The organism is Nocardioides sp. YJ-D4 (assembly GCF_054031495.1).
The window spans coordinates 4,838,437-4,894,170 of record NZ_CM132932.1 but is presented as its reverse complement, the minus strand read 5'-3'; the positions used below and the strand labels follow the sequence as shown (position 1 = coordinate 4,894,170).

Sequence of the window (55,734 nt, the reverse complement as noted above, 5' to 3'; positions counted from 1 at the left end):
GCGACGGCCTGGCCGGCGAGACTGGCCAGGAAGAGCGCCCCGAAGCCGAGGCTGAGCGAGTTCTCCTTGAGGAACCGGCGCATCCGTGCTCCTCACCCGTGCCTCAGCGCGAGGACGAACGTGTAGACCAGTCCGATCCCGATGACCGCCAGGTAGGCGACGTACATGACGCGCATCTCAGCCTCCGTGCAGGGCGCAGTCGTAGGGCTTGGGAGGCTGGGGCGTACAGCCGGCCGCGAACATCCGCCAGCCGTCGGCGAATCGGGTCAGGAACACGGTCTCGCCCTGATAGCGCACCTCGGCCATCGTCCCGAAGACGTCCACTCCGTCGAGGGCGCCCGGAGCGGGGAGCTCCTCCTCGGCCAGCGCGCCCTCGCACGGCTTCTTGGCGGCGGACTCCAGCTCCGATCGCGTCTCCGGAGCCAGCAGCGCGCACGCTTCGCCCCAGTTCTGGGCAGCGACCGCGTCCTGGAAGGCCGCGGCGCTGTCACGCACCGCCTCGTCCTGTCCCGAGCCGCATCCGGTGAGGATCATCGGAAGGAGCAGCGCCAACGCCGTCAACCACCACCGCATGCGGGATTCCTCAGTCGTGGGCGGCTCGTGCCGCTCCCGCCTCCGTGGCCTCGCCGCTGGTCTGCAGCTGACCGCCCTGGTCCTCCAGGTGGGCGCGTACGAACCAGTGGAAGAGCTCGAGCTGCTCGACCTGGCCGATCAGGATGTCCTGGGTGACCAGGTCGATGTCGTCGAGGGTCTTGATCGCCTCACGGTAGGAGGAGATCACGCCCTGATAGGTGACGTCGAGCGCGGCGAGGTGCTCCTGGGTGGTGGCCCGGCCGATGCTGTAGTCGTTCCACTCCCGCTCCTCGACCAGCGCGCCCGGGGTGCCTCGCGGGGCACCGCCCAGGGTCGCGATGCGCTCGGCGAGCGCATCGGCCATCGCGCGTACCGCGTCGACCTGCGGGTCGATCATCTGGTGGACCGCGATGAAGTGGGGGCCCACGACGTTCCAGTGCACGTGCTTGAGGGTGAGCTGGAGGTCGTTGGCGGCGTGGAGGCGCGACTGGAGAAGGCCGATGGTCGTCCGCGCAGCATCCTCGTCGAGGCCCGGGATCGTGTAGTGCAGCTTGTCGGTCGTCATGCCGCGATCGGTACCCATAGCCGCCCGATTCATACCAGTACACGGGTGCGAATAAACTTGGCCGCGTGCCCGCACTTCTCAGCTCACCGTCTCGCGTCTTCCGGATCGTCGCCACTGCCGAGGCGGTGACCTGGACCGGGCTGCTGTGCGGCATGTTCCTGAAGTACGTCACCGAGACGACCGAGCTGGGAGTCAGCATCTTCGGGATGCTGCACGGGGTCGTCTTCATCAGCTACTGCGTGACCACCGTCGCGATCGCGGTCGACCAGCGCTGGTCGTTCGGTCGGCTCCTCGCCGGGCTCGCATCCTCGATCCCGCCGCTCCTCACCCTCTGGTTCGAGCGCTACGCCGAGCGCCGAGGCCTGCTCGCCCCGACGTGGCGGCTGATCGACGAGTCCCCCGCCCGCCCGCTGGAGCGTCCGCTCGCGTGGCTCCTCCGTAACCCGGTGCGCGGCGTGGCCGCCGGTCTCGCGAGCGTCGCCGCGCTGACCGTGGTCGCGCTCGTCGCCGGGCCGCCGGTCGGCTGAACACGCCGCACCGCGCGGCCAACAACGCCGGCGGCTCCAACGGCGCCAGCGTGACGCTCACAATGGGTGTCAGGCGAATGTATGCGAATGCAGGCGAATATAGGCGTACAGTCGCAACTAGTCTGCGTTGACGCCGCTCGGTGGGAACGCGCGCGGCGGAGTCTGGTCACGGATTTCCACCGACACCTGTTGGATCATCGAGAGCCGGCCAGAGCGCCCTGTTCCAATGATCATTGGAAATCTCGATGAAGTTCTCGGTACGCCCTCTCATTCCCTTCCTCCCCTCACACCGCCGATTCCGTGGCCCCGCGCTGGCCGCGCTGGTGGCCCTCATGCTGATCGTCCCGTTCGCGGGCACTGCCCAGGCTGCCGCGACGGAGATCCCGCTCGGTACTGCCGCGGACTTCTCTGTCCTGGCCGGGTCTACCGTCACCAACACCGGCACCACCACGGTCGCAGGCAGCGTCGGGGTCCACCCGGGCACGGCGATCACAGGACAGGACACCATGGTCATCGGCGGCACGGTCCACTCCGGCGATGCGGTTGCCCTGCAGGCGCAGACCGACCTCACGACCGCGTACGGCAACGCCGCCGGTCAGACCCCGCCGATTGCGGCCGACCCAGAGCTCGGCGGCGAGACACTGGTCGGCGGCGTGTACAACCGGGCGGCCGCCATGGCGCTGAACGGCGTGCTGACCCTGGACGGGCAGAACGACCCCGACTCGGTCTGGGTGTTCCAGGCGGGCACCACGCTGATCACGGGCTCGGCGGCCTCAGTCGTCCTGATCAACGGCGCCGACCCTTGCAACGTCTACTGGCAGGTCGGTAGCTCAGCCACGATCGGCACGACCACCGCGTTCGTCGGCAACGTCATGGCCGACCAGAGCATTGCGATGCAGACCGGCGCGACGCTTCAGGGTCGAGCCCTTGCCCGCATCGGCGCGGTCACCCTGGACAACAACGTGATCACCCATCCCATCTGCCGCGCAGGCGGCGGTGGCGGCGGTGGTGGCGGCGGTGGCGGCGACAACGGCGGTGACGGTGGCGGCAGCGGTGGCAACGGCGGCGGTGGCAACGGCGGCGGTGGCAACGGCGGCGGCGGTGGCAACGGCGACGGCAACGGCGACGGCGACGGCAACGGCGACGGCAACGGCGACGGCAACGGCAACGGCGACACCCCGCAGATCACCACGCCCCCGAGCGGTTCGGTCGACACGGGTGACGCCGGTCCTGCGGCGTGTGCCGGAGGCGTGCCGGCTCCGCTGCTTCTCGGCCTGTGACTCTCGATCGCGGGCTGCCTCAGCCTGGCTGCAACGAGGCGGTGCCTACACGCGTGACGAGTGGTCACCGACGCCACCGCCCGCCCAGGAGAAGTCTCTGGGCGGCCGCGGTGACGGTGGTTGCCACGGCCGCGGTCCTCGTGGGGATCACCCTTGGGACGAGCGCGTGCGATCAGGATGCGCCAGGCGCCGGCGTCGGTTCCCAGCCGTCGCCGACGTCCACGTCGGCGGCCGGCGACCATCGGGCGAGCCGTCCGGAAGTCACTGTCCAACCGATGGGGCGGTCGGCACCGACCCGGTTGCGGATCCCGGCCATCGGCGTGGATTCAAGCTTGATGGAGCTGGGCCTCCAGAGCGACGGGAGCCTCGAGGTGCCGCCGGACGCCGTTCCCGCGGGATGGTTCACCGGGTCCCCGACGCCAGGCGAGCTTGGCCCGGCGATCATCGCCGGCCACGTGCGCTGGAATGGCACACCCGGGGTCTTTCAACACCTGACCGACCTCGAGGTGGACGACGTGGTGAACATCGCACGCCAGGACGGCAGCACCGCCGTGTTCCGGGTGACCAGGATCGAGCACTTCGCCAAGAGCGCCTTCCCCACCGACGCCGTCTACGGCAACATCCCACGCGCCGGCCTGCGGCTGATCACGTGCGGCGGGCTGGACCCGGACACGAACAGCTACGAGGAGAACGTCGTAGTCTTCGCCGTCCTGGTGAGCTGACCCGGACGGTCCCTGGAACTCAGGTCGCGGCGTCTACGATCTCGACCTCGTCGCGGCGTACGACCTCCCCGCAGGCCTTGCAGGCCAGCACGGGGTGAAACTCCGACCCACAGGAGTGCTCGAACCTGGCCGGCGGGCCGTCGTCCCCGGCGAGGTGACGGTCGCCGAACTCGCGCATCGTGGCGATGATCGGCGCGAGCGACCGTCCGAGGTCGGTCAGGTGGTATTCGAACCTCGGCGGACGCTGCTCGTACTGCGCCCGCGTCACCAGTCCGTGCGCCTCGAGCCTGCGTAGACGGTCGGTGAGGATGTCGCGCGGGCCGCCCGTGAACCGGGCGATCTCCTCGAACCGGTGGCTTCCGAGAAACAGCTCGCGAACGACGAGCAGGGTCCATTTGGAGCCGACGAGCTCGAGCGTCCGCGCCACCGAGCACTCACGTACCTGCGTCATCATGGTTCGATCCTAATCGAGTTGGAAAACCAAACCAACCCGAGTACGTTGGAAAAACCAACTCGTCATGGAGCGGCGTTCACGCCCTCGAACAGGAGAACCACATGCCCACTCTCGCGAACGCGGTCGTCCTGGTGACCGGAGCGAACGGCGGACTCGGCACCCACTTCGTCAGCCAGGCGCTGGAGCGCGGCGCCGCCAAGGTGTACGCCGCGGCCCGCACGCCCCGCGAGTGGAACGACCCGCGCATCGTGCCGCTGAGGCTCGACGTGACCGACCACGCCTCGGTCACTGAGGCGGCAGCGGCGGCCGGAGACGTCACGGTCGTCATCAACAACGCCGGCAGCTCCAACGGCGCCAGCGTGACTGGTGACCTGAGCGCCGCTCGCGACCTCTTCGAGACGAACTTCTGGGGAGCGCTCGACGTCACGACCACCTTCCTGCCGTCGCTGCGCGCGAGCAAGGGCGTCGTGCTCAACGTGCTGTCGGTCCTGAGCTGGTACGGCGTCGGCGACGCCTACAGCGCCACCAAGGCCGCGCTGTGGTCGGCGACCAACACCCAGCGCCTCGCGCTGGCGGGCGACGGCATCCACGTCGCCTCGCTGCACCTGGGCTACACCGACACCCCGATGACGGTCCGCATCACCGACCCGAAGAACGATCCGGCCGACGTGGTCCGCAGTGCCTACGACGGCCTCGAGGCCGATGCGTACGAGATCCTCGCCGACCAGGTGAGCGCCGACGTCAAGGCCGGTCTCGCCCAGCCGATCGAGGCGCTCTACCCGCAGCTGGCCCGCTGACCGACTCCCAGGAGACGCTGATGACCCTCGAGTTCGACGCCTTCTACCTGCCGACCGACGAGGACGGAACGTTCGAGTCGACCCCGGCGACGGCAAGCCCCTGGGACCACTCGTTGCAGCACGGCGGCCCTCCCGCTGCCCTGCTGGCCCGGGCGATCGAGTCCGTACGCTCCGACCCGGCCCTGTCCATCGCCCGCTTCACGGCCGACATGCTCGGCGGCATTCCGCAGGGAACCATGCGCGTCGAGGCGCAGGTGGTCCGGCCGGGTCGTCGGGTCGAGCTGATCGAGGCCTCGCTGTGGGCCGGCGACCGGCTCGCCGTCAAGGCGAGCGCCTGGCTGATCCGGGCCATGCCGGGGTCGACCCGCGAGCACTGGCGCCCGGAGGAGAAGGTCCCCGACATCCCGCCGGCCTCCTCCGAGCGCTTCTTCGACGGAGTCAGCCCGGACTGGGGCTACGGCCGCGCCATCGACTGGCGGTTCATCAGCGGAGGCTACGAACCAGGCCCGGCGACGGTGTGGGCGCGCCTGCGCGTCCCGCTGGTCGCCGGCGAGCAGGCCTCGCCAGTGCAGCGCCTGCTCACCCTGGCCGACTCCACCAACGGCCTGTCCGGCTCGCTGCCGATGAGCGAGTGGTACTTCATCCCGCCGACCGTGACCGTCACCATCGAACGACCGCCCACGAGCGAGTGGATGCTGCTCGACGCCCGCAGCACCATCGGTCCCGACGGCATCGGCCAGGCACACGGCGACATGGCCGACGAGCACGGCACCTTCGCCACGGTCGCGCAACCGCTGATGGTCGCGCCTCGCTGACCATCGTCCACGCACCACCCCAGGACTCCCTCAACCGACCACTCGAACACGAAAGAAGACCACCATGCCGAACGCTGTGATCGTCGACGCCGTCCGTACGCCCGTCGCCAAGGGCAAGCCCGGCGGCGCCTACTCCGAGATCCATGCCGTCGATCTCCATGCGCACACGCTCGCCGCGCTCGTCGAACGCACCGGCATCGACCCGGCCGTCGTCGACGACGTGATCAGCGGCGCGGTCGGACAGGTCGGCGAGCAGTCGGGCAACACCGCCCGCTGGGCCCTGCTCGGCGCCGGGTTCCCGGAGTCGGTCCCCGGCGTCACGGTCGACCGGCAGTGCGGCAGCTCGCAGCAGGCGCTCCACTTCGCCGCACAGGGCGTGATCGCCGGGGCGTACGACGTGGCCATCGCCTCCGGCGTGGAGTCGATGAGCCGCGTCCCGATGGGGTCGCAGTTCCTGGGCAAGGACTTCTACGGCAGCAAGGTGAACGCCCGCTACGACGGCGGCCTCGTCCTCCAAGGCATCTCGGCCGAGCTGATCGCCAACAAGTGGGACCTCTCCCGCACCGAGCTCGACGAGTTCGCGGCGGAGTCGCACCAGCGGGCCGCGACGGCATGGAAGAACGGGCACTTCGACTCGCAGGTCACCTACGTGAACGACCTGCGCGTCGACGAGACCATCCGGCCGTCCTCCACGGCCGAGTCGCTCGCAGGCCTTCGCCTGGCCTTCAAGGACGAGAGCTCCGTGGCCAGGTTCCCCGACATCGACTGGCGCGTCACGGCCGGTAACAGCTCCCCCATCAACGACGGCTCGGCCGCACTTCTGGTCGCATCCGAAGAGGCCGCCGCACGCCTTGGCCTGACCCCGAGAGCGCGGGTCCACTCCTTCGCGGTCGCCGGCGACGACCCGATCTTCATGCTCACCGGCATCATCCCCGCGACCCAGAAGGTGCTCGCCCGCGCCGGGCTCTCCATCGACGACATCGACACCTTCGAGGTCAACGAGGCCTTCGCCTCCGTCGTACTCGCCTGGCAGAAGGAGACCGGTGCCGACCTCGCCAAGGTCAACATCAACGGTGGCGCCATCGCCATCGGGCACCCGCTGGGCGGCTCCGGCGCCCGGCTGATGACCACGCTGCTGAACAACCTCGAGCAGACCGGCGGCCGCTACGGCCTGCAGGTCATGTGCGAGGCCGGCGGCCTGGCGAACGCCACGATCATCGAGCGGATCTGAGCCGCCATGACCCAGGACACGACCTCCGAGCAGTCCCGAGCGGTGCGCGAACGCACCTACTCGTGGGCCGACCCGCAGCTCTTCGCCACCGCCGCCCGGGAGCTCGACGGGCTCGACTTCTTCAAGCAGCTGGGAGACAGCGAGCTCCCGCCACCACCGATCAACGCGACCCTCGGCATGGCTCTGGTCGAGGTCAGCGACGGCCGGGCCGTCTTCGAGCTCACCCCCGAGGAGTGGCACTACAACCCGATCGGCACCGTGCACGGCGGCATCCTGGCGACCCTCGCGGACTCGGCCCTCGGGTGTGCGGTCCACACCAAGCTGAAGGCCGGCACCGGTTACACGTCCCTCGACCTGACCATCAAGTTCACCCGCGCGGCCACACTGGACAGCGGCACGCTCACCTGCGTGGGACGCGTCGTGACCATCGGACGCCGCGCCGCGACCGCCGAAGCCGAGATCACCGACAGGACGGGCCGCGTCATCGGTCACGCGGTCGCGACCTGCCTCATCATGGCGGGAAGCTGACGGCCTCGGCGGTTGCGTCAGCTGTCGGCATGCTGATCGAGCGTGCGCCGCAGGTCCTCCTTGCCCTTGTCCCCGACGGGGATGTCGGCGTTGGCGGCCTGGCGGCGGAGCTCATCGCGGGTGATGTCCTGGGGCATGTCACCGAGGTGCTCCTGGCGGCTCTTCAGGAACGCCTTGCCCAGCTCGGCACGGCGGGCGTCATCGAGACGGTCGCGAATGCCGGGCAGGACGGTGCTCTCCTCCTCCTCGACGTGGTGGGAGACCGCCTCGACCACCTCCGCCAGCTTGTCGCCGTACTCCGCTGAAAAGGGGTCGCACTCGCTGAGCTCGGCGAGGAGGCGGTCCGCCAGCAGGTGCTCCTCCTGACTGTGCGCGACGTCCTCGGCCTCCCCCGCCTCGTCCCGGGCGACCGGGTAGACCTCAGCCTCCTCGGCACGGCTGTGTGCGGCCAGGAGCGTCACCAAGATCGGGGTCAGCCCGGCTCGTACCTCCGGATCTCGCTGAAGCTTCTCGAACAGGCTCTCCACCTCACGGTGGTCCTGCATGATCAGGTCGGTCACGTCTTCGGACACGGCAGCTCTCCTCTGCACTGAAAAGGGATCCGGCCGCTCACCGGTACCCCCGAACGCGCAGAATCAGCCTCAGTCAGGCGGCTCGTCGACGATGTGCACGGCCGCTTCCTCGGCGGAGGCGCCGGCACCGTCGATGCCCTCGTCGTGTCCGATGAGCTTCCCCTCGTCGTCCTCCCGCACGCCCTCGTCGGGGCTGGTGAGCCGACCGGAACGGGCCTCGCCCACCTCGCCGGTCACCGGACCGTCCAAGATGTCGGCGTCAGCCTCCGCCTCGGCCTCCTCCCAGACCTCCGGCTCCTCCTGAGCGCGCCGTTCGTCGATGGTCTCGCCCTCGATCTCCTCCCGCGGCGTCACACCCTTGGCGGTGACACCCCGCGGCCGCTCGGGCGGCGAATAGCCCTCGTCCAGGACATCGTCGACACCGCGGTCGTCGAGGGTGTCCTCCGGCTGAAGCTGCTCTTCACTCATGACTCGACCGGTAACCCCCGACGCGACCTCGCATGCTCCGCGAGTCGGTTGGTTCGTACGTAACCTGGTTCGGGGAGGCTGGCCGTGCTGGACCTGCAATGCGACGAATCGGGGCGACGTAGCTATGACTGCCGACCTTGCCTACGTGGTGATCGGCGCCAGCCTGCTGCTGGCCATCGTGCTTCCCGACCTCCTCAACCGGTGGGCGATCTCGGCTCCGATGGTGCTGGTCGGAGTCGGGATGCTGATCGGGCTCACGCCGCTCCCCGATGGTCTGCCGCTGGACCCGCAGGCCAACCGGGCCGCGATCGAGCACGCCACCGAGCTGGTCATCATCGTGGCGCTGATGGGCGTCGGCCTGGCGCTCGACCGGCCGCTCGAGCTCCGCGATCCGAGGACCTGGCGCCGGTGGTCGTCCACCTGGCGGCTGCTGGCGATCGGGATGCCGATCACCATCGCCGCCATCGCGGTTCTCGGGTGGGCCGCCGGGCTGGCACCAGCCGTGGCGATACTCCTGGGCGCGGCGCTGGCGCCCACCGACCCGGTGCTCGCCTCCGACGTCCAGGTGGCCGGCCCGCAGACCGGTGACCACGAGGTCGACGAGCGCGACGAGCTGCGGTTCACCCTCACCTCGGAGGCGGGCCTGAACGACGGCCTCGCCTTCCCGTTCGTGTACGTCGCGATCCTGCTCGCCACCCAAGGAGCCGTCTCGAACTGGGCCCTGGAATGGGTCGGCTTCTACCTGGTGGCCAAGATCGTGATCGGCGTCCTCGCCGGGCTGGTGGTGGGGAAGGTCCTCGCCTACGTCGCGTTCCGGTCCAGCAGCCGGTCCCTGCGCGTGGCCGAACGCGGCGAGTCGCTGCTCGCCCTCGCGGCCCTGATCGCGTCGTACGGCGTCGGCGAGGTTCTCGGTGGCTACGGCTTCCTCTCCGTCTTCGTCTGCGCCATGGCCTTCCGTTCGGCCGAGCGCTCGCACGACTATCACGCGGCCATGCACGAGGTGGCCGAGCGGCTCGAGCGCCTGCTGACCCTCTTCGTACTCCTCGTTCTCGGGATCGCGCTCACGCGAGGCCTGCTCGAGGCTCTCGACTGGCGCGGGATCGCCATCGGGCTGTCGCTGATCCTGGTCGTCCGTCCGGCCGCGGGGATCCTGGCCCTGGCACCGTGGCCGGGCCGAGGAGAGCGTACGTCGCCTCTCACCCGGCACCAGCGGTGGGCCACGGCGTTCTTCGGTGTCCGCGGGGTCGGGTCCGTCTACTACCTCGCCTACGCCGCCGGGCAGGACGAGGCGCTGGCTCAGGACTGGCTGTGGTCGACGGTCGCTTTCACCGTCGTCGCCTCGGTGCTGATCCACGGAGTCCTCGCCACCCCGGTGATGGCGCGCGTCGATCCCGCCCGGGGATGACCACGAGGGGCGTACGTCAGGCGGGACCGCCTTCGCCGCTGTCGGCGGCGAGGAGGTCGACGTCGACCTCCTCCTGACGCGAGATCCGGTCGGTGACGAGCTCCTGCTGCTCCTCGGTGAGGGTCACCCCGGCCTCGTGCAGCGCCTTGGCCAGCTCTTCCCGGATGGTTCCCTCGGGTGCGGTCTCCTGCCATGCGTTGACCCGTTCGACCACACCTTGGAGTGCCTGTACGCGTGCTTCGTCCTGGTTCATCTCAGTCATCTGCACGCGGTACCCGCCCTGGGCGAGGACATGCCGCAGACGGGTCAGGCCTGCGAGCGGGCTCGCCTCGGGATCATCCCTACCGGAGGAGGACACGACCCGCCGCGGCGGCCACCGTGGTTCCTGTGGTCGACGCATGGCTGTCCCGCAGTCGTTCTGACAAAGGTGAGGGGTACCGATGAGCAGCACCGAGGTGGCAAGCCGAGCAGGTGGTGTCCTCCTCGTCACCTGCCTGTCGACCCTGGTGGTCAACGCCAACACGTCGGCGGTGAGCATCCTGCTCCCCGCCATCAGCGCCGATACCGACATGGATGTCACCACGCTGCAGTGGGCCGTCACGGGCTACTCGCTGGTGGGTGCCGCGACCATCGTGACCTCCGGCTCGTTGGGCGACGTGTTCGGCAGGAAGCGCATCTTCCAGCTCGGTCTGCTGCTGTTCATCGCTTCGTGCGTGCTGATCGCCCTCTCCGACTCTGGTGCAGCCGTCATTGCCGGGCGGTGCATCCAGGGTGCATCCGGCGCGACGATCCTGGCCTGTGGCCTCAGCCTGCTCACGGTCGGCACACCTGAAGAGGGCAAGCTGCGGGCGGTCTCGCTCTGGGGCGCGGCGGCAGGCGTGGGTGCTGCGGCCGGGCCGCTGCTCGGTGGTGTCCTGGTCGACCTGACGAGCTGGCAAGGTCTGTTCTGGCTCGACGCCGGCGTCGCGGCGGTGTGCATGGCGATGACCGCACGCATGGTGACCGAGTCCCGCGACGAGGACCGGCCACGCTCGATCGACGTCGGTGGCAGCGTGCTGGTCGCCGCGACCCTCACCCCGATCATCCTGGCGCTGAGCGAAGGCAGCGACTGGGGGTGGACGTCGTTGGCCACGCTCGGGTGCCTGGCCGTGTCCGTGGTGTCGGGATTCGCCTTCGTCGCGGTGGAGAAGCGGGTCGCCGTCCCCATGCTCGACCTGGCTCTGCTTCGCAACAGGGTGCTGGTCGCGTCCACGATCGCCATCCTCATCGGCGCCGGCACCATCAACGCGCTGATGTACCTGGTGAGCCTCTACTTCCAGGACCCGAGCACGCTCGGGCTCAGCTCGCTGCAGGCCGGCCTGGCGACACTTCCTGCCACCGCCGGCCTCGTCGCGGTTGCTCCCTTGGTGCCACGGGTCGCGGCGCGGTTCGGCGGTCGCCCGGTGGTCGGAGCCGGGTTCGCGATCACGGCGGTCGGCTTCGGGTGGATCGGATTCGTCGAGGGCTCCTGGGGGTACGGCGCGTTCGTGCTCCCGCTCATCGCGGCGGCGGTCGGGATGGGCCTGTCCAACGGGCCCGCGACGTCAGCGTCGACCGCGTGCGTCTCGGCGGCCCAGGTCGGTGCGGCCTCGGGTGTCTCCAACATGGCCCGCTACGTCGGCGCGGCCGTGGCCACGGCGCTGGCTGCGACGATCTACGGCAACGTCATCGCCAGCCGGACGGCTGAGGGCCAGTCCAGCGTCGATGCCCTGTCATCCGGCCTCGCCGCCGCGTCCTGGGTGATGGCGGTGTTGAGTCTCGCCGGCGTTGTGATGGCCGTGGTCATGGGGCGTCACCGGGTCGCCCAGGGCACCATCGCCGACTCGGGCGCTGCGGCCGCTGCACACATGCACACCCTGCCGACCTCGGCCACACCCACATCAGCGGGTTCGTCACGATGACGCTGCCGGCCGAACGACCTCCAGACGCACCACGACGCCCTTCGAGGTCGGGGTGTTGCTGCCCTCGGCAACGCTGTCGAGCGGCACGAGCACGTTGGTCTCCGGATAGTACGCAGCCGCCGAACCCCGGCTCGCCGGATAGCCGACCAGGGTGAACCCTGGGGCGCGCCGCTCGACGCCGTCCTCCCAGACCCCGACGATGTCGACACGGTCGCCGTCGGCCAGACCCAGCTCGGCGATGTCGGCCGGGTTGACCATCACGATGCGGCGGGCGTTGTGGATGCCGCGATAACGGTCGTCCATGGCGTACGGGATGGTGTTCCACTGATCGTGCGAGCGCAGCGTCTGCAGGATCAGATGACCCGGTGGGGCCTCCAACCACGTCAGGTCGTTGCGCGTGAAGACGGCCTTGCCGCTCGGCGTGCGATAGACACCGGAGTTGACCGGGTTCGGCAGAACGAAACCGGTCGGATTCTTGATCCGCTGGTTGAAGTCCTCGAACCCCGGCACCACTCGTGCGATCCGATCGCGGATCCGGCCGTAGTCCGCCTCGAAGTCCGCCCAGCGGATGCCGTACCGGCCACCGATCGTGGCCTGGGCCAGGCGCGAGATGATCGCGACCTCGCTGAGGAGATGCTCCGAGGCGGGCTGGAGCTTGCCGCGGGTGGCGTGCACGGAGCTCATCGAGTCCTCGACGGTGACGAACTGCTCACCGCTGGACTGGACGTCGATGTCGCTGCGGCCCAGCGTGGGCAGGATCAGCGCGGTCTCCCCGACCACCGTGTGCGAGCGGTTCAGCTTGGTGGAGACCTGGACCGTCAAGCGGCAGTTCCTCAACGCGGCCTCGGCGACGTCGCTGTCCGAGATCGCTCGGACGAAGTTCCCGGCGACGCCCACGAAGACCTTCGCCTTCCCGTCGCGCATCGCCCGGACACCGTCCACCGAGTCGTACCCGTGCTTGCGCGGTGGGTCGAACCTGAACTCGGCGCCCAGCGCGTCGAGGAAGGAGTCGGGCATCTTCTCCCAGATGCCCATCGTCCGGTCGCCCTGCACGTTGGAGTGACCGCGGACCGGGCAGACCCCGGCCCCGGGCTTGCCGATGTTGCCCCGCAGCATGAGGAAGTTGACCACCTCGCGGATCGTCGGCACGCCGTGCTTGTGCTGGGTCAGTCCCATCGCCCAGCAGACGATGACCGAGCGGCTGGCCAGCACCTGCTCGTGGACCTCCTCGATCTCCTCGCGGGTCAAGCCGGTGGCCTCGAGCGCAGCCTCCCAGGTGATCGTGCGGGCGTGCTCGGCGAAGGCGTAGAACCCGGTCGTGTACTCCGCGATGTACTCCCAGTCCAGCACTCCGCCACCCTCGGCCCGGTCCGTCTCGAGCAGACGACGGTTGAGCATCTGGAACAGCGCGAGGTCGCCACCCGGGCGGATCTGTAGGAACTGATCCGCGATCTGGGTGCCCCGGCCCACCACTCCGCGAGCCTTCTGCGGGTTCTTGAACCGCATCAGTCCCGCCTCGGGCAGCGTGTTGACCGCGATCACCCTGCCGCCCCGCTGCTTGGTCTCCTCCAGCGCGGACAGCATCCGCGGATGGTTCGTGCCCGGGTTCTGGCCGACCACGAACACCAGGTCCGCGTTGTAGATGTCGTCGAGCTGGACGCTGCCCTTGCCGATCCCCAGCGTCTCGTTGAGCGCCGAGCCGCTCGACTCGTGACACATGTTCGAGCAGTCGGGCAGGTTGTTGGTGCCGAACGCGCGGGCGAAGAGCTGGAGCAGGAACGCGGCCTCGTTGTTGAGCCGGCCCGAGACGTAGAACATCGCCTCGTCGGGATAGTCCAGGCCGTTGAGCTCCTGAGCGATGGTGTGGAACGCGTCCTCCCAGGTGATCGGCTCATAGTGCGTCGCACCTGGCCGCTTGATCATCGGCTCGGTCAGCCGGCCCTGCTGGTTGAGCCAGTAGTCGGACTTCCCGTCCAGCTCCGAGACCGGGTGACGCGCGAAGAACTCGCGCGTCACCCGGCGCGACGTCGCCTCGTCGGCGATGTGCTTGGCACCGTTCTCGCAGTACTCGTTCCGGTGCCGGTGACCCGGCTCGGGCCAGGCACACCCCGGGCAGTCCATCCCGTCGGCCTGGTTGAGGTTCAACAAGGTCAACGCTGTACGCCGCACCGATGTCTGCGTCAGCGAATACTCGATCGCCTTCCGCACCGCCGGCACACCGGCGGCCCAGGTCTTCGGCTCGGTGACGCTGAGTGCGTCCACCGGTTCTTCCACGGCGTACGAGCCGTTAGCGTCTTGCTTCACCTCAACCGTCCCTTCGCGACTCGAGCTAGCTGGCCGACAGCTCGGTGTCCTCGTCATCGGCCGATTCGTCGGCGGGCGCATCGGGATCACGGGAGACCTTGATGACGAAGTCGTCACCGTGCTCCGAGACCCCGTAGACGACGGCCTGCTCGACGGCCCTGGAGGCGTACTGGGCACGCACGACCAGCGGGTCCTCCCGAAGATCCTTCACCAGGGACACGCACAACGCGATCATGACCAGCACGAACGGGACCGCCGCGACGATCGTGATCGTCTGCAGCCCGCTCAGCGCGTCGGAGCCGCCGACCAGGAGCATCACCGCAGCAACGGCACCCGTGGCGACACCCCAGAAGATCACCGTCGGCCTGCCAGGCTCGATGGAGCCGCGCTCGGAGAGCGTGGCCATCACGATCGATGCCGCGTCCGCGCCCGAGACGAAGAAGAGCGCGACCAGGATCATGACCACCACGCTCGCCACGGTGGCCAGCGGGAACGACTCGAGGGTCGTGAACAGCTGGGTCTCCACACCACCCGCGCCGCCGATGTCCACGCCCTTCTGCTGCAGGTCGATGGCCGCGCCGCCGAAGACGGCGAACCAGACCAGGCTCACCAGCGACGGGACCAGGAGCACACCGGTCACGAACTGGCGAATGGTGCGGCCGCGCGAGATCCGGGCGATGAACATGCCGACGAACGGCGTCCACGAGAGCCACCAGGCCCAGTAGAAGACGGTCCAGCCCGAGAGCCAGGCGGCGGTCTCGGATCCCTCGGCCGAGGTACGCGCCGACATCATCGCGACCTCCTGGAAGTAGCTTCCGACGGTGGTCGGGATCAGGCTGAGGATGAACACGGTCGGACCGACCAGGAAGACGAACAGGGCGAGCCCGACGGCGAGCACCATGTTGATGTTCGAGAGCCACTGGATCCCCTTGGCGACACCCGAGACCGCCGAGAAGACGAACGCGACCGTGAGTACGGCGATGATGGCGACCAGGATGCCGTTGCCCGTCGTACCGAGCCCGCCGACGATCTCGAGGCCGCTGCGGATCTGAAGGGCGCCCAGGCCGAGCGACGCGGCCGACCCGAAGAGCGTCGCGAAGATCGCGAGCATGTCGATGACCTTCCCGCCTGCGCCGTGCGCGTGACGCCCGAGGAGCGGCTCGAAGACCGAGCTGATGAGCAGGCCCCGGCCCTTCCGGAAGACGCTGTACGCGATCGCGAGCCCGACCAGGGCGTAGATCGCCCACGGGTGGATCCCCCAGTGGAAGAGGGTCGTGGCCATGGCCGTCTGGATCTTCTCGGACTCACCATCGCCGACAGAGCCCGGCGGAGGTGTGATGTAGTGGCTGATCGGCTCGCTGACGCCGTAGAAGATCAGGCCGATCCCCATTCCGGCGCTGAACATCATCGTGATCCACGAGACCGTACGGAACTCCGGCTCCTCGCCGTCGCGGCCGAGCGGGATGTTCCCGAACTTGCCGAACGCGAGCCACAGCACGAAGCCGACGAAGGTCGATGCCGCGGTGACGAAGAGCCAGCCCAGGTTGGCCATCACCCAGGACAACGACTTCCCCGAGACCGACGCCAGCGACTCCGTGCTGACGAATCCCCAGACCAGGAAGGCGATCGCGATGACCGCGGTCACCCCGAAGACGACGCGATCAAGACCGCCGGCATCCTTGGCGAGTTCCTCAGGAGGACAGTCGAGGGCCGGATGGGTCGGGCTTCCGTTCTGGCCGACCGATTTGTGGCGCGGCGATACCGGGGAAAGGTCGCCGCTACGTGCAGATGATCTCATGACGCACTCCGATCAAGAGCTCTTGGGATGAGCAGCATCTGTCGGTGCCCTGAAGGCTCCGGGTGGCGGCACGACAGTGGGGCGCTACGCGGCCAGACGCTGATATACTAGTTACCTTATATGTGATGCATCACACAAGGCAAGGGTCGATCTCGACGACGAGCTCGACCTCCACCGGCGCATCCAGAGGGAGAGCCGAGACCCCGATGACGGAGCGTGCGTGTCGCCCCGAATCGCCGAAGACTCGGCCGAGAAGCTCCGAGGCGCCATTGGCAACCAGGGCCTGGTCCGCGAAGAGGGTGCCGGACGCGACGTACACGACGACCTTGACGATCCGTTTCACCTGTCCGAGATCACCGATCTCCGACTTGATCGCGGCGAGCGCGTTGAGCACGCACCATTGCGCACAGGTCTGACCGTCGGCGACACCGAGAGCGTCTCCGACCCGGCCGGTGGCGAGAAGCTCGCCCTCCCGGATGGGCAGCTGCCCCGAGGTGAAGACGAGCGTTCCCGCGCGCACCGCCGGAACAGGAGCCACGGCGGGCGCGGCCTCACGAACGGACAGGCCGAGCCCGGCCAGCACCACGTCCTGTGCCGACGCGGCCGCACTCGGCCCCCGAGGGCTCAGCAGCCGCAGCACCCGGCCCGAACGATCCGTCATAGGCTGACCCTATCACTGATATACTAGTTGTCGTTAGTGTGAGTTTTAGAGAGCTGGCGTACATGCACGACGTTGCTCCGGGGGTCGTGGACATCCACCCGGCCACGAAGATGACCACCGAGGAGCGCTTCGCCGAGATGGCGAGCGCCGAGCCCCGCTGCTTCTGGCTGGACGCAGGGCCCGGGCAGACCTCCCGCTCGATCATGGGGGCCTTGCGCGACGACGACATCTCCCTCACCTACGACGCCGGGCGAGGTGAGGTGCTTCGACACCGCGGCGGAGAGGTCAGCCTGGCCGGCACGGACATCTTCACCGTCCTCGGGGACGAGCTCGCCCGCACGCCCGCGGACGAGATCTGGGTCGGCTACTTCGGCTACGCCTGTCGTCCGGACCTCGCGGCCAGGACGCGTCGCGCGGGCCGGCCCGCGATGCCCGACGCGATCTGGATGCGCACCCGCAACACGTCGATCGTCGACCAGTCCCCCGCAGACCTGGCCCGCCCCACCGTACGGCTCCCACCTCCGCAGTCGGTGAGCACCGCCCCGACCGCCTACACGCGAGCCTTCGACGAGGTGCAGCGGGAGCTGCGGGCCGGCAACACGTACGAGGTGAATCTGACGCACCGGATCGAGGTCCAGGACGCCATCGACCCGGCCGTCGCGTACCTGCGTCTGCGCGAGCTCAACCCGGCTCCGTACGCCGGCTTCATCCAGCATCACGGGTTCCGGCTGCTCAGCTCATCACCCGAGCGCTACGCCACGATCGACCGCAACCGGTGGATCGAGACCCGGCCGATCAAGGGCACCACCCCTCGTGGCACGTGCGCCGACGAGGACGAGGAGCTGCGCCGGGACCTGGCGTCGAACCCCAGGTTCCGCGCCGAGAACCTGATGATCGTCGACCTCCTCCGCAACGACCTGGCGATGGTGTGCGAGCCCGGCACGGTGACGGTCCCGTCACTGATGGCCGTCGAGTCCTACGCCTCGGTGCACCAGCTCGTGACGACCGTGCGCGGCCGGCTGCGTGACGACGTCACCGGCATCGAGGCGCTGCGCTCTCTCTTTCCGGCCGGCTCGATGACGGGCGCCCCGAAGCTGCGGACCATGGAGATCATCCGCCGCGTGGAGACCACCCCGCGCGGCGTGTACTCCGGCGCCTTCGGATGGATCGCACCTGACGGCCGGGCAGATCTCGGGGTCGTGATCAGAAGCCTCACGACCCCTGGCAACGGCACCTGGGAGCTCGGCACCGGGGGCGGAATCACCGTCCATTCGACGGCTCAGGACGAGTACGCCGAAACGGGCTGGAAGGCCGAACGCCTCCTGCGGGTGTTCGGCACGCCGTTGCGACGTAACTGATGTATCAGACTAAGATGGTAAAAAGCGGCAGAGGATCTGATGCCGACGAGCCGGAGCGGACAAGTGGGGCAAGAACTCAATGACAGTTGACGAGATCCTGGCAGCGACGGCGAATCCCCCCGCCACCTCGCTCGCCGATCAGGCCTACCAGTACATCCGCGAGCGTCTGGTGATGCTCGACATCCGCCCGGGTGCGCCGATCAACGACGGCCAGATCGCAGAAGCGATCGGCATGGGGCGTACGCCTGTCCGGGAAGCGATCAAACGGCTCGAGGCCGATCACCTGGTCCACTCCTTTCCGCGCCGCGGCACCTTCGCCACGACCATCGACGCGACCGAGCTCAGTGCGATCGCCGAGATCCGGCGCCAGCTCGCCCCGTACGCCGCCCGCGCCGCCGCGGAACGCGCGACGCCACAGCAACGTGAGCAGATGCGCGACCTCGCGGCCCAGATCGGCAAGGGCAAGCTGGGCGACGGTGATCGCACGGCCCTGATGCGCGTCGACAAGGCGGCGCACGGCCTGATCTACCAGTCGAGCGGCAATGCCCACCTCGAGGACATCCTGATCAGGTACGACAACCTCGCCATCAGGATCTGGTGGATGGTGATCGATCGCCTGCCCGACCTGGCCCACCACGTCCTCGAGCAGGCCCAGCTCCTCAACGCGGTCGCAGACGGCGATGCCGACCGGGCCGAGAAGCTCACCCTCGAGCACATCGGCAGCTTCGAGCGCGAGATCCGCCAGGTTCTCTGACGCCGCAGGTGGCTGTCGGGCCGGGGACGACCCGACAGCCAGCGCTGCGTACGCCGCCTCAGCAGTCCAGCTGGATGTCACCCAGCGGCTTCGAGCAGCAGATCAGCACCTTCTGGTTGGCGATCTCCTTGGGCCGGATGCCGCCGTTGTGCTGCATGTCGACCTCCCCGGAGAGCATCGACACCTTGCAGGTCCCGCACATGCCCTGACCGCAGGCCGCCATCGGCCGCATGCCGGCCGCGACCGCCGCCTCCAGGATGGTCTCGTCCGGGCCACAGGTGATCATCCGGCCGCTGCGCGCGAACTCGACCGAGAACCCGGCTCCGGCTTCCTCCTCGGCATCCTGCTCGACGGGCGGTGCGGCCGTCGGAGCAGGGACCGCGGGAGCGCCGAAGTCGAAGCTCTCCTCGTGGTACTTCTCCATGTCGTAGTCGAGCTCTTCGAGCAGCGACTTCGCCGCCGCCATGTAGCCCGCCGGACCGCAGATGAACGTCTCACGCTCGTTGAGGTCAGGGGCCAGGATCTCGAGGACAGGCTTGGAGATGCGACCCTGCAGCCCCATCCAGCGCTCGGTGGGGGCATCGCCCTCGCAGATCTCCACCACTCGCAGGTTGGGCATCAGGCGTGCCATCGCCTCGAGCTCGCCGCGGTAGATGATGTCCGCCGGCGTACGCGCGCTGTGCACGAAGAGGATGTCCGCCTCGGAGCCGAGGTCGTACAGCGTCCGCGTCATCGACAGCACCGGGGTGATGCCGCTGCCGGCCGAGAGGAAGAGGTACTTCGGCGCGTCCTCCTCCGGCAGGACGAACGCTCCTGCCGGAGCGTGCATCGAGATCCATGCCCCGGGCTCGAGGTTGTCGTGGAGCCAGTTCGAGACCACACCGTCGGCGACCCGCTTGACCGTGATGGCCAGCCGGTCCGGCCGGGTCGGCGGCGAGGCGATCGTGTAGCAACGAGTCATCAGCTCGCCGTCGATCTCGACCCGGATGGTGATGAACTGGCCCGCCTCGAAGTCGAAGGGACGTCGCTCGGGGGTCGTGAAGACGAAGGTCTTCACGTCATGGGTGACCGCCAGAACCTGGCTGCACACCAGGTCCATCACGTCGCTCTCGGCCCAGCAGGGCTCCAGCATCCGCTTGCTGCGTACGGGCGCCGGGCGGCCGTTCTGCAGCCCGAACGAGTTGGGCTCCGACACCTTGGGGATGTCGGTCTCCATGATGCTCATCTCTGCTCCCGGTCTCCGGCTAGGCGTTGGCTTGGACGCGTTGGACGTACCAGGTGACGAAGGCATCGACCTCTCCTTCGACCACGGAGTACGGACCGGGTACGTAGCCCGGGTCCGCCACGCCTCGCTGCGTGCCCTCGACGAGGACGCGGTCCTGGTCGTTGGTGGCGCGCCACACGGAGGTGAGCGACTCGACCGAGTAGTCGACTCCTTCGACGGCCTCCGGGTTCACCAGCCACGTCGTCCGGACCAGCGTCCGGTCGACCGCGAGCGGGATCACCGAGAAGACGACAGCGTGGTCACCGAGGAAGTGGAACCACGAGTTGGGCTGCATGTGCAGCGACAGGTCCCCGAACCTCGGGTCCTCGATGGACCCCATCAGCTTCGCGCACAGCTGCTGGCCATCGGGGCCGAACGAGGCGCCCGCGCCGTCGAGCGGCAGGTGGGAGATCTGGAACGCCGTCGTACGGCCCTCGAGCTCGCAGCGCTCGCCGATGGGGAAGCCGATGGCCTCGCAGGCCTTCTCCAGCTCCGCCTGCGCCACCTGATAGCGCTCGAAGGTCGACTGCATGCGCGGCGGCACGTCCTCCGCCTCGTAGCGGCTGATCGGGAAGTACGCCGTCACCAGCTCGGGGTGGGAGGCGTCGCAGTGGTGACACTCGCGGTTGTTCTCCATCACCAGCTTCCAGTTGCCCTCCTCGACGATGTCCGTCTGGTGGGCGACCTTCGCCGTGGCGAGCGAGTAGGGCTTCAGGTAGGGCTCGATGAACTCGGCGACCTCGTCGAAGTCGGCCGGCGGCTCGTCGGCGAGGCAGAGGAAGACCAGTCCGCCGACCGCGCGGACGTTGACCGGCTTGAGCCCGAACTTGTCGTACTCGAACGTGCCCGGCTGCGACTCGGCGAAGATGAGGCTGCCGTCGACCCGGTAGGTCCACTGGTGGTAGGGGCACACGATGTTGCCGATCGAGCCGCAGGCGGACTCGAGCAGTCGCGAGCCGCGGTGGCGGCACACGTTGCGGAAGGCGCGGACGTTCTCGTCGTCGTCGCGGACGACGATCACGGAGTGAGCGCCCAGATCCACCGTGACGTAGTCACCGGGGTCCGGAATCTCGGCCTCGGCGACAGCGAAGATCCAGTGCTGGCCGAAGATGACGTCGAGGTCCTGCTCGTAGATCTCCGAGCTCGTGTAGAAGGGCGCCTCCAGGCTGTAGCCGGATGCTCGCCTGTCCGCCAGGGACGCCAGATCCTCAGGCGTCGATTCGATGCTCATTCGCGTCACGTTGATGTCTCCCACGCTCAAACCGGGCAGATTCCGGGTTCAGATACGGCGGTCCGCCAGACGGCGGTTGTTTCACTCTGCACAACTACTGCGTAGCGTGAAACGATTCTGCCGCGCCGAAGAAGACGCTGTCAACGGGTCGATCTGGATTCGCCGGCAGGATTTACACGGGCTTTACGACGTACGCGAAGTGGCCCGCATGCACGAGGCATGCGGGCCACTTCGAGGGTGCCGAACCGTCATCGGCACGCGCAGATCATTCCGCCTTGGGGAAGCCGTTCCGCTCGGAGATCGCAGCAGCGGCGGCCAGCACGTGCTCGGCCAGCTCGGGCACCTTCTCGGACGTGATGCGGAACGACGGGCCGGAGGCCACCACCGCGGCGATCACCCCGCCGCCCAGGGAACGGATCGGCGCGGCGACCCCGGTGAGACCGATCTCGTGCTCGTCGGCGGAGTAGGCGTAGCCCAGCTTCCTGACCTCGGCGAGCTGCTCCTCCAGCAGCGCGGGATCGACCACGGTCTCCTCCGTGTAGCGCTCGAGCCCGCCCTCGAGGATCCGTCGGCGCTCCTCCGGCGACATGGTCGCCAGGAAGACCTTGCCGGACGCAGTGGTGTGCAAGGGGCTCCGCTGCCCGACCCAGTTGACCGATGTGATCTCAGCACTCCCGATCACCTGGTCGATCGTGATCGCCTCCTCGCCGTCGTTGATGACGATGTTGACGGTCTCACCGACCGCATCGGCCAATGCCATGCAGATCGGGCGACTCGTGACCGAGATGTCGTGCTTGCGGGTCGCGCCGGCGGCCAGCTGGATGACGCCATAGCCGAGCTGATAGTGACCCCGAGTCGCGTTCTGCTCCACCAGCCCGCGCGCCTCGAGGGTGGCCAGCAGACGGAAGACCGTCGACTTGTGCACCCCCAGTTCTTCGGAGATCGGCGTGACTCCGACAGCCCCCCGACGGGCGAGCACCTGGAGGATGGAGATGGCTCGGTCCACTGAGTGAACGGTCGTGCTCCGTGTTTCGCTCGTGTTGCTCATGCTGAAACAGTATGCCTCCCTGTCAGATTCTCCCCTTCGCCCCTACCGCCGGGTAGCTGCGGCGCGAGCCATCAGACGCCTCCGTACGAGCCCAGAAATCGATCGAAACAGGGTCTTGATGCCGACGCCGTCGACGGTTTAGTTTGTTTCATATAGCGCTCTTGTTTCGCTATGAGAAACATCCCCGCAACTCAGCAAGCTGGACGTCCCCACCCGGGGGCAGGAAGAAGAGACGCCATGGCAGACAACAGAGTCGTCGTCTACAAGGGGCCGGGCGAGGTGGCCGTCGAGTCCATCGAGTACCCGAAGCTGGAGCTCCCCCAGGACGTCGTGAGCGGCCTGGGCATCAAGCGCGCCGCGCCGCACGCGGTGATCCTCAAGCTCGTGACCAGCAACATCTGCGGCAGCGACCAGCACATGGTGCGCGGCCGGACGACCGCGGCGATCGGTCAGACGCTCGGCCACGAGATCACCGGCGAGATCGTCGAGATCGGCGACGACGTCCTCTTCCACGAGGTGGGCGACATCTGCTCGGTCCCGTTCAACATCGCGTGCGGTCGTTGTCGCATGTGCAACGAGGGCAAGACCGGCATCTGCCTCAACGTGAACCCGGCGCGGGCCGGCGCGGCGTACGGCTATGTGGACATGGGTGGCTGGATCGGTGGCCAGGCGGAGTACGTCATGGTCCCGTTCGCCGACTTCAACCTGCTGAAGTTCCCCGACCGCGACCAGGCCCTGGAGAAGATCCTCGACCTGACGATGCTCTCCGACATCTTCCCGACCGGCTACCACGGTGCCTACACCGCCGGCGTCACCACCGGGTCGACGGTGTACGTGGCAGGCGCAGGCCCGGTCGGGCTCGCCGCGGCGTACTCGGCGCAGCTGCTCGGTGCGGCCACGGTCATCGTCGGCGACATGAACGCGGACCGGCTCAAGCAGGCCGCCAGCTTCGGCTGCGCGACTGCCGACCTGTCCTCCGGTGACGCCCTGGCGGACATCATCGCGGACATCGTCGGGGAGCCCGTCGTGGATGCGGCGATCGACGCGGTCGGGTTCGAGGCCCGCGGCCACGGCCAAGACGCCGCCGAGCAGCCCGCCACCGTCCTCAACGACATCATGGACGTGGCGCGCGCGGGTGCTTCTCTCGGCATCCCGGGCCTGTACGTCACCGGCGACCCGGGCGCCGTCGACGACGCCGCCAAGCAGGGCCAGATCGGCGTCCGGCTCGGTCTGGGCTGGGCCAAGTCGCACACGTTCGTGACCGGCCAGTGCCCGGTGAAGCAGTACAACCGCCAGCTGATGAACCTGATCCTCGCCGACAAGGCCCACATCGCCGACGCCGTGAACGCGAAGGCCATCAGCCTCGACGAGGCGCCGGAGAGCTACGCCGCGTTCGACCAGGGCGCGGCCACCAAGTACGTCATCGACCCGCACGGCATGGTGCGCTGACTCAACCGGACAGCTCGACGGTCCTGCCCCCGGCCATGTCGGCCGGGGGCAGGACCGGTTCACACACCCAACAGGCGACGCGCCTCACCCACGGTGACGACGGAGCCGGTGACCAGTACCCGAGCCGGCGCTTCCGCGTCCGGGGAGAGGGCCAAGGCCTCCCTGGTCGCTTCGAGAAGAGCATCGGCGAGGCTGTCGATCTCCAGAACCCGATCAGCGCCGAGGACTCCTCGGGCCGCGGCCGCGGTGTCGCGAGAGGACAGTGAACGCGGACTGCCGTTCCGGGTGCAGATCATCGTCGTCACGACGGGGTCCAGCTCCGCGAGCATGCCCTCGAGGTCCTTGTCGCCCATCGCGGCGACCACGGCAACGGTCGGCCTCGTGCCCAGATCGGTGAGGCCGGCCGCCAGTGCCCGGGCACCGTCGGGGTTGTGGGCTGCGTCGAGGATCACCGCGGGAGTGCCGGGCAGCACCTCGAGCCGCCCGGGCGAGCGGGCCGAGCCCAGCGCCCGTCGCAGTGCGTCCAGCGGGATCACGTCTCCCAGGAGTGCCTCGATGCTCGCGATCGCGAGTGTCGCGTTGTGCGCCTGGTGGCGTCCGTGAAGCGACAGCGGGATCTCGGGATAGTGACCGGCGAGGCCGTTGACCGAGATGATCTGTCCATCGCCGAACGCTCGTCTGCCGCTCAGGCGGAAGTGACGGCCCTCGACCATGAGCCTGGCGAGATGCGCGTCGGCCTGGGCCCGGAGGAGCTGCTCGACATCCGGGGTCTGACGAGCCGTGACGGCCAGCGCACCCGGCTTGATGATCCCGGCCTTCTCGGCCGCGATGTCGAGCCTGGTCGGACCCAGGTGATCGAGGTGGTCGAGGCCGATGGGGAGGATCGCGGCGACCGGGGCGTCGATGACGTTGGTCGCGTCCCACATGCCGCCCATGCCGACCTCCACCGCCGCGACGTCGACGCCGGCCCTCGAGAACGCCTGGTAGGCCATGGCGACCGTCATCTCGAAGAACGACAGCGGAGTGGGACCCTCCCGGTCCACGGCCTCGGCTGCGGGCAGGACATCGCGGTACGCCTGGACGAAGCCATCCTGCGGGATCGGCCGCCCGCCGATGCTGATCCGTTCCCGGATGTCGGCGAGATGAGGGCTGGTGAACCGGCCGACCGTCGAGCCCAGCTCGAGCAGGATCGCCTCCACCATCCGCGCGGTGCTCGTCTTGCCGTTGGTTCCGGTGATGTGGATCGACCGGTAGTCGCGCTGTGGCCGGCCGAGCGCGTCCGTCACCGCTCGGATGCGCTCCAGGGACGGGGCGATCCTGGTCTCGGGCCAGCGGGCGAGGAGCCGCCGCTCCACCTCGTCGACGCCGAGGTCGACGTCGAGGCCGGTCACTGGGGTTCTCCGCCCAGGCGCGCCAGCAGGTCGCGGCGCCAGGTCTCGGTCTCGGCGACCTGGTTGAACGTGAACAGGTGCAGACCGGCGATCGCGGCTTCCGGCCCGTCCAGCTCCGGGGCCGCACGGGTGAGGAACCGCTCCGGCGAGTAGCCACCGGGCGCGGCGATGCGCGCGAACATGCCCTTGTTCTTGGCGAGGAACCGCGTCGACTCCCCCACCCCGATCTTGGTCGCCATGGTGAGGAGCTTGGTGCGCTCGACCGGGCCGGGCAGCCCGATGATGATCGGCGTCGTGACGCCTCGGGCGCGCACACGGCGTACCCAGCCGGTGAGGGCCTTGTCGTCGAAGGTGAGGTTGCTGACGATCTCGGTGGCGTGGTGGCGCTTGTCCCACATCGCCTGGACCAAGCGGTCGTGGATGATCGTCGGATGGTCCTCGGGATAGCCGGCGACACCGACGTGGCTGAACGGGTCACCGAGATCGACGAGCGCCTCGAGGAGCTCCAGCGCGCCGGGGAACGCCCCAGGTTGCTCGGCGTCGCCGGCGGGCACGAAGACCTGGTCGATGCCGGCCGCCTTCAGACGACCGACGATGTCGGCGAGCTCGCTCCGGCCCGAGACCATGCGCGCGGCGAGATGGGGTACGACCTCGTAGCCGTGTCCGGCGAGGCGGATGGAGAGGTCCACGGTTCGTTCGAGGCCCTTGGCCGGGGAGGCCGTCACCGTGACGGTTCGGCCGACGGGGAGAGACCTGGTGACGACTTCTTCGATCGTCGCGGTGGGCAGGACCTCGTAGCGGGCATCGAGCAGCAGTCTGCGTACGGTCACGGCGGCCGAGCGACGACTCATCGCCGCCCTGCCCGGACACCGACGACGTCGGCTGCGACTGCAGATCCACGCAGGCGTGCGGCCACCCTCGAGGCGGCAGCCGCACCGGACACCGAGTGCACGCGCACTCCCCAGGCACCTCCCGCGGCAGCGATGGCGGCCACGGCGTCCGACGCCTCGTCCCGGTCGGCCGGAACATCCGGGTCGCGCCGGCCGTACGTCGACACCTCGGCGAGGAACCGCTTGCGGGAGGCTCCGACGAGGAGAGGGAAGCCGAGGTCTCTCAGCGTGCTGAGCGACGAGAGCAGCTCCCAGGACTGGGCGCTGTTCTTCGCGAATCCCAGACCGGGGTCGAGGACGATGCGCTCGGGACGTACGCCGGCCTCGAGTGCGGAATCGACCCGGCCGCGGAGCTCGGCGCAGACGTCGCCGACGACCGAGTCGTAGAAGCAGAAGTCGTCCATCCGCATGGAGTGGGCGCGCCAGTGCATGAGTACGCAGGTGACCTCCGCCTCGGCCAGGAAGGGCAGCATCCTGGGATCGGCGAGCCCGCCGGACACGTCGTTGACGATGACGGCCCCGGCCTCGACGGCTCGCTCGGCGACCGAGGCGCGCATGGTGTCGACCGAGACCGGCAGCCCCTCCCGGGCCAGGGCCTCGATCACCGGGATCACGCGGGCGATCTCCTCGGTCGCGCTGACCCGCTGGGCACCGGGCCGGGTGGACTCGCCGCCGACATCGAGGAGATCGGCGCCGTCGCGCATGAGCTCGAGGCCTCTGCGTACGGCGGCGTCGACGTCGAGGAACCGGCCGCCGTCGGAGAACGAGTCGGGGGTGACATTGATGATGCCCATCACCTGGCAGCGCTGATCTACCTCGGCGAGCAGCTGCGTGGCACTCATGTCAGAGCCCCGGCGATCGCCTCCCTGGCAGCCAGCTGCTGTTCGGCGATCTCGACGATGTTGGTCAGCAGCATGGCCCGGGTCATCGGTCCGACGCCGCCGGTCGCACCGCTCATCTTGCCCGCGACGACGTCCACGTTCGGATCGACGTCGCCCAGGATGCCTTCGATGGTGCGAGTGATCCCGACGGACAGGACCGTGGCGCCAGGGCTGACCCAGTCGGGCTTGACCAGGTGAGCCACACCCGCCGCCGCGACGATGACGTCCGAGGCCCGGGCGTGGGCGGCGACGTCGCGGGTCTCGATGTTGCACAGCGTGACGGTGGCGTGCTCGGTGGGTCGGGTGAGCATGAGCCCGAGCGGCCGGCCGACGGTCAGCCCGCAGCCGATGACACAGAACCGCTGTCCGGTGATCGGCACGTCGTGCTGCCTCAGGAGCTCGATGATCCCGCGCGGCGTGCACGGCAGCGGAGCAGGAGTGCCGAGCACCAGCTTGCCGAGGTTCGTGGGGTGGAGCCCGTCGGCGTCCTTGTCCGGGTCGATGAGCTCCAGGACCCGATGGGTGTCGACGTGGGGCGGCAGGGGCAGCTGGACGATGAAGCCGGTACAGGTCGGATCCTCGTTGAGCTGCTGCACCGCTGCCTCGATCTCGGCCTGCGACGCGCTGGCGGGGAGCTCGATCCGGATGGAGGCGATGCCCACCTCGGCGCAGTCGCGGTGCTTGCCCGCGACGTAGGAGCGGGAGCCGGGGTCGTCACCGACGAGGATGGTGCCGAGGCCGGGGTCGATCCCGGCCTCGTGCAGTGCCTTCACCCGCACGGCGAGCGCGGTCTTCAGATCAGCAGCGACGCGCTTGCCGTCGATCTTTGCTGCGGTGGTCATGCACTTCTCCTTCTCGCGAGACCCGTGACGTCAGCATTCGATGACGTTGACGGCGAGGCCTCCGCGGGAGGTCTCCTTGTACTTGATCTTCATGTCGGCTCCGGTCTCGCGCATGGTCTTGATCGCGGCGTCGAGAGAGACCCGGTGGCTGCCGTCGCCGCGGGCGGCGATCCGGGCGGCGTTGATGGCCTTGTTGCTGGCGATGGCGTTGCGCTCGATGCAGGGAATCTGCACCAGGCCGCCGACGGGGTCGCAGGTGAGCCCGAGATTGTGCTCGATGCCGATCTCGGCCGCGTTCTCGACCTGCTCCGGGGTGCCGCCGAGCACTTCGCACAGGGCTCCGGCAGCCATGGCGCAGGCCGAGCCGACCTCGCCCTGACAGCCGACCTCGGCCCCGGAGATCGACGCGTTGATCTTGAACAGGATGCCGACCGCGGCGGCGGCGAGGAGGAACCGCACGATCCCGTCCTCGTCCGCGCTGGGCACGAACTTCTCGTAGTAGTGGAGTACGGCCGGGACGATGCCCGCCGCGCCGTTGGTCGGCGCAGTCACGATCCGTCCGCCCGAGGCGTTCTCCTCGTTGACGGCGAGGGCGAAGAGGTTGACCCAGTCCATCGCTCTGAGCGGGTCCGTCTCGTCCGTCGATGCCTGGAGGTGGGTGTAGAGACCGGGAGCACGCCGCGGAACCTTCAACCCGCCGGGCAGCGTGGGGTCGGTGCGGGTGCAGCCGTTGTGCACGCACTCCTGCATGACCGACCAGATGTGCAGCAGCTCGCCGCGCACCTCCTCCTCCGTACGCCACGCCAGCTCGTTGGCCATCATGATGTCGCTGATCCGCTTGCCCGACTCGGCGCAGACCGCGAGCAGCTCCGCCCCGGTGGTGAACGGGTACGGGATCGGGGTCGCGTCCTCGACGATCCGATCGGCGCCGGCCGCGTGCTCGTCCACGACGAAACCGCCGCCGACCGAGTAGTAGGTGCTCTCCAGGAGCACCTTCGTGTCGGCGTCGAACGCGCGGAAGATCATGCCGTTCGGGTGCGCGGGAAGGGTCTTGGTGCGGTGCATGACGACGTCGTCGGTGTCGAACTCGATGTCCCGGGCACCAGAGAGCCTCAGGCGCCGGGTGGCACGGACCTCGGCCACACGAGCGTCGGCGTTGCTGGTGTCGACGCTCTCGGGCCGGTTGCCCTCGAGCCCGAGGATCACGGCCTTGTCGGAGCCGTGGCCGTGACCGGTGGCACCGAGGGAGCCGAACAGCTCCACCTGTGCACGGGCGACGGTGTCGAGCAGTGATCCGGCCTTCAGGGCATCGATGAACTGCGCCGCCGCGCGCATCGGGCCGACCGTGTGGGACGACGACGGCCCGATGCCGACCGAGAACATGTCGAAGACGCTGAGTGCCATCAGCCGGATCCCAGGCGCTGTGTCGAGCTTGTCGAGATGAGCTTGAACTCGGCCATGGCATCGATCAGCCAGCGGCCCAGGTAGTCGGCGTACGAGGCACGCGGCAGGATCCGGTAGGAGTCCGTGTCGACCTTCCAGAGGATCACCGGAACACGTCCGATGGTGCTGGCAACCGCCGCGCCCGGGGTGAAAGCCCTCGGGTGGAGGTCGAGCGGACAGCCCTTCTCGAGGACCGCCTGCGCCGAAGGTCCCTCGAGCCGGAAGGTGGTGCGGTTGGCCGACAGGTCGACGACCGCGGCACCGCCTCCCGTGACGCCTGCGCGGAGGTAGGACACCAGGGTGGAACCGGCCACGCTCTGCGAGATGACCAGGAACTCGTCGGGCGAGAGCCACAGCACCACCACGTCGTGGCCGGTGGCGACCTCGCCGCACCGGGCGGGAAGCTCGGCGCCGAGGATCTTGGCCAGGCGCTCCCGGTCGGGCGAGCCGACCGGCACCCGCAGACCCACCATGGTGAGGAACTGCTCCTCACGCACGCGCACCCCGAGCGCTCCGGTGACGCCGGCGTCGACGAAGGCGCCGTGCAGGTGCTGGGCCGGGCTGACGCGCAGAGCCGAGATCTTCTTGTCGAGCGGCTCGATCGTGGTCTCAACCATCGCGGCGGGTTCCTTCCGGGTCGTAGAGGACGGTTTCAGCGACGACGACGTCGACCAGTCGGTCACCGACCGGCGCGACGAGGGTCTGGCCGATGCGGTTGCGGCCATCCTTGATGAGTGCCAGGGCGAACGATCGCCCGAGCGCGGCACTGTGGTAGCTCGAGGTCACGTGCCCGAGCATCGGCACCGGTCCGTCGGCCGGGGTGATCGGCGTACCTGATGCGACCAGCTGGGTGCCCTCGGGCAACCGGAACGACTTGTCGACGGGCAGCACCGAGACGAGGTGCTTGCGGTCCGTGCGTGCGGTGTCGGCCCGGTTGTAGGACCGCTTGCCGACGAAGTCCTTCGCCTTGGAGACGATCCACTCCATGCCCGCGTCCTGGGGAGTGACCGTGCCGTCGGTGTCCTGGCCGACGATCGGGTAGCCCTTCTCGGCGCGGAGCACGTGCATGGTCTCGGTGCCGTACGGGGTGATCGCCCACTCCTGGCCGGCGGCGTGGATCTCTTCCCACACGCGCTGTCCGAACCAGGTCTCGACATTGACCTCGAAGGCGAGCTCCCCGGAGAACGAGATCCGGCACACCCGCGCCGGGATGCCCGAGGCGAGCGTCGTCTCGCGGAACGTCATGAACGGGAAGGCCTCGTTGCTGACGTCGAGCTCCGGAGCGATCTTGGCGATCACCTCACGTGACCTCGGGCCGACGACGGCGACGGTGGCCCATTGCTCGGTCACCGAGGTGAAGCTGACGTCCAGGGTCGGCCACTCGGTCTGGTGCCACTCCTCGAGCCAGTCGAGGACCTTGGCGGCGCCGCCGGTGGTGGTCGTCATGAAGTAGCGACCCTCGTCGATGCGGAGCGTGACGCCGTCGTCGAAGATCATCCCGTCGGGCGTACACATGACGCCGTAGCGCGCGGATCCGGGGGCGAGCTTCTTGAAGGCGTTGGTGTAGATCCGGTTGAGGAACTCACCGGCGTCACTCCCCCACACCTCGATCTTGCCCAGGGTGGTCGCGTCCATCATGCCGACGGACTCGCGGACGGCGGCGCACTCGCGGAGAACGGCCTCGTCCAGGGACTCGCCGTTCCGCGGGTAGTACCACGGCCGCAGCCACTGCCCCACGATCTCCATCTCGGCGCCGTGCGCGACGTGCCAGGGATGGATCGACGTCAGCCGGGCCGGGTCGAACAAGTCACCCCGCTCGCGGCCGGCGAGGGCGACGAACGGGACCGGAGCGTACGGAGCACGGTACGTGGTGGTGCCGATCTCGCCGGGGCTGCGACCGTCGTTGAGCGCGGCGGCGATGACGCCGATGGCGTTGACCCCGGAGGTCTTGCCCTGGTCGTTGGCGGTGCTGATCGAGGTGTAGCGCTTGATGTGCTCGACACTGCGCATACCGGCCCCGGTCGCCCGCAGTACGTCGTGCACGGTCTGGTCGCGCTGGAAGTCCACGAAGTGGTCGACCAGGTCGTCGAGCGGAACGGAGGCCTCGGCGGCGAGCCACAGCGGGCGGGTCGTGCCGTCACCTGTCGCCGCAGGGAGCGGCCCGGTCGGGGCCTCGGCCTCGCCGATGAAACCGGCGGCGAGGAGCGCGGTCGCTGCCGCATGCCGCCCCTCGGAGAGACACGCATCGAGGGTGTAGCTGCCCCGGGCCGATCCCACCATCTGCTGACCGGTGACCTCGCCGTCGGGGACGAACCCGGCCAGATCCTCGTCCCAGCGGACCTTGCCCTGCCGCTGGCTGTGCAGGTGGACCACGGGGCTCCAGCCACCGGCGACGGCGACGACGTCGCAGGCGATCTCTCGCCGCTCGCCGACCGCGGCGCCGTCGGCGTCGATCGCCGACACCGTCGCGGCGGTGACCCGCCGGTCACCGTCGGTGTCGAGAACGGCGGAGCCGAGGATGACCTCGATGCCTGCCGCCGCGGCGCGACGGGCGGCCTCGGACTGCTCCGGGCGGGCGTCGACGACGGCCGCCACGGCGACCCCGGCCCTGGTCAGATCGGCGGCGACCTCGTAGGCGCTGTCGTTCGTGGTGGCGAGCAGCACGTTGGAGCCTGCGGCCACGCCGTACCGGTTCAGGTAGGTGCGGACCGCGGAGGCGAGCATCACGCCGGGGCGGTCGTTGTTGCCGAACACCAGGGGACGCTCGTGCGCGCCGGTCGCGATGACGACCTGCTGCGCCCGGATGTGCCAGAGGCGCTGGCGGGACACACCGGTGAGTGCCTCCTTGGCGGACGCGTCGAGGTGGTCCAGCCGGCTCTCGAGCGCGATCACGTAGTTGGCGTCGTAGCTGCCGAAGGCGTTGGTCCGGGTCAGCACCGTGACCTCGGGGGCAGCCGCGAGCTCCTCGGTGACGCCGCTGAGCCAGGCGTCGGTGTCCACGCCGTCGATGCTGAGGCCGCGTGTGGAGAGAAGGGAGCCGCCGAGCTCGGGCTGGTCGTCGACGAGGATCACCCGGGCTCCGGATGCGGCGGCGGTGCGGGCCGCGGTGAGGCCGGTCGGGCCGGCTCCGATGACGAGGACGTCGGTGTGGACGTACTTCTTGTCGTAGATCGCGGTGTCGTCGGCGGGGTCGAGGTCACCGAGGCCGCTGAGGTAGTCGGCCTCGATCCCGTCGACGAGCTCGACGGTCGTGGCGGGCAGCATCGACTCGGTCACCGAGTCGCCGGGACGCCTCAGCTTGACCAGCGCGTTGGACTCCTCGAGACCGGCGGCGAGGACGCCGCGGGGACGCTGTCGGTACAGCGAGGGGCCACACTCGAGCACGCCGTTGGCGATCAGTGCCGAGGCGAGGGTGTCGCCGGCGTGGCCGGCGTACTCCTGGCCGTCGACGCTGAAGGCGAGACGGGTGGATCGGTCGATTCGGCCGCCGTCTGCGAGGCGGTGCGACGTCGTGCTCACTGCGGGCCTCCATCCAGGGTGGGACGCGGTTCGCCGGCCTGGTAGACGGCGGCGATGCGGTAGGTGACGGTGTCGCGAAGAACGTTGAACCACTTGCGGCAGCCGGAGCTGTGGACCCAGCGCTCGGCGAAGATGCCCTTGGTGTTCTCGCGGTAGAACAGGTAGCGACCCCACTCCTCGTCACTGAGGGCGCTCGGGTCCTCCGGGTAGGGGACGTGGGCCTGACCGCCGTAGTGGAACTCGGTCTCGTCGCGGGACCCGCAGTTGGGGCAGCTGATGAGAATCATCGTCGGCTCCTTTCAGTGGGCCACGGCGGCTGCGCCGTGCTCGTCGATGAGGGCACCGGTGCTGAATCGCTCCAGCGCGAACGGTGCGTTGTACTCGTGGGGCTCGTCGTGGGCGATCGTGTGCGCCATCGTCCAGCCGGCGCCCGGCGTGCCCTTGAACCCGCCGGTCCCCCAGCCACAGTTCACGTAGAGCTGATCGATCGGCGTCTTGCTCACGACCGGGGAGGCATCCGGGGTGACATCGACGATGCCGCCCCAGGTCCTGAGCAGATGCGCGCGGGCGAAGATCGGGAACAGCTCCACGGCGGCCGCCATCTGCTCCTCGATCACGTGGAACCCGCCGCGCTGGCCGTAGCCGTTGTACGCATCGACGCCCGCGCCCATGACCAGCTCGCCCTTGTGGGCCTGGGAGACGTAGACGTGGACGTGGTTCGACATCACCACGGTCGGGTGGACGGGCTGGTGGAGCTCGGAGACGAGCGCCTGGAGCGGGTGCGACTGGATCGGCAGGTCGAAGCCGGCCATCTCGGCGAGGACGCTGGAGTGACCGGCCGCGCACAGCGCGACCTTGCCGGCCGCGATGGTGCCGCGGCTGGTCTGTACGCCGACCACCCGGTTGCCGTCCTTGAGGATCCCGGTCACCTCGCAGTCCTGGATCAGGTCGACGCCGAGCTCGTCGGCCTTGCGCGCGAACGCCCAGGCGACGTGGTCGTGCTTCGCGATGCCCGCACGGGGCTGGTAGGTCGCGCCGAGGACCGGGTAGCGGATGTTGTCGCTGACGTTGATGATCGGGCAGACCTCCTTCACCTGGTCGGCGTCGAGCCACTCGGCGTCGATCCCGTTGAGGCGGTTGGCCTCGCAGCGCCGCACCGAGTCGCGTACGTCCTGCAGGGTGTGGGCGAGGTTGAGCACGCCGCGCTGGCTGAACAGGAAGTCGTAGTCGAGCTCCTCGGGGAGCACCTCCCACTGCTTGAGGGAGTGCTCGTAGATCGCCGCGGACTCGTCCCACAGGTAGTTGGACCGGATGATCGTCGTGTTCCGGGCCATGTTGCCGCCGGCGAGCCAGCCCCGCTCGAGGACGGCGACGTTGGTGATGCCGTGGTTCTTCGCCAGGTAGTACGCCGTCGCCAGGCCGTGTCCGCCGCCGCCGATGATGACGACGTCGTAGGAGGACTTGGGCTCCGGGTTTCGCCAGAGGAAGTCGGGGTGCTCGGGCAGCAGGTCTGCCATCACTCGGCTCCGTTCGACTCGATGAGGTGGGGGTAGAGCGGGTGCTTCTCGGCGAGGTTCGTGACCCGGCTGCGCAGCGCGTCCGCCGTCTCGTCGGTGAAATCGTCCTTCAGCGCGGCCGCGATGATGTCGGCCACCTCGCTGAAGTCGGTGTCGCCGAAGCCGCGGGTGGCGAGCGCCGGCGTGCCGATACGCAGGCCGGAGGAGACCATCGGCGGACGCGGGTCGAAGGGCACCGCGTTGCGGTTGACGGTGATGCCGATGCGGTGGAGCCGGTCCTCGCCCTCCTGGCCGTTGAGCTCGGAGTCGCGCAGGTCGACCAGCACCAGGTGGACGTCCGTGCCACCGCTGACCACCGAGACTCCCGCGGCCGCGACGTCGTCGGCGAGCAGCCGCTCGGCGATGATGCGGGCACCGCGCAGCGTACGCTCCTGGCGCTCGCGGAACTCGGGCTCCGCGGCGACCTTGAAGGCGACGGCCTTGCCGGCGATGACGTGCTCGAGCGGCCCGCCCTGCTGGCCGGGGAAGACCGAGGAGTTGATCTTCTTGGCGACGGCGGGGTCGTTGGTGAGGATGACGCCACCGCGCGGCCCACCCAGGGTCTTGTGCGTGGTCGAGGTGACGACATCGGCGAACGGCACCGGGTTCGGGTGGAGGCCGGTCGCGACCAGGCCGGCGAAGTGCGCCATGTCGACCATGAGCCGGGCGCCGACTAGGTCCGCGATCCGGCGGAACTCCGCGAAGTCCAGCTGCCGGGGGTAGGCGGACCAGCCGGCGACGATCAGCTTGGGCCGGTGCTCGAGGGCCAGTCGCTCGACCTCGGCCATGTCGATCAGGAAGTCCTCGCGGCTGACCTCGTACGGCACGACCTGGTAGAGGCGCCCGGAGAAGTTGAGCTTCATGCCGTGGGTGAGGTGGCCGCCGTGGGCCAGCGAGAGGCCGAGGATGGTATCGCCGGGCTCGAGGAGGGCGAACATCGCGGCGGCGTTGGCCTGGGCTCCCGAGTGCGGCTGCACGTTGGCGTACTCCGCGGAGAAGAGCGCCTTGAGGCGGTCGATGGCGAGCTGCTCGATGACGTCGACGTGCTCGCAGCCGCCGTAGTAGCGACGGCCCGGGTAGCCCTCGGCGTACTTGTTGGTGAGGACCGAACCCTGAGCCTCCATGACGGCGGCGGGAGCGAAGTTCTCCGAGGCGATCATCTCCAGCGTCGTCTGCTGGCGGCTCAGCTCGGCGTCGATCTGCGCGCTGACCTCGGGGTCGAGGTCTGCGAGCGAGGCGGTCAAGACGTCAACCACGATGAACTCCCAAACTCTTGAAGTACGATTGATATATCAGTTCGGGATCAACAGTATGCTGGGTAGCGAACACCTGTCAACGGCCCAGATCAGAAAGCGGTGACTTGGTATGACCGACGTTCAGGCGCCCGCCCGGCCGGCGATCGGCGCAACGATCTCGCTGGCGCACGCGGCCTACGAGCGCATCCAGGACCGACTGATCATGCTCGACATCAGGCCGGGCGAGCCGATCAACGACGGCAGGCTCGCGGACTCGCTCGGGTTCGGCCGTACGCCGGTGCGCGAGGCCCTCAAACGCCTGGAGACCGACCATCTGGTCGTCTCCTACGCGCGCCGCGGCACGTTCGCGACGCCGGTCGACGTCACCGAGCTGGGCGCCATCTCCGACCTGCGCCAGCAGCTCGAGCCGTTCGCCGCCCACCGCGCGGCGACCGCCGCGACCGACCAGATGCGGGCCGAGCTGCGCGCCATGGCCGAGCGGGTTCGCGGTCTCGATCCGTCGGGCGACGGCCGGCCCACCCTGATGCGGCTCGACATGTCGGTGCACCGGATGATCTACCGAGCCACGGGCAACCGGCACCTCGAGGACGTCCTGGTCCGCTACGACAACCTGGCGACCCGGATCTGGTGCCTGGTCGTGGACAAGCTCCCGGACCTGGCGTCCCACATCTCCGAGCACGCCCCGCTCCTGGAGGCGATCGCCGACGGCGACGCCGAACGCGCCGAGCGGCTGACCCGCGAGCATATCGACGGCTTCTCCACCGAGATCCGTCGCGTTCTCTGACTGTGGTCTCTCAACACGAGATCGGGCGCCGGCCCACCCGGCCGGCGCCCGATCTCGACCCGTCGGGTCAGCCGCGCAGGCGGCTCATCTCGGGGTCGAAGAGCGGCTCCGGGGTGATCGTCGCCGCGATCCGCTGGCCGAAGTACTCGATCTCGACCTGGTCGCCCTCGCCGATCTCCGCCGGCAGGTAGGCGTAGGCGATCGGCTTGCCGATCGTGAAGCCGTACGCCGCGCTGGTGACGTAGCCGACCGCGGTCTCCCCCGACAGCACGGGCTCCTTGCCGAGCACCATGGACTTGCCGTCATCGATGGTGAGGCAGCGCAGCCGGCGGGCCGAGGTCTCCACCGAGCGACCCGCGAGCGCGGCCTTGCCGACGAAGTCCTCCTTCGCGGTCTTCACCGCGAAGCCGACGCCTGCCTCGTACGGGTCGTGCTCGGTGGTCATGTCGGCGCCCCAGGACCGGTAGCCCTTCTCCAGCCGGAGCGCGCCGAACGCGGCCCGGCCGGCGGCGATGACACCGTGCTCCTGCCCGGCGTTCCACAGCACGTCCCACAGCTTCTGGCCGTTCTCGGCGGAGGCGTAGATCTCCCAGCCGAGCTCGCCGACGTAGGACAGGCGCAGGGCGGTGACGGGGATCCCGCCGATGGAGGCCCGCTTGCCGCGGAAGTACTTCAGACCGTCGTTGGTGAAGTCGTCCGTGCTGACCTTGGCGATCAGGTCCCTGGCCAGCGGCCCCCACAGTCCGATGCAGCAGGTGCCGCCGGTGATGTCTCGGACGTGAGCGGACAGGGCGGGATCCTCGGCACGCAGCTTGCGCGCCTCTCGCCGGAGGTACGCCAGGTCGACCGTGCCGTTGGCGCCGACCTGGTAGAGCTCGTCCTCGAGTCGGGCGACGGTGATGTCGCTCTTGATCCCGCCCTGCTCGTCGAGGAACAGGGTGTAGGTCACCGCACCGGGCTTCTTGCTGACGTCACCGGTGGTGAGCCGCTGCAGCAGGGTCTCGGCGCCGGGTCCGGAGACCTCAAGGCGGCGCAGCGGCGTCATGTCGTACATGGCGACCGCGGTGCGCGTCTTCCACGCCTCGACGGCCGCGATCGGAGAGTAGTAGCGGGCCGACCAATCGTCGCGCGTCGGCGACTTCCACTCCTCCGGCAGCTCGTCCAGCAGGGCTGCGTTGGCCTCGTACCAGTGCGGCCGCTCCCAGGTCCCGGCCTCGAGGAAGAAGGCGCCGAGCTCGACCTGGCGGGCGTGGAACGGGCTGACCCGGATGTCGCGGGGCGAGTCCTTGGGCTGCAGCGGGTGGAGGATGTCGTAGATCTCGACGAAGTTCTGCTGCGAGGTCTCGCTGACGTACGCCGGAGCCAGCTGCGTCTCCTCGAACCGGTTGAGCTCGAGGTCGGCGAGGTCGTACTGCGACCGACCGGTGGTCAGCACCTCGGCCACCGCCCGGGCGACGCCGGCGGAGTGGGTCACCCAGACCGCCTCGGCCACCCAGAAGCCGTCGAGGTCGCGGGACTCACCGACGAGCGAGCCGCCGTCGGGCGTGAACGAGAAGATGCCGTTGAACGACGACTCCGCGATCTCCGTCTCCTGCAGGCACGGGAGCAGCTTGCGGCACTCGTCCCACGGGCCCTCGAAGTCCTCGGGCGTGAAGTCGAGCCGCGACGGCATGTTGTCGTGGTCGACGTGGTCCGGGGTCGGGCCGAGATCGGAGGCGACGTACGGCATCGGCTTGTGGGCGTACGAGCCGATCCCGTAGGCGTCGCCCCACTCCCGGAAGTAGAGGTCCTGGTCCTGGTGTCGCAGGATCGGCAGGGTCGCGCCGTCGGGCGCCTCGTGCTTGCCGGCCAGGACCGGCACCGACGTGGTCTTGATGAACTGGTGGGCGAGCGGGAGGAGCGGCACGTCGGTGCCCGCCATCTTCCCCACCTCGACACCCCAGAAGCCGGCGCAGGATACGACGATGTCGGCCTCGACCACACCGTTCGTGGTCTCGACGCCCGTGACATGGCCGCCCTCCTGGAGGACTCCGGTCACCGCGGTGTGCTCGAGGTAGGTGACGCCGGCCGCCTGCGTACGCTCGATGAGCAGGTCGACGGCGCGCGCCGCCCGGGCCAGACCGTCGCTGGGGATGTGCAGACCCGCGAGGACCTGCGACTCGTCGATGTGCGGGTAGAGGCTCTTGCACTCGGCGGGACCGATCACCCGAGCCTCGATCCCCCAGGACTTCGCGTAGCCGAGCTTGCGGTAGAGCTCGGCGACGCGGGCCTCGGTGGTCGCGACCTCGAGGCCACCGACCTGGTTGAAGCAGCTCACCCCGTCCTTCTCCAGGGACAGGAACTTCTCCACGGTGTACTTGGCGAACAGGGTCATCGTCTTCGACGGGTTGATCTGGAAGACGAGACCGGGCGCGTGGGAGGTCGAGCCGCCGGGCAGGCTGAGTGGGCCCTGTTCGATGACCGTGATGTCGGACCACCCGCGTGACACGAGTTCGTCCGCGAGGTTCGTGCCGACGATGCCGGCGCCGATGATGACTGTGCGGGGCGAGGACGTCATGAGCTTCTCCGTGAGGTTCGGGTTGGTGGTCAGCGGAACACGACGGTGCTGGAGCCGTGCATGAAGACGCGGTGCTCGCAGTGCCAGCGGACGGCGCGCGAGAGTGCGAGGCACTCGGCGTCCTGACCGACGGTGGCCAGGGCCTGCGGTGTGTAGGTGTGGTCGACCCGGTTGACCTCCTGCTCGATGATGGGTCCCTCATCGAGGTCAGCGGTGACGTAGTGAGCGGTGGCACCGACGAGCTTGACGCCCCGTTCGTGCGCCTGGTGATAGGGCTTGGCCCCCTTGAAGCCGGGCAGGAACGAGTGGTGGATGTTGATCGCGCGACCCTCGAGCTGGCGGCAGAGGCCGTCCGAGAGGATCTGCATGTAGCGGGCGAGCACGACCAGGTCGACGTCGTACTCCTCGACCAGGTCGAGCATGCGCTGCTCGGCCTGCGGCTTGGTCTCGGGCGTGACCGGGATGTGGATGAACTCCAGTCCGGCCGCCTCCGCCATGGGGCGAAGATCCTCGTGGTTGGACGCGACGACAGCGATCTCGGCCCCCAGTGTCCCCCCGCGCCACCGGAAGATGAGGTCGTTGAGACAGTGGCCGAACTTGGAGACCATGACCAGCAGTCGCGGCTTGCGCTCGTCGTGGAACGCGTACGACATGCCGAACCGGTCCGCGATCGGACCGAACGCGGCGGTGAGCTCATCGACATCCGCCCCGTCGACGGACGCGAACGCGGTCCGGAGGAAGAACAGTTCCCCCACCCGGTCGTCGTGCTGCTGGTGCTCGAGGATGTCGAACCCGCGGTCGTACAGGAAGCTCGTGACCGCCTGCATGATCCCCGGGCGCTCCTGACAGGACAGCGTCAGCACGTTGGTCGTCGCAGTGGGCGCGGTCGCCACGGACGCAACGGCGGTCGTGCTTGGCGGGCTGATGGTCATGCTGGGCTCCTGGTTGCCGGTAATGATACACAACTCATATATCAGAATGATCGTAGAACGGCTCTCAGAGCGCCGTCAAGGGTCTGGCCAGCCAACCAGGAGTCTCCGGTCCCACCGCACCCGTGACGATCTCGGCTCCGAAGGTCACGGCGTCCGCAACATCGGTCGAACGGCCCCACCCAAAGTCACGACACATGGCTACTGCCCACCGCGGTCGAGACAGGCCATGCTTCGACGATCAAGGCACCGAACAGAACCGGTGAGGTCAGACGGGCCATATGCCATGTGGCGTAGCGAAGGGAAGCCTCGTGAGTGTTGAGAAAGTAGATCTGCCCGAAGGTGTTGCGAATGAACCCAGCCTGCGCCGCACGGTTGTCGCGGCGTCGGTCGGCAACTTCGTGGAGTGGTACGAATTTGCCGTCTACGGTGTGGTCGCCGCCTACATCTCTACAGCGATGTTCCCCACCGGCGACCCCACGGCCGCCATGCTGAACACATGGGCGGCCTACGGGATTTCGTTCCTGGTGCGGCCGGTCGGAGGCGTGTTCCTGGCGCGACTCGGTGACCGCTACGGCCGACGCCACATTCTCTACGTCACGATCACCCTGATGTCGATCGCGACATTCTGTATCGCGCTGATCCCTTCGTACGCGACCATTGGGATCGCCGCACCGATCCTTCTGATCTGTGCTCGCATCGCACAGGGCATCGCGGCAGGCGGCGAGTTGGCCGGCGCGGCGGCATTCCTCTACGAGCATGCGCCAGCGCATCGCCGGGCGAGGCTGGTCAGCTTCCTGGGCGTGAGCACGTTCTGTTCGATCGTTCTCGGCTCGACACTGGCGACTGTGCTCACCGTCGCGCTGCCGGCCGACGAGATGCAGTCTTGGGGGTGGCGCGTGGTCTTCGCCACAGCTCTCCCTCTCGGTTTCATCGGCCTCTACATCAGGCGCTCCCTCCAGGAGACTCCCGAGTTCCAGCAGATGCACACCCAGCGAAACGTCACGGTGGCCGGACCGAGATCGGAGAGCCTGTGGCTTGCCATCCGACAGAACGGGCGCGCCATCCTTCTGTACCTGGGATTCGGAACGTTCTACTCGATCGCGGTCTACGTCAGCGTCGCTGCCTACCTTGCGTACATGCTCGCGAACGGATTCTCGGAGAAGGCAGCGTTGACGATCAACACCATCGCCGGTCTCGTGATCATCGCCGGAATCCTGTTCACGGGCGGCCTGGCCGATCGAATCGGGAGGAAGCCGATCCTGATCGGTGGCGCAAGCGCCATGGCTGTGGGAGTCGTGCCGACCTTCCTGTTGGGATCTACCGGGACATTCGCCTTGGGACTGTTGGGGGCCCTGATCTTTGCAATCCCGCTATCGGTGTTCCTCACTCCGGCTGTCATCAATGTCGCCGAGCTCTTCCCTGCCAAGGTTCGAGTCACGGCCGGCACCGCGGCCTACAATCTGACCGTCATAATCGGTGGATTCATGCCCTTCGTCGCAGTGTGGATCACTGACGCCACCGGTTCCCGACTGGCTTTCCCGGTCTTTATCGCAGCGATGGCCACACTGGCGCTCACCGTCGTGGTGGTTTGGTACCGTGAGCCCGATTCTGATCACGAATCACCCACGTTGGGCAGGAACTGAAACGATGACACAGCTGATTCTGGAGAACGCCCGAATCTTCGATGGCGTGTCCGAGGAATGCCCCGATGGCATGACGGTGCTCATCGAAGATGGATCGATCCGCGAAGTCTCCGATCGTCCCATCAAGTCAGTCGACGCCCACAGGGTCGACGTCGCCGGTAAGACTCTTATGCCCGGCCTGATCGACATGCATGTTCACTCCTACTTCTCCGATCTCGATCCACGTGTTCTCAACGACCGCGATGCGCCCTACCGAACTGCCTACGCGATCAAGAAGCTCGGCCACGCGCTTGACAGTGGATTCACCACCGTGCGCGATATCGGTGGTGGCGACTACCCTTTGGCCGCCGCCATCGCGGACGGGCTGATCAGAGCGCCGCGCTTCTTCTACGCAGGCAAGATTCTGTCGATGACCGGCGGCCACGTCGACTACCGGACGCCCAACGAGAAGAACCACACGCATGGGTACTGTTCCTGCGCCTCGATGAACTGGGCTGGCGTCATCGCCGACGGTGTCGACGAGTGCATCAAAGCAGCGCGCGAAGAGCTGCGCCGCGGCGCGCACTGCATCAAGATCGTCGCGTCTGGCGGTGTCATGTCACCGAGCGATCCGATATGGATGAATCAGTTTCGAGAAGATGAGATTCGCGCGATCGTCCAAGAGTGTGTTGAACGGCGAACCTATGTTTCGGCGCATTGTCTGACGAGCGAATCGACGCGTAGGTCCGTCGAATTCGGCGTGCGCTGCATCGAACATGCTGCGTTGATCGATGCCGAGACCGCCAGTTTCGTCGCCGAGCGCGGGGGCTATGTCGTCCCGACGCTGTGCGTCCTTTTCTCTCTTGTCGAGAGTGGTCTCGAGATGGGCCTGCCCCCTGACCGCATCGACGATGTTCGCGCGATCTACGAAGAGTCGATGGGCGCTCTGGACCTGATGCGAAGCGCTGGTGTCAAAGTTGCCTTCGGTACGGACCTGCTTGCTGGTTTCTACACACAGCAGTGTCGCGAGTTCGAACTCCGTCAGGAGGTGTTCACGCCCATCGAGATATTGCGTCAGGCAACCTCCGTCGGGGCCGAGATTCTCATGCAGGAAGGCAAGCTCGGATGCATCCAACCCGATGCACATGCCGATCTCATCGTCGTCGATGGCGACCCATTGAAGGACATCAGCTTGCTCGCTGCCGATGGACGCAACTTGGACCTGATCGTGCGCGCTGGAGAAGTCGTCAAGAATCGGCTGAGCTAGGACGCTTTCAATCCATGAATTCCTTCCTTGGCATCAAAGGAAGGCTCGCTATAGAGGAGATTGCATGAGCAGCATGTTGCACGGTTGCCTTTCCGACACCGAGTACTTCGAAGTCACGGCAAAGTCCGGGCATAGCTACGGCGTGTGGGTCACCACACCTCCCGGATATGCAGAGTCGACGGATTCGTTGCCACTGATCTACGTGACGGATGCCAACTTCGCCGTTGGCCTGACGGCGCCGCTCATCGTCACCCAGTCGGACCCGTACCTGACGATCGCGCCGTACATCCAGGTGAGCATCGGTTATGCAGGCGAGGAGGCTCAGGAGTGGGCGCGACTTCGCAATCGCGATCTCGTTCCGCCAGGGGAACCGGTCAGCGACGACCTTGTGGCTACCTTGAAGAAGGCTCTCGACGCGGGCCAGATGACTCAGGAGCACGTGGACGCCTACCTCTTGGAGCTTGCCGACACGCATGCAGACGTCTTCCTCGACTTCCTGACCGACGAACTCCATCCTCAATTGCAGTCGCGGTTTCGCGTCAGCGAGTCAGGCCACGGCCTCTTCGGTTACTCGTACGGAGGACTGTTCTCGCTCTACGCGTGGCTTCGCGAACCGGGACTGTTCGCGAGCATCTGCGCGGGTAGTCCCGGAGTCGTCAGTCCTGACAGCAAGGTCTTCGAGATGATCGACGATCTCCCGGCACTCGGAGAGGCCCCAGACGCTCCGCTGCTGCACGTCACGCTCAACGAGGCAGAGATGTTCGGCGACATCCCGGTGTATCGCGGACTTGCACGCAACGTTCTGGACGCCATGGAGAAGTTGGAGGCCGAGGGAAGATCCCAGTACGTGTCCAGCGCAATGTTGCGCGAGACGCATGTCACCGGCGTACAGGCATCGTTCCTCAGCTATCTCAAGGCATGCCACACGCGGTGATCAGTTGGTGTGCGGGTTGACCCGGAACGCGATGGCGAGAGAACGCAGTTTGAGGCCGAGGTGGAGGGCGAGTCGGTCGTCGCCGTTTCGGAGGCTGCGGCCGGTGACCTGTTCGATCCGCCTGAGGCGTTGGTAGAGCGTCGCGCGGTGGATACACAGGGCTTCGGCGGCCTGCCTCGCACTTCCCCCGAGGTCGAAGAAGGTCGTGAGCGTGTCGATGAGGTCGCCATGGGCGTCGGCATTCTCGAGTGCCACCAGGTCTGGCGTTCGGGAGGCTTCAGCCAGGTCGTCGGGGGCGAGGGTGATCAGGAGTTCGTACGGTCCGAGCTCGCCCCATCGCGCGGGGTTGCCCACCCCGGGCACGAGGAGCGCTGTGCGTGCGGCCCTCACAGCCTTGCGGTACGAGTCGGCCACATGGTCGAGCCGATCTACGGTGGGCCCCAGACCGAAGACCGGCTTCGAGGTGCTCTGGGTGAGGCCCTTGAACCGGGTGGTGATCCGATCGACGACGGTGTCGACCACGTACCGAGTTGGGGGTCGCCGTTGAGCGAGAAGGAGCCAGGCCCGCGACCGATTGGTCGCGATCAGGACGACGTCGTCAGTGACCGCGCCGGCGCCTTCCTCGACAGCGGCCTCCAACTCGACTTCCCGCTCGGCGTGGGGGTCGTCGTCGGACCGGCATTGCACGGCCAGCACGGTGAAGTGCATGGGGCCGTCCGGGAACAGGCCCTCGGCGCGCATGTCTTCGATGGCTTGGGACCGAATCATCGTGTCGGGTGAGACCAGGTCCCGCAAGATGGCTTCGTGGCGGGCACGGGAGCGCTGCCGCACCAAGAGGCGTCGGTACAGCACGGCTCCGGCCCGCTCGGCGGCCTCGCCCGCGGCCGCCACGTCCTCGTCACTGAGTGCGCCGTTGCGGTCGAGCAGCCACAGGTAGCCCAAGAGCTGTCCGTGGCAACGCACGGGTGCGCACAGCCGAGGCGTCGCCTCAGGGATGGCGCCCAGCTCGAGCATGCCCGGCTTGGTCCACTGCGATATGCCGTGGGTGCGGATCAGCTCGACGACATCGGGCGGGACCGACCGATTGAGCACCGAGTCGATGCGCAGCTGGTCCTCGTCGCCGAAGTGCCGGCTCGCGGCCAGCAGACGGATGTCGGGGCCATCGATCGCTGCCGAGCGCTGGAGCCGCTCGGCGAGCTCGTCCACGATCGCCTGCAGCTCGTCCTCAGGCACGACGCGCTCCTTCCCACCGGCAGATCTCCTCGCCCACCGCGCCAAGGTCGGCACGCGTTCATATCCCGACATTCTCACCGAGGCGGGAGAAGGAGACAATATGCATTCGTCGCGCACGATGCCGTACGTCGCTACAAATGTCGACCGGATCGGCAATCGCCCGTCGCCCGCGTCGAGTGAACAATCGTCTCGCCGGACCACGGTCGACGTCTGTCGTCCGCGCACCGGCAGGTCGGCGACAGTTGAGCACTGCGTCACCGGTGACCTGGGACCGAGGATGGACGGCGCCAGCCCCGGATCACAGCCGGGGCATCACTGGAAGAAGGTTCAGCATGGGTGTCGGTGCGGATGTCGTAGTCGTCGGCGCAGGCGTGATCGGGTCGTCGATCGCGCTGGAGCTGGCGCGGGGTGGCCATAGCGTGACGGTGGTGGACAAGGCATCCGGCCCAGGTCAGGGATCGACCGCGGCGTCCAGCGCCGTGGTTCGGTTCAACTTCACCTCCGCCGCCGGGGTTGCCCTGGCGTGGGAGGCGCAGTTCGGCTGGAGAGACTGGTCGCATCACCTGGGTGTCGATGTCGGTGACCTCCCCCGTTTCGTCACCACGGGCCTGGTCATGCTCGACGTCGACGCTGCTCCACGGGAGATGTGGCTCCCGCTTTTCGACACCTATGGAGTGCCGTACGAGGAGTGGGACAGTGCGGACCTCGCGCGGCGTGTCTCGGGGCTGGACACAGGGCGATACTGGCCACCGAAGCGAGTCGACGACCAGGCTTTCTGGAACGACGCGGCAGGCGAGCTCGGAGGGGTCTTCACCCCCGACGCCGGCTATGTCTCCGACCCTGCACTGGCTGCGGCGAACCTGGCAGCCGCCGCCCAAGCCCATGGAGCCACCATGCGGTTTCGCAGCCAGGTCACAGCTGTCGAGAAACAGAGGGGAAGGGTCAGCGCGGTGATGTTGTCCGATGGTGTGCGCATCGGCTGCGACATCGTCGTGAACGCGGCCGGACCATGGTCGGGCGCCCTGAACCAGATCGCCGGAATAGGTTCGGACTTCACCGTCGGGGTCCGTCCGATGCGGCAGGAAGTGGCGCATGTCGCGGCCCCGGACGACTTCCGGCTCGACGGCGGCCCTAGCCCGATCATCGCCGATCTGGACCTCGGGACCTATTTCCGGGGAGAGGTCGGCAGCGGGCTTCTGGTCGGGGGAACCGAGCCCGAGTGCGACGACCTCGAATGGCTCGAGCCTGACGCCGTCGACGCGGTCTCTGTTCACCCCACGATGGCGGTGTTCGAGCCCCAGGTCCTCCGTGCCGCGCGCCGACTTCCCGAGCTGGCTGTCCCCAACCGCCCCAGTGGTGTGGTCGGTGTCTACGACGTCGCCGACGATTGGTCACCGATCTACGACCGCACCGACCTACCCGGCTTCTACGTCGCCATCGGCACCAGCGGCAACCAGTTCAAGAACGCTCCGGTGGTCGGCCAGCTCATGGCCACTCTGATCAGCGCGGTCGAGGCTGGTGCGGACCACGACACCAGCCCGGTCACCTTCGTCACCCCCCGCGCCGGTCTCGAGATCGATCTCGCCGCGTACTCCCGGCGGCGCCCTCGGAACAACACCACTGGGACCGTCATGGGGTAGCGCCCGCGCCGGGCTGCCGATCGAGCAGAACAATTTCACCGAGAACACCCCTCGTCGCTTCGGTCGAACAGCGACGCGATACGGAGGCTTCAGATGCTGGTCAGACACCTACAGGAGCGGATCCCAGCTGATCGCATTCAGCTCGATCCCGCAGTCACGGCGAGCTACGCCCACGATGAGGCCGAGTGGGCGCCCCACGGGACACCGCTCGTCCTCGTCCGGCCGCGCACGGCCGAGGAGGTCCAGGAGGTCGTGCGCGGGTGCATCGAGTACAACGTGCCCGTCGTGCCCCGCGGCGCGGGCACCGGCCTGTCCGGCGGAGCGAACGCCGTCGACGGGTGTGTGGTCCTGTCGACCGAGGCGATGACGGCGATCATGGAGATCGACCCGATAGAGCGGCTGGCCGTGGTGCAGCCGGGTGTCGTCAACGACCACCTGCGGAAGGCGTGCGCAGAACGCGGCCTCTGGTACCCACCCGACCCCGCCTCAGCGCCGTGGTCGACGATCGGCGGCAACGTGGCGACGAACGCGGGCGGCCTCTGTTGTGTGAAGTACGGCGTCACTGCGGACTACGTGCTCGGACTGCAGGTCGTCACCGGAACGGGCGAACTGGTCCGACTCGGGCGACGTACGGCCAAGGGCGTCGCAGGCTACGACCTCGCCAGACTGCTCGTCGGGTCCGAGGGGACGCTGGGTGTCATCACCGAGGTCACGCTCCGGCTGCGCCCTCAGCGGGCGCCGGAGCACACCGTCGCCGGCTACTTCTCGTCCATCGTGGACGCCGGACGTGCTGTCACGGCCGTGGGCGCGGCAGGCATCGTCCCGTCCGCCCTCGAACTCATCGACCGGCACTGCCTCGAGGCCGTCGACCAGTGGAAGAAGATGGACCTGGCTGTCGACGCCGACGTCATCCTGTTGGCGCGGTGCGACGTCCCTGGCACGGCAGGCGAGGAGGAGGCGGACGCGATCCGCGACTGCTTCGAGCGAGCAGGAGCCACCTGGGCGGCTCGTTCGACCGACCAGACCGAGGCGGACGCGCTGTTCGACGCGCGGCGCCTGGCGTATCCGGCCCTCGAGCGTCTGGGACCCGTGCTCACCGAAGACGTCTGCGTGCCCAAGGCGGCGGTTCCGGAGATGCTCGCCAGGATCGAGGCGATCGGAAAGAAGCACGAGACCCTCATCGCCAACATCGCCCACGCCGGAGACGGGAACCTGCACCCCCTCCTGATCACGCCGCGTGGCGACGACGAGGCCAGAGAACGTGCGCAGCGGGCCTTTCAGGAAATCATCGAGGAAGCAATCGCGCTGGGCGGCACCGTCACAGGAGAGCACGGTATCGGCCTGCTCAAGATGGACGGGCTCGCAAAGGAACTGCCCGCGGAGGTACTGGCCCTTCACCGCGCGGTGAAAGCCGCCCTCGATCCGCACGGCATCCTGAACCCCGGCAAGGTCATCGCCAGCCTCTGAACCGGGTAGAACAAAGAACTCCGCCTGTCCTGTCTGTGCAGGTCAGGCGGAGTTTCTGGCTCCCCCGGTTGGACTCGAACCAACAACCCTCCGGTTAACAGCCGAATGCTCTGCCAATTGAGCTACAGGGGAATTGCACCTTGCGGCGCGGGTGAAACCTTAGCAACCCGGCCGCGGCGATCGGAAATCGGCAGGCCGTCACTCGGCAACCAGGTTGCGGAGGCCGCGGCGGTGCTGTTCGAGGGCGGCCAGCTGGGCGAAAAGACGGTTGTACGCCTCGGGGTCGGCGGCCGCGTCGGAGCGCTGCAGACGGCTCTTCACCTCGGCGATGCGGCGCTGGTCGAGAAGCTCGAGCAGGCGTACGACGTACTGCAGGACGTACGCAGCATCCGGCTCCTTCGCGGACGGGATCGGCTCCACGGCGAGCTCGGCGAGGATGCGGCTGACGAGCGGGTCCGAGGCGGCGGCACCGAGCTTCTGGGCCCAGCCGGCGTCGCCGGTGCCGGCACCGGGCCCACCGAGACCGGCGATGATCTCCCACAGCGCCCGGTAGAGGGGGTGGGTGAAGGCCTCGGGGGTGATCTCGCCGGTGGTGCGCCCCAGCGCGACTGGGTGCTGCACGAAGAGCTTGAGGGTCTCGCGCTCGACCGTGAAGCGCGGCTCGCGCGGATGGGGCATGGGCGGACGCTGCGGCGCGACGGGAGCCTCAGGAGCGGCCGAGGGCTCGCGCCGCGACGGAGCAGCCGAGGGCGCGGGACGGCCGGCGGCGCGGCGTACCTCTCGGGCCGCATCGTCGGGATCGACGCCGAGGAAGCGAGCCAGGTCGCGGGTGAAGCCCATCTTCTTGGACTCGTCGCGCACGGAGGCGACCAGCGGGGCCGCCTCACGGAGGGCATCGACCCGCCCGTCGGCACGGTCCAGGTCGTACTTGGAGGCGACGTTGCGCAGCACGAACTCGTAGAGCGGGACGCGGTTGGCGAGCAGCTCGCGAACCGCCTCGTCGCCCTTCTTGATCCGCAGGTCGTTGGGGTCGAGGCCGTCGGGCTCGACGGCGACGTAGGTCTGCGAGGTGAAGTTGCCGTCGCCCTTGAACGCCTTCAGCGCCGCGGCCTGACCGGCGGCGTCGCCGTCGAAGGTGAACACGACCGCGCCACGCAGCTGCTGGTCGTCGGAGATGAACCGGCGCAGCACCTTCGCGTGGTCGTCGCCGAAGGCGGTGCCGCAGGTCGCCACGGCGGTGGTGATCCCGGCGAGGTGGCAGGCCATCACGTCGGTGTAGCCCTCCACGATCACGGCCTCGCGGGTGCGGGCCATCTCCTTGCGGGCCAGGTCGATCCCGTAGAGGACGTGCGACTTCTTGTAGATCGGCGTCTCGGAGGTGTTGAGGTACTTCGCCTCGATGCGGTCGTCGTCGAAGAGCCGACGGGCGCCGAAGCCGATGACGTCGCCACCCGACTCCCGGATCGGCCACATCAGCCGACCGCGGAACCGGTCATAGTGCGACCGCCCGTGCGCGACCAGGCCGGCGGTGACGACTTCCTCGTCCGAGAACCCGCGCGCACGCAGGTGGCGGTAGAGGTCCTCTCCCCCGCGCGGCGAGAAGCCGACGCCGAAGTGCAGCGCCGCGTCGCGGTCGAAGCCCTTCTCGGCGAGGAACTGCCGCGCGACCACGGCGTCCGGGGTGAGCAGCTGCTCGGCGTAGAACTCGGCGGCGACCTTGTGGGCCTCGACCAGCTTGCCGCGACCGGGGCCGCGCCGTACCGGCGCCTCGTCGCCCTCCTCGCGCTGGACCTGCACGCCGACCTTGTCGCCGAGCCGCTCGACCGCCTCGAAGAAGCTGAGTCCCTCGAGCTTCATCACGAAGTCGATGACGTCGCCGCCCTCTTGGCAGCCGAAGCACTTGAAGAAGCCCCGTGACGGGTTCACGTTGAACGACGGCGACTTCTCGTCGTGGAACGGGCACAGGCCCTTGTAGGTCCCCGGGCCCGCGCGGCGCAGCGTGACGTACTGGGAGACGATGTCGTCCAGGCGTGCCTTCTCGCGCACCTCTTGGATGCTCGTCTCCTTGATGCGGCCCGCCACAACGTCTGATCCTACGGGGCAGCGGATCCGCCTGAGATGCTTGACCTGATGTCCACCACCACACCGGCCCGACCGCCGACCCGACCGCGGGCCCGCCGGGCGACTTTCTGGCTCGGTCTCACGATGGTCCTGGCCGGTGTGGGGCTCCTCGGCTACACCGCCTGGGAGCTCTACGGCACCACCATCATCAGCAAGCAACGCCAGCAGGAAGCGACCTCGACGATCGAGAAGGCGTGGGACTCGGGCCGGGCCGAGGCCACGACCGAGTTCGGATCGGCCGAGGCGCTCATCGAGATCCCCCGCTTCGGCGAGGACTACCGGATCCCGGTCCTCGAAGGCACCTCGGACCGGGCCCTGGGCGCCGGCGTCGGCCACTTCTCCGGCACCGCCGGACCCGGTGAGGTCGGCAACTTCGCGCTCGCCGGCCACCGGATCACCCACGGCGAGCCGCTGCGCGACCTCCCCAAGCTCCGCGAAGGCGACGAGATCCGTGTGCTGACCAGGGAGAAGACGTACGTCTACGCCCTCACCACCGATGGCGACGACCTGATCGTGCCGTTCACATCGGTCTGGGTCACGGACCCGCGTCCCGACAACCCCGACATCGACGGGGCGGAGCCCGAGCAGATCGACGGTCAGCGGCTGATCACCCTCACCACCTGCTCCGAGCTCTTCCACACCGACTACCGGTTGGTCGCCTTCGGCAGGCTTGTCGCCGAGGAGCCGGCCGGCTGACGGACGGCTAGAGACGGAGCGTACGCCGCGGGCCGAGGTCGGCTCGGTGGTCGGCCCACATCCGCTGCTCGTCCCGGACGCGCGCGACCTCGGCCGGGTCGATCGTGGCGACGACCATCCCAGGAGTGGCGTCATCGAGCCGCTCGACCGGCCGGCCGAGCGGGTCGTAGACCGCGGAGCCGCCGATGAGGCCCAACGGCCCGCCGACGAGACCGGCGAAGGCGACGTACATGGAGTTGTCCAGCGCCCGGGCGGCGTAGTGCAGGTCGCGCCGGTGACCACCACCGGGGAAGTAGGCACCGGTGTTGAGGTAGAGGATCGCGCCGTCGGCAGCCGCGGCGGCGGCGTGCTCGGGGAAGTTGGCGTCGTAGCAGACCGACAGGGCCACCCGGACGCCGTCGATCTCGATCGTCGTACCGTGCTCGCCGGGCTCGAAACGCTCGACCTCGGGCGGGTAGAGGTGCTGTTTGTCGTACGCCGCGACCGGCTCCTCCCCCGGCGCGATGACCAGGCTGGTGATCGCCCGTCGTCCGGCCTGGGCGAGGGGCGAGTTGAGCACGAGCACCGCGCCGGTCTCGTCCACCGCGGCCTGCGCCGGGGCGAGCCAGGCGGTCTCCTCGAGCGAGGGCAGCGGGCCGTCGAAGGCGTCGAGGTCCCACGAGGTCGTGAACGTCTCCGGCAGCGCGACCAGCCGGGCTCCCTTCGCGGCCGCCTCGCGGACCCGGTCCGCGGCTGTCGCGACGTTGGCCCCTAGATCGCCCGGCAGCGCCGTCTCCTGGACGACCGCGATTCGCAGCATGTCAGCAACGGTAGCGGCGGGGTAGTCCGGTAGCGAACTGCCCAAATACTGACGAGTAATAGGCAGTTCGCTACCGGACTACCCCGACGTCAACGGATCAGTAGGCCCCCGCCATCACGTTCGCGAGCGGCTCGCCGGCGGCGAACCGCTCGAGCTGCTCGCGCACGACCCGGTAGGCGCGCGGCCACATCGCGCTCGACGCACCACCGACGTGCGGGGTGATGAGCAGGTTGGGCGAGGTCCACAGCGGGCTCTCCGCCGGGAGCGGCTCGGTCTCGGCGACGTCGATCGCCGCGTGGATCCGCTCCGTGGCGAGCTCAGCGACCAGGTCGGAGGTGGCGACGACACCGCCACGGGCGACGTTGACCAGCAGCGCGCCGTCCTTCATCCGCCCCAGGAACTTGCGGTCGACGAGGCCGCGGGTCTCGTCGGTGAGCGGCGTGGCCAGCACGATCACGTCGGCCTCGGGTACGAGCGTGTCGAGCTCGTCGAAGCCGTGCACGCCGTCCCGGGCGGTCCTCGCGACCCCGACCACCTCGGTCTCGAACGGAAGCAGCCGTGCCTCGATGGCGCGGCCGATCGCGCCGTACCCGACGATCAGGACCCGCTTGTCGGCCAGCGACGGGAACCAGCCCGGCCGCCAGGCGTGCTCGTCCTGGTGGCGTACGTGGCCGGGGATGCCCCGCAGCGACGACAGGATCAGCGTGACGGCGAGCTCGGCGGTCGAGGTGTCGTGGATGCCGCGACCGTTGCAGAGGGTCACGCCCTCCGGGATGTGGCCGCGGGCGGCATCGACCCCCGCGGTGAGCAGCTGCACCACCTGGAGCGAGGTCATCTGGCTGACGACGTCGAAGATGCGCGAGCCGAGCATGTAGGGCGGCAGGTAGAAGGCCACCTCACCGACCGAGTCCGGCACCTCCACCTCGCCACCGGTGAAGCGGGTGTGGTCGAAGAGCTCGAAGCGGAGGCCTGCGGGCACCTTGCCCAGCTCGGACGGGTCGAACGGCAGCCAGACGAGGGGATCGCTCACACCGGAAGACTCTCCCATACCCCGGGAGGGGTGATCTCAGTCACACCCCGTCGCTAGGGTGACCGCCATGGATCCGCTGGCCCCCGCCCACCCCACCTGGGTGATGCTCCTGATCGCCGCCGTCGCGGTCGCCGCACTCCTCATCCTGATCGCCAAGGTCAAGCTGCACGCCTTCATCTCGCTGGTGCTGGTCAGCGCGGTGACCGCGGTCGTGGCCGGGATCCCGGTCGCCGACGTGCCGGCGGCGATGCTGGCAGGCTTCAGCGCCACGCTCGGCTCGGTGGCGCTGCTGGTGGCGTTCGGCGTGATGCTCGGACGGCTGCTCGAGGTGACCGGTGGTGCGCAGGTGCTTGCCGACACGCTCATCGGCGCGTTCGGCGAGAAGCGGGCTCCGCTCGCGCTCGGCGTCGCCGCGCTGATCTTCGGATTCCCGATCTTCTTCGACGCCGGTCTGGTCGTCTTCCTGCCGATCATCTTCGCGGTCGCACGGCGCTTCGGCGGCTCGATCCTCATCTACGCCCTGCCCACCGCCGGTGCCTTCGCGGCGATGCACGCGGTCGTGCCGCCCCACCCGGGCCCGGTCGCCGCGGCCACGGAGCTGGGAGGCGACATCGGGCTCACCCTGTTGATCGGCGTGCCGGTCGCCGTCCTGGCCTGGTTCCCCGGCGCCTACCTCGTCGGCACCAGGCTCGGCGCCCGATACAACCCGGAGCCGCCCGACGTGTTCGCGACCGGCGATGCGGACGCGGCGGAGAGGGACGCGCCTCCGCCGCCGTTCGCCACCGTCGTACTCCTCCTGGCACTGCCCCTGGTCCTGATCGGCCTCAACACGGTCGTCAGCACGCTGATCGCCGCCGGGACGGTCAGCGAAGACGCCACCTGGGCCAGCGCACTGATCCTCATCGGCCAGACCCCGATCGCGCTGCTGATCACCGTGCTCGTCGCGATCTTCGTGCTCTCCCCCGGCCGGTTCCCCATCGGCCGGGCGAGCGACATCCTCGACCAGGCGCTCGGCCCGATCTGCGCGATCATCCTGATCACCGGCGCAGGCGGGATGTTCGGCGGCGTGCTCCGCATCAGCGGCATCGGGGAGGCGCTGTCCACCTCGCTCTCCGGTCTCGGGCTGTCGCTCATCGTGCAGGCATTCCTGATCGCGACCCTGCTCCGGGTCGCCCAGGGCTCCGCGACCGTCGCACTGACCACCACCGCCGGCCTGATCTCCGCCCAGGTCGCTACCGCAGGACTGGGCAACTTCGACATCGCCCTGCTCGTCTTCGCCATCGCGGCCGGCGCGACCGTCCTCTCCCACGTCAACGACTCCGGGTTCTGGCTGGTCAGCCGCTTCTTCGGGATGGACGTCATCACCACCCTGAAGACCTGGACGGTCCTGGAGACCACCCTCGGCCTCTCGGTCTTCGTGATCGCCTCGGCGCTCTGGATCGTCGTTCCCTAGCTCCGGTCTCAGCCCGTACGTCGCACCCTGCTCTCGAGCGTCGCCAGCCCCGGGCCGGCGAGCTCGGGCAGGGCGACGGCCCGTCCGCAGACCGCCATCAGCAGCGCCTCCCCCGGCCCGGTGACCTCCTCGCCGCTCCCGTGGGACCAGGCGAGGTCGGTGGCCACCAGACGCAGGCCGCGTACGTTGCGCCTGGCCGGCAGCGGCGGCGCCATCAGCGCGAAGTCGAGCACCGGCGCGAGCCGTTCGGCCGGCACCTCGCGCGGCCGTCCGAGCGCCCGGCGGATGTCTTGGTGGTGGATGAGGCCGTCGGTCAGCCCGATCCTGGCATCGGCCATCGCCGTCGGCCCGGACGGTCGAGCATGCGCCCGCACATAGGCGACCAGCTCGGCCGGAGCCCGGGCACCGAACTCCTCGAGCCGGCGGGCGTTCATCCGGCCGAACCGGAACCCGGCACGCAGGAAGCGCCCGGCGAACTCGCCCAGCCCGGTCTCCTCGTAGCTGATCAGATGCGCGACGACGTCGCGCACCGTCCACTCGCTGCACAGCGAGGGCCGCTCCCAGTGCTCCGGCTCGAGCGTCTCGAGGAAGTCGGCGAGATCCTTCCGTTCGGCGGTCGCGAGCGCGGTGCGGTCCACCCCGATCACGCCTGCGCGAGAGCCCGGAAGCGCTCCAGATAGATCCCCCAGGCGTCCGATCCGGCGGCCCGGTCACGCCACCCCTGCCACCCGGCGCCGTGCCGGTCGAGGTGGCGGTGCTCGAGACGTACGTGGGTCTGTTCGGCTCCCACCGCGGTGAAGGTGAACTCGACCTCGCTGCAGCGCGACGGGTCCGGCTCGAGCTGGAAGTCGGGTGTGATGTCCCAGGAGATCACCAGCCGGTGGGGCGGTTCGACGGCGAGGACGCGCGCCCACTGGCAGGTGCTGCCGTCGACGCCGCGGTCGTAGACGCGACCGCCGACACGGGGCTCCAGCACCGTCTCGGCGATCTCGACGGGGAGCATGTTGTGCTCGCGCGGCTTGATCCGGTCGAAGTCCTCGGTGAACACCTTGAAGGCGTGCTCGACCGGGACGTCGACGGTGATCTCCAGGTCCACGGAGGTCTTCTCGCGGGTGGTGCTCATGACTGCTCCTTCTGCTCCCGGTAGCTGTCCTCAGCCACCTGCTTGAACGAATGCAACGCCTGGGTCCAGTAGGTATCCAGCTCGGCGCGCAGCTCGGCCAGGCCCTCGATCCGGGCCTGATAGATCCGGCGACGACCGGCCGGCGTCATCGACACCAGCCCGGCCTCGCGCAGGATCTTGAGGTGCTGGGACACCGCGGCCATGCTCACCGGCAGGGCATCGGTGAGCTCCCCCACCGAGCACGGCCCGGCGGCCACGCGAGCCAGGATCTGGCGGCGGGTGGAGTCGGAGACGGCGTACCAGGCATCGGTCACGACATTTAAGGTAACGCTTAAATGTCGTGACCGCAATGGTCACGCGCGCCGGCAGAGCCGTTCGTGCCAGGACAGCGCGGTGATGTCGGTGAGCGAGGCGACCTGGTCGATCACGACGCGGAGCCGGGCGGCGTCATCGGCCGCGGCGTGCCAGTCGTCGGCGAACTGCCGGTCGAGGTCGTCCGGTCCGGTGGCGACGAGGTGCTCGAGGAGCTCGCCGAGCAGGCTGCGCTGGCGGTC

Annotated in this window: 53 protein-coding genes and 1 tRNA gene (2 of these 54 cut by a window edge); 20 read left to right on the top strand and 34 right to left on the bottom strand. The window is 68.5% G+C overall.

The window, feature by feature from the left end:
- From ACW14X_RS23465 to ACW14X_RS23455, 3 genes are all read right to left on the bottom strand, one after another.
- Positions 1–83 carry the start of a DUF6766 family protein gene (locus ACW14X_RS23465; RefSeq protein WP_457163493.1) on the bottom strand. It extends 592 nt beyond the left edge of the window, so the window shows 83 of its 675 coding nt (coding positions 1–83); it begins with the start codon at positions 81–83; its stop codon lies off the left edge, out of view.
- A gap of 94 nt (positions 84–177) precedes the next feature.
- Positions 178–573 (bottom strand): hypothetical protein, encoded by a 396-nt coding sequence (locus ACW14X_RS23460; protein WP_350840321.1) that lies wholly within the window; start codon positions 571–573, stop codon positions 178–180.
- A 10-nt stretch (positions 574–583) separates the two neighbouring features.
- Entirely contained in the window at positions 584–1,138 is a 555-nt protein-coding gene (locus tag ACW14X_RS23455; protein ID WP_160028430.1) for a Dps family protein, read from the bottom strand.
- A gap of 65 nt (positions 1,139–1,203) precedes the next feature.
- Here ACW14X_RS23455 and ACW14X_RS23450 point away from each other — a divergent pair, with 65 nt between their 5' ends.
- The 3 genes from ACW14X_RS23450 to ACW14X_RS23440 all read left to right on the top strand — a co-directional run bounded on the left by ACW14X_RS23450 (position 1,204) and on the right by ACW14X_RS23440 (position 3,667).
- Positions 1,204–1,665, top strand: coding sequence for a DUF3817 domain-containing protein (locus tag ACW14X_RS23450; RefSeq protein ID WP_457163492.1), 462 nt, complete (start codon positions 1,204–1,206; stop codon positions 1,663–1,665).
- 245 nt (positions 1,666–1,910) lie between these two features.
- Positions 1,911–2,945 carry an ice-binding family protein gene (locus ACW14X_RS23445; RefSeq protein WP_457163491.1) on the top strand — a complete coding sequence of 345 codons (1,035 nt, stop codon included), beginning with the start codon at positions 1,911–1,913 and terminating at the stop codon, positions 2,943–2,945.
- A gap of 275 nt (positions 2,946–3,220) precedes the next feature.
- Positions 3,221–3,667, top strand: a complete 447-nt coding sequence (locus ACW14X_RS23440) for a class F sortase (protein ID WP_457166081.1) — start codon at positions 3,221–3,223, stop codon at positions 3,665–3,667.
- Positions 3,668–3,686: 19 nt separating this feature from the next.
- On the opposite strand, the gene ACW14X_RS23435 is transcribed toward ACW14X_RS23440, so the two are convergent.
- On the bottom strand, positions 3,687–4,118 hold the full coding sequence (locus ACW14X_RS23435; RefSeq protein ID WP_457163490.1) for a winged helix-turn-helix transcriptional regulator: 432 nt from the start codon (positions 4,116–4,118) through the stop codon (positions 3,687–3,689).
- Between the two features lie 104 nt (positions 4,119–4,222).
- Here ACW14X_RS23435 and ACW14X_RS23430 point away from each other — a divergent pair, with 104 nt between their 5' ends.
- The 4 genes from ACW14X_RS23430 to ACW14X_RS23415 all read left to right on the top strand — a co-directional run bounded on the left by ACW14X_RS23430 (position 4,223) and on the right by ACW14X_RS23415 (position 7,492).
- A complete protein-coding gene (locus ACW14X_RS23430) occupies positions 4,223–4,918 on the top strand; it encodes an SDR family oxidoreductase (RefSeq protein ID WP_457163489.1) in 696 nt (231 codons plus the stop codon).
- Between the two features lie 20 nt (positions 4,919–4,938).
- The gene (locus tag ACW14X_RS23425; RefSeq protein ID WP_457163488.1) at positions 4,939–5,733 is read left to right on the top strand and encodes a thioesterase family protein; all 795 of its coding nucleotides are present in this window, start codon (positions 4,939–4,941) and stop codon (positions 5,731–5,733) included.
- Positions 5,734–5,797: 64 nt separating this feature from the next.
- On the top strand, positions 5,798–6,964 hold the full coding sequence (locus tag ACW14X_RS23420; RefSeq protein ID WP_457163487.1) for an acetyl-CoA C-acyltransferase: 1,167 nt from the start codon (positions 5,798–5,800) through the stop codon (positions 6,962–6,964).
- 6 nt (positions 6,965–6,970) lie between these two features.
- Positions 6,971–7,492, top strand: coding sequence for a PaaI family thioesterase (locus ACW14X_RS23415; RefSeq protein WP_457163486.1), 522 nt, complete (start codon positions 6,971–6,973; stop codon positions 7,490–7,492).
- A 17-nt stretch (positions 7,493–7,509) separates the two neighbouring features.
- Here ACW14X_RS23415 and ACW14X_RS23410 read toward each other — a convergent pair whose 3' ends face one another.
- Together ACW14X_RS23410 and ACW14X_RS23405 are read right to left on the bottom strand one after the other, a co-directional pair.
- A complete protein-coding gene (locus tag ACW14X_RS23410) occupies positions 7,510–8,064 on the bottom strand; it encodes a hemerythrin domain-containing protein (RefSeq protein WP_160028416.1) in 555 nt (184 codons plus the stop codon).
- Between the two features lie 69 nt (positions 8,065–8,133).
- Positions 8,134–8,532 (bottom strand): DUF5709 domain-containing protein, encoded by a 399-nt coding sequence (locus ACW14X_RS23405; protein ID WP_350712823.1) that lies wholly within the window; start codon positions 8,530–8,532, stop codon positions 8,134–8,136.
- A 124-nt stretch (positions 8,533–8,656) separates the two neighbouring features.
- On the opposite strand from ACW14X_RS23405, the gene ACW14X_RS23400 reads away from it, so the two are divergent.
- Positions 8,657–9,937, top strand: a complete 1,281-nt coding sequence (locus ACW14X_RS23400) for a cation:proton antiporter (RefSeq protein WP_457163485.1) — start codon at positions 8,657–8,659, stop codon at positions 9,935–9,937.
- Positions 9,938–9,953: 16 nt separating this feature from the next.
- Here the strand turns inward: ACW14X_RS23400 and ACW14X_RS23395 are convergent, their stop codons facing one another.
- Positions 9,954–10,199, bottom strand: a complete 246-nt coding sequence (locus tag ACW14X_RS23395) for a hypothetical protein (RefSeq protein ID WP_350712825.1) — start codon at positions 10,197–10,199, stop codon at positions 9,954–9,956.
- Positions 10,200–10,377: 178 nt separating this feature from the next.
- Here ACW14X_RS23395 and ACW14X_RS23390 point away from each other — a divergent pair, with 178 nt between their 5' ends.
- A complete protein-coding gene (locus tag ACW14X_RS23390; RefSeq protein WP_457163484.1) occupies positions 10,378–11,877 on the top strand; it encodes an MFS transporter in 1,500 nt (499 codons plus the stop codon).
- Here ACW14X_RS23390 and ACW14X_RS23385 read toward each other — a convergent pair.
- The 3 genes from ACW14X_RS23385 to ACW14X_RS23375 form a co-directional block, all read right to left on the bottom strand.
- A complete protein-coding gene (locus ACW14X_RS23385; protein WP_457163483.1) occupies positions 11,869–14,181 on the bottom strand; it encodes an FdhF/YdeP family oxidoreductase in 2,313 nt (770 codons plus the stop codon). The genes ACW14X_RS23390 and ACW14X_RS23385 overlap by 9 nt on opposite strands.
- Positions 14,182–14,206: 25 nt before the next feature.
- Positions 14,207–15,979 (bottom strand): BCCT family transporter, encoded by a 1,773-nt coding sequence (locus ACW14X_RS23380; protein ID WP_160028404.1) that lies wholly within the window; start codon positions 15,977–15,979, stop codon positions 14,207–14,209.
- A gap of 130 nt (positions 15,980–16,109) precedes the next feature.
- Positions 16,110–16,640 (bottom strand): RidA family protein, encoded by a 531-nt coding sequence (locus ACW14X_RS23375; RefSeq protein ID WP_457163482.1) that lies wholly within the window; start codon positions 16,638–16,640, stop codon positions 16,110–16,112.
- Between the two features lie 62 nt (positions 16,641–16,702).
- Between ACW14X_RS23375 and ACW14X_RS23370 the strand changes: the two genes are divergently transcribed.
- Positions 16,703–17,998: an anthranilate synthase component I family protein gene (locus tag ACW14X_RS23370; protein WP_457163481.1), complete on the top strand. Its 1,296-nt coding sequence runs from the start codon at positions 16,703–16,705 to the stop codon at positions 17,996–17,998.
- Positions 17,999–18,077: 79 nt separating this feature from the next.
- Complete coding sequence (locus tag ACW14X_RS23365; protein ID WP_160028400.1) at positions 18,078–18,752, top strand: GntR family transcriptional regulator; 675 nt, start codon at positions 18,078–18,080, stop codon at positions 18,750–18,752.
- A 58-nt stretch (positions 18,753–18,810) separates the two neighbouring features.
- On the opposite strand, the gene ACW14X_RS23360 is transcribed toward ACW14X_RS23365, so the two are convergent.
- The 3 genes from ACW14X_RS23360 to ACW14X_RS23350 form a co-directional block, all read right to left on the bottom strand.
- The gene (locus ACW14X_RS23360) at positions 18,811–19,977 is read right to left on the bottom strand and encodes a hybrid-cluster NAD(P)-dependent oxidoreductase (protein WP_160028398.1); all 1,167 of its coding nucleotides are present in this window, start codon (positions 19,975–19,977) and stop codon (positions 18,811–18,813) included.
- Between the two features lie 19 nt (positions 19,978–19,996).
- Complete coding sequence (locus ACW14X_RS23355; RefSeq protein ID WP_350840345.1) at positions 19,997–21,247, bottom strand: aromatic ring-hydroxylating oxygenase subunit alpha; 1,251 nt, start codon at positions 21,245–21,247, stop codon at positions 19,997–19,999.
- Positions 21,248–21,512: 265 nt separating this feature from the next.
- Positions 21,513–22,253 (bottom strand): IclR family transcriptional regulator, encoded by a 741-nt coding sequence (locus ACW14X_RS23350; RefSeq protein WP_201451273.1) that lies wholly within the window; start codon positions 22,251–22,253, stop codon positions 21,513–21,515.
- A 279-nt stretch (positions 22,254–22,532) separates the two neighbouring features.
- Between ACW14X_RS23350 and fdhA the strand changes: the two genes are divergently transcribed.
- The gene (fdhA, locus tag ACW14X_RS23345; RefSeq protein WP_160028392.1) at positions 22,533–23,744 is read left to right on the top strand and encodes a formaldehyde dehydrogenase, glutathione-independent; all 1,212 of its coding nucleotides are present in this window, start codon (positions 22,533–22,535) and stop codon (positions 23,742–23,744) included.
- 59 nt (positions 23,745–23,803) lie between these two features.
- Here fdhA and ACW14X_RS23340 read toward each other — a convergent pair whose 3' ends face one another.
- Genes ACW14X_RS23340 through glyA form a run of 10 tightly spaced genes read right to left on the bottom strand, consistent with a single transcriptional unit; the run spans position 23,804 to position 35,522 of the window.
- Complete coding sequence (locus ACW14X_RS23340; protein WP_457163480.1) at positions 23,804–25,135, bottom strand: bifunctional folylpolyglutamate synthase/dihydrofolate synthase; 1,332 nt, start codon at positions 25,133–25,135, stop codon at positions 23,804–23,806.
- The gene (locus tag ACW14X_RS23335; RefSeq protein ID WP_457163479.1) at positions 25,132–25,986 is read right to left on the bottom strand and encodes a methylenetetrahydrofolate reductase; all 855 of its coding nucleotides are present in this window, start codon (positions 25,984–25,986) and stop codon (positions 25,132–25,134) included. The genes ACW14X_RS23340 and ACW14X_RS23335 overlap by 4 nt, the downstream gene beginning before the upstream one ends.
- Positions 25,983–26,867: a dihydropteroate synthase gene (gene folP / locus ACW14X_RS23330; protein ID WP_457163478.1), complete on the bottom strand. Its 885-nt coding sequence runs from the start codon at positions 26,865–26,867 to the stop codon at positions 25,983–25,985. The genes ACW14X_RS23335 and folP overlap by 4 nt, the downstream gene beginning before the upstream one ends.
- Positions 26,864–27,748: a bifunctional methylenetetrahydrofolate dehydrogenase/methenyltetrahydrofolate cyclohydrolase gene (locus ACW14X_RS23325; RefSeq protein WP_160028384.1), complete on the bottom strand. Its 885-nt coding sequence runs from the start codon at positions 27,746–27,748 to the stop codon at positions 26,864–26,866. Before ACW14X_RS23325 ends, folP begins: the two co-directional genes overlap by 4 nt.
- Positions 27,749–27,778: 30 nt before the next feature.
- Positions 27,779–29,152, bottom strand: coding sequence for an L-serine ammonia-lyase (locus ACW14X_RS23320; RefSeq protein WP_457163477.1), 1,374 nt, complete (start codon positions 29,150–29,152; stop codon positions 27,779–27,781).
- Positions 29,152–29,808: a sarcosine oxidase subunit gamma gene (locus ACW14X_RS23315; RefSeq protein ID WP_457163476.1), complete on the bottom strand. Its 657-nt coding sequence runs from the start codon at positions 29,806–29,808 to the stop codon at positions 29,152–29,154. The genes ACW14X_RS23320 and ACW14X_RS23315 overlap by 1 nt, the downstream gene beginning before the upstream one ends.
- Positions 29,801–32,710, bottom strand: a complete 2,910-nt coding sequence (locus ACW14X_RS23310) for a sarcosine oxidase subunit alpha family protein (RefSeq protein WP_457163475.1) — start codon at positions 32,708–32,710, stop codon at positions 29,801–29,803. The genes ACW14X_RS23315 and ACW14X_RS23310 overlap by 8 nt, the downstream gene beginning before the upstream one ends.
- A complete protein-coding gene (locus tag ACW14X_RS23305; protein WP_160028376.1) occupies positions 32,707–32,997 on the bottom strand; it encodes a sarcosine oxidase subunit delta in 291 nt (96 codons plus the stop codon). The genes ACW14X_RS23310 and ACW14X_RS23305 overlap by 4 nt, the downstream gene beginning before the upstream one ends.
- Before the next feature lie 12 nt (positions 32,998–33,009).
- Positions 33,010–34,227 carry a sarcosine oxidase subunit beta family protein gene (locus tag ACW14X_RS23300; RefSeq protein WP_160028374.1) on the bottom strand — a complete coding sequence of 406 codons (1,218 nt, stop codon included), beginning with the start codon at positions 34,225–34,227 and terminating at the stop codon, positions 33,010–33,012.
- Complete coding sequence (gene glyA / locus ACW14X_RS23295; RefSeq protein ID WP_457163474.1) at positions 34,227–35,522, bottom strand: serine hydroxymethyltransferase; 1,296 nt, start codon at positions 35,520–35,522, stop codon at positions 34,227–34,229. Before glyA ends, ACW14X_RS23300 begins: the two co-directional genes overlap by 1 nt.
- A gap of 109 nt (positions 35,523–35,631) precedes the next feature.
- Between glyA and ACW14X_RS23290 the strand changes: the two genes are divergently transcribed.
- Positions 35,632–36,306, top strand: a complete 675-nt coding sequence (locus tag ACW14X_RS23290) for a GntR family transcriptional regulator (protein WP_457163473.1) — start codon at positions 35,632–35,634, stop codon at positions 36,304–36,306.
- Positions 36,307–36,373: 67 nt separating this feature from the next.
- Here ACW14X_RS23290 and ACW14X_RS23285 read toward each other — a convergent pair whose 3' ends face one another.
- Together ACW14X_RS23285 and purU are read right to left on the bottom strand one after the other, a co-directional pair.
- Positions 36,374–38,863, bottom strand: coding sequence for a GcvT family protein (locus tag ACW14X_RS23285; protein ID WP_457163472.1), 2,490 nt, complete (start codon positions 38,861–38,863; stop codon positions 36,374–36,376).
- 29 nt (positions 38,864–38,892) lie between these two features.
- On the bottom strand, positions 38,893–39,795 hold the full coding sequence (gene purU / locus ACW14X_RS23280) for a formyltetrahydrofolate deformylase (protein ID WP_160028366.1): 903 nt from the start codon (positions 39,793–39,795) through the stop codon (positions 38,893–38,895).
- A gap of 308 nt (positions 39,796–40,103) precedes the next feature.
- On the opposite strand from purU, the gene ACW14X_RS23275 reads away from it, so the two are divergent.
- From ACW14X_RS23275 to ACW14X_RS23265, 3 genes are all read left to right on the top strand, one after another.
- Complete coding sequence (locus ACW14X_RS23275; protein WP_457163471.1) at positions 40,104–41,438, top strand: MFS transporter; 1,335 nt, start codon at positions 40,104–40,106, stop codon at positions 41,436–41,438.
- 4 nt (positions 41,439–41,442) lie between these two features.
- Positions 41,443–42,684, top strand: a complete 1,242-nt coding sequence (locus ACW14X_RS23270; protein WP_457163470.1) for an amidohydrolase family protein — start codon at positions 41,443–41,445, stop codon at positions 42,682–42,684.
- A gap of 64 nt (positions 42,685–42,748) precedes the next feature.
- The gene (locus ACW14X_RS23265; protein ID WP_457163469.1) at positions 42,749–43,618 is read left to right on the top strand and encodes an alpha/beta hydrolase; all 870 of its coding nucleotides are present in this window, start codon (positions 42,749–42,751) and stop codon (positions 43,616–43,618) included.
- Here ACW14X_RS23265 and ACW14X_RS23260 read toward each other — a convergent pair whose 3' ends face one another.
- The gene (locus tag ACW14X_RS23260) at positions 43,619–45,109 is read right to left on the bottom strand and encodes a PucR family transcriptional regulator (protein ID WP_457163468.1); all 1,491 of its coding nucleotides are present in this window, start codon (positions 45,107–45,109) and stop codon (positions 43,619–43,621) included.
- Between the two features lie 74 nt (positions 45,110–45,183).
- Between ACW14X_RS23260 and ACW14X_RS23255 the strand changes: the two genes are divergently transcribed.
- Together ACW14X_RS23255 and ACW14X_RS23250 are read left to right on the top strand one after the other, a co-directional pair.
- Positions 45,184–46,491, top strand: coding sequence for an NAD(P)/FAD-dependent oxidoreductase (locus tag ACW14X_RS23255; protein ID WP_457163467.1), 1,308 nt, complete (start codon positions 45,184–45,186; stop codon positions 46,489–46,491).
- Between the two features lie 93 nt (positions 46,492–46,584).
- Positions 46,585–47,958 carry an FAD-binding oxidoreductase gene (locus ACW14X_RS23250; RefSeq protein WP_457163466.1) on the top strand — a complete coding sequence of 458 codons (1,374 nt, stop codon included), beginning with the start codon at positions 46,585–46,587 and terminating at the stop codon, positions 47,956–47,958.
- 56 nt (positions 47,959–48,014) lie between these two features.
- Here ACW14X_RS23250 and ACW14X_RS23245 read toward each other — a convergent pair.
- Positions 48,015–48,090: transfer RNA gene (locus ACW14X_RS23245), tRNA-Asn, on the bottom strand.
- Positions 48,091–48,156: 66 nt separating this feature from the next.
- Positions 48,157–50,040 carry a DNA primase gene (dnaG, locus tag ACW14X_RS23240; protein ID WP_457163465.1) on the bottom strand — a complete coding sequence of 628 codons (1,884 nt, stop codon included), beginning with the start codon at positions 50,038–50,040 and terminating at the stop codon, positions 48,157–48,159.
- Positions 50,041–50,088: 48 nt separating this feature from the next.
- On the opposite strand from dnaG, the gene ACW14X_RS23235 reads away from it, so the two are divergent.
- A complete protein-coding gene (locus tag ACW14X_RS23235) occupies positions 50,089–50,775 on the top strand; it encodes a class E sortase (RefSeq protein WP_457163464.1) in 687 nt (228 codons plus the stop codon).
- Between the two features lie 7 nt (positions 50,776–50,782).
- Here ACW14X_RS23235 and ACW14X_RS23230 read toward each other — a convergent pair whose 3' ends face one another.
- Positions 50,783–51,574, bottom strand: coding sequence for a carbon-nitrogen hydrolase family protein (locus ACW14X_RS23230; protein WP_457163463.1), 792 nt, complete (start codon positions 51,572–51,574; stop codon positions 50,783–50,785).
- A gap of 97 nt (positions 51,575–51,671) precedes the next feature.
- Entirely contained in the window at positions 51,672–52,604 is a 933-nt protein-coding gene (locus ACW14X_RS23225; protein ID WP_457163462.1) for a 2-hydroxyacid dehydrogenase, read from the bottom strand.
- A 67-nt stretch (positions 52,605–52,671) separates the two neighbouring features.
- On the opposite strand from ACW14X_RS23225, the gene ACW14X_RS23220 reads away from it, so the two are divergent.
- The gene (locus ACW14X_RS23220; RefSeq protein WP_457163461.1) at positions 52,672–54,057 is read left to right on the top strand and encodes a GntP family permease; all 1,386 of its coding nucleotides are present in this window, start codon (positions 52,672–52,674) and stop codon (positions 54,055–54,057) included.
- An 8-nt stretch (positions 54,058–54,065) separates the two neighbouring features.
- Here the strand turns inward: ACW14X_RS23220 and ACW14X_RS23215 are convergent, their stop codons facing one another.
- The 4 genes in view from ACW14X_RS23215 to ACW14X_RS23200 are tightly spaced (at most 39 nt apart) and all read right to left on the bottom strand, a layout consistent with a single transcriptional unit that may run on beyond the window.
- Positions 54,066–54,695, bottom strand: coding sequence for a maleylpyruvate isomerase family mycothiol-dependent enzyme (locus tag ACW14X_RS23215; RefSeq protein ID WP_457163460.1), 630 nt, complete (start codon positions 54,693–54,695; stop codon positions 54,066–54,068).
- A 5-nt stretch (positions 54,696–54,700) separates the two neighbouring features.
- The gene (locus ACW14X_RS23210; RefSeq protein ID WP_350840184.1) at positions 54,701–55,180 is read right to left on the bottom strand and encodes an SRPBCC family protein; all 480 of its coding nucleotides are present in this window, start codon (positions 55,178–55,180) and stop codon (positions 54,701–54,703) included.
- Positions 55,177–55,494 carry an ArsR/SmtB family transcription factor gene (locus ACW14X_RS23205; RefSeq protein ID WP_160028342.1) on the bottom strand — a complete coding sequence of 106 codons (318 nt, stop codon included), beginning with the start codon at positions 55,492–55,494 and terminating at the stop codon, positions 55,177–55,179. The genes ACW14X_RS23210 and ACW14X_RS23205 overlap by 4 nt, the downstream gene beginning before the upstream one ends.
- A 39-nt stretch (positions 55,495–55,533) precedes the next feature.
- On the bottom strand, positions 55,534–55,734 hold the 3' portion of the coding sequence (locus ACW14X_RS23200; RefSeq protein WP_457163459.1) for a deoxyguanosinetriphosphate triphosphohydrolase. 1,044 nt of this gene lie beyond the right edge of the window; only the last 201 of its 1,245 coding nucleotides appear in the window; the start codon falls outside the window, past its right edge; the stop codon is at positions 55,534–55,536.

What these genes read in the sequence shown, in the direction of transcription:
- ACW14X_RS23265 (WP_457163469.1), top strand. Translation starts at nt 42,749, where the DNA reads ATGAGCAGCATGTTGCACGGTTGCCTTTCCGACACCGAGTACTTCGAA.
- folP (WP_457163478.1), bottom strand. Translation starts at nt 26,867, where the DNA reads ATGAGTGCCACGCAGCTGCTCGCCGAGGTAGATCAGCGCTGCCAGGTG.
- ACW14X_RS23415 (WP_457163486.1), top strand. Translation starts at nt 6,971, where the DNA reads ATGACCCAGGACACGACCTCCGAGCAGTCCCGAGCGGTGCGCGAACGC.
- ACW14X_RS23290 (WP_457163473.1), top strand. Translation starts at nt 35,632, where the DNA reads ATGACCGACGTTCAGGCGCCCGCCCGGCCGGCGATCGGCGCAACGATC.
- ACW14X_RS23460 (WP_350840321.1), bottom strand. Translation starts at nt 573, where the DNA reads ATGCGGTGGTGGTTGACGGCGTTGGCGCTGCTCCTTCCGATGATCCTC.
- ACW14X_RS23435 (WP_457163490.1), bottom strand. Translation starts at nt 4,118, where the DNA reads ATGACGCAGGTACGTGAGTGCTCGGTGGCGCGGACGCTCGAGCTCGTC.
- ACW14X_RS23405 (WP_350712823.1), bottom strand. Translation starts at nt 8,532, where the DNA reads ATGAGTGAAGAGCAGCTTCAGCCGGAGGACACCCTCGACGACCGCGGT.
- ACW14X_RS23305 (WP_160028376.1), bottom strand. Translation starts at nt 32,997, where the DNA reads ATGATTCTCATCAGCTGCCCCAACTGCGGGTCCCGCGACGAGACCGAG.
- ACW14X_RS23365 (WP_160028400.1), top strand. Translation starts at nt 18,078, where the DNA reads ATGACAGTTGACGAGATCCTGGCAGCGACGGCGAATCCCCCCGCCACC.
- ACW14X_RS23360 (WP_160028398.1), bottom strand. Translation starts at nt 19,977, where the DNA reads ATGAGCATCATGGAGACCGACATCCCCAAGGTGTCGGAGCCCAACTCG.
- ACW14X_RS23440 (WP_457166081.1), top strand. Translation starts at nt 3,221, where the DNA reads ATGGGGCGGTCGGCACCGACCCGGTTGCGGATCCCGGCCATCGGCGTG.
- ACW14X_RS23370 (WP_457163481.1), top strand. Translation starts at nt 16,703, where the DNA reads ATGCACGACGTTGCTCCGGGGGTCGTGGACATCCACCCGGCCACGAAG.
- ACW14X_RS23425 (WP_457163488.1), top strand. Translation starts at nt 4,939, where the DNA reads ATGACCCTCGAGTTCGACGCCTTCTACCTGCCGACCGACGAGGACGGA.
- ACW14X_RS23355 (WP_350840345.1), bottom strand. Translation starts at nt 21,247, where the DNA reads ATGAGCATCGAATCGACGCCTGAGGATCTGGCGTCCCTGGCGGACAGG.
- ACW14X_RS23300 (WP_160028374.1), bottom strand. Translation starts at nt 34,227, where the DNA reads ATGGCAGACCTGCTGCCCGAGCACCCCGACTTCCTCTGGCGAAACCCG.
- ACW14X_RS23420 (WP_457163487.1), top strand. Translation starts at nt 5,798, where the DNA reads ATGCCGAACGCTGTGATCGTCGACGCCGTCCGTACGCCCGTCGCCAAG.
- ACW14X_RS23430 (WP_457163489.1), top strand. Translation starts at nt 4,223, where the DNA reads ATGCCCACTCTCGCGAACGCGGTCGTCCTGGTGACCGGAGCGAACGGC.
- ACW14X_RS23250 (WP_457163466.1), top strand. Translation starts at nt 46,585, where the DNA reads ATGCTGGTCAGACACCTACAGGAGCGGATCCCAGCTGATCGCATTCAG.
- ACW14X_RS23380 (WP_160028404.1), bottom strand. Translation starts at nt 15,979, where the DNA reads ATGAGATCATCTGCACGTAGCGGCGACCTTTCCCCGGTATCGCCGCGC.
- ACW14X_RS23455 (WP_160028430.1), bottom strand. Translation starts at nt 1,138, where the DNA reads ATGACGACCGACAAGCTGCACTACACGATCCCGGGCCTCGACGAGGAT.
- ACW14X_RS23335 (WP_457163479.1), bottom strand. Translation starts at nt 25,986, where the DNA reads ATGAGTCGTCGCTCGGCCGCCGTGACCGTACGCAGACTGCTGCTCGAT.
- ACW14X_RS23235 (WP_457163464.1), top strand. Translation starts at nt 50,089, where the DNA reads ATGTCCACCACCACACCGGCCCGACCGCCGACCCGACCGCGGGCCCGC.
- purU (WP_160028366.1), bottom strand. Translation starts at nt 39,795, where the DNA reads ATGACCATCAGCCCGCCAAGCACGACCGCCGTTGCGTCCGTGGCGACC.
- ACW14X_RS23285 (WP_457163472.1), bottom strand. Translation starts at nt 38,863, where the DNA reads ATGACGTCCTCGCCCCGCACAGTCATCATCGGCGCCGGCATCGTCGGC.
- ACW14X_RS23445 (WP_457163491.1), top strand. Translation starts at nt 1,911, where the DNA reads ATGAAGTTCTCGGTACGCCCTCTCATTCCCTTCCTCCCCTCACACCGC.
- ACW14X_RS23375 (WP_457163482.1), bottom strand. Translation starts at nt 16,640, where the DNA reads ATGACGGATCGTTCGGGCCGGGTGCTGCGGCTGCTGAGCCCTCGGGGG.
- ACW14X_RS23255 (WP_457163467.1), top strand. Translation starts at nt 45,184, where the DNA reads ATGGGTGTCGGTGCGGATGTCGTAGTCGTCGGCGCAGGCGTGATCGGG.
- ACW14X_RS23320 (WP_457163477.1), bottom strand. Translation starts at nt 29,152, where the DNA reads ATGGCACTCAGCGTCTTCGACATGTTCTCGGTCGGCATCGGGCCGTCG.
- ACW14X_RS23325 (WP_160028384.1), bottom strand. Translation starts at nt 27,748, where the DNA reads ATGACCACCGCAGCAAAGATCGACGGCAAGCGCGTCGCTGCTGATCTG.
- ACW14X_RS23220 (WP_457163461.1), top strand. Translation starts at nt 52,672, where the DNA reads ATGGATCCGCTGGCCCCCGCCCACCCCACCTGGGTGATGCTCCTGATC.
- ACW14X_RS23400 (WP_457163485.1), top strand. Translation starts at nt 8,657, where the DNA reads ATGACTGCCGACCTTGCCTACGTGGTGATCGGCGCCAGCCTGCTGCTG.
- ACW14X_RS23315 (WP_457163476.1), bottom strand. Translation starts at nt 29,808, where the DNA reads ATGGTTGAGACCACGATCGAGCCGCTCGACAAGAAGATCTCGGCTCTG.
- fdhA (WP_160028392.1), top strand. Translation starts at nt 22,533, where the DNA reads ATGGCAGACAACAGAGTCGTCGTCTACAAGGGGCCGGGCGAGGTGGCC.
- ACW14X_RS23390 (WP_457163484.1), top strand. Translation starts at nt 10,378, where the DNA reads ATGAGCAGCACCGAGGTGGCAAGCCGAGCAGGTGGTGTCCTCCTCGTC.
- ACW14X_RS23210 (WP_350840184.1), bottom strand. Translation starts at nt 55,180, where the DNA reads ATGAGCACCACCCGCGAGAAGACCTCCGTGGACCTGGAGATCACCGTC.
- ACW14X_RS23230 (WP_457163463.1), bottom strand. Translation starts at nt 51,574, where the DNA reads ATGCTGCGAATCGCGGTCGTCCAGGAGACGGCGCTGCCGGGCGATCTA.
- ACW14X_RS23270 (WP_457163470.1), top strand. Translation starts at nt 41,443, where the DNA reads ATGACACAGCTGATTCTGGAGAACGCCCGAATCTTCGATGGCGTGTCC.
- ACW14X_RS23395 (WP_350712825.1), bottom strand. Translation starts at nt 10,199, where the DNA reads ATGACTGAGATGAACCAGGACGAAGCACGCGTACAGGCACTCCAAGGT.